Annotated in this window: 46 protein-coding genes and 2 pseudogenes (1 of these 48 only partly in view); 26 read left to right on the top strand and 22 right to left on the bottom strand. The window is 35.4% G+C overall.

Features of this window, described 5'->3' with window-relative positions; genetic code table 11:
• The first annotated feature begins 52 nt into the window (after nucleotides 1-52).
• A complete protein-coding gene (dapB, locus tag BOQ64_RS17325) occupies nucleotides 53-856 on the top strand; it encodes a 4-hydroxy-tetrahydrodipicolinate reductase (protein ID WP_164975833.1) in 804 nt (267 codons plus the stop codon).
• A gap of 646 nt (nucleotides 857-1,502) precedes the next feature.
• Here the strand turns inward: dapB and BOQ64_RS17330 are convergent.
• Entirely contained in the window at nucleotides 1,503-2,048 is a 546-nt protein-coding gene (locus tag BOQ64_RS17330; protein ID WP_129058475.1) for a hypothetical protein, read from the bottom strand.
• A gap of 90 nt (nucleotides 2,049-2,138) precedes the next feature.
• On the opposite strand from BOQ64_RS17330, the gene BOQ64_RS17335 reads away from it, so the two are divergent.
• The 3 genes from BOQ64_RS17335 to BOQ64_RS17340 all read left to right on the top strand — a co-directional run bounded on the left by BOQ64_RS17335 (nucleotide 2,139) and on the right by BOQ64_RS17340 (nucleotide 3,737).
• Entirely contained in the window at nucleotides 2,139-2,372 is a 234-nt protein-coding gene (locus BOQ64_RS17335) for a helix-turn-helix domain-containing protein (protein ID WP_002977873.1), read from the top strand.
• Nucleotides 2,373-2,548: 176 nt separating this feature from the next.
• Nucleotides 2,549-2,680: a hypothetical protein gene (locus BOQ64_RS24605; protein ID WP_262487197.1), complete on the top strand. Its 132-nt coding sequence runs from the start codon at nucleotides 2,549-2,551 to the stop codon at nucleotides 2,678-2,680.
• A 157-nt stretch (nucleotides 2,681-2,837) separates the two neighbouring features.
• Nucleotides 2,838-3,737 carry a hypothetical protein gene (locus BOQ64_RS17340; RefSeq protein WP_129058476.1) on the top strand — a complete coding sequence of 300 codons (900 nt, stop codon included), beginning with the start codon at nucleotides 2,838-2,840 and terminating at the stop codon, nucleotides 3,735-3,737.
• A 124-nt stretch (nucleotides 3,738-3,861) separates the two neighbouring features.
• Here BOQ64_RS17340 and BOQ64_RS17345 read toward each other — a convergent pair whose 3' ends face one another.
• Together BOQ64_RS17345 and BOQ64_RS17350 are read right to left on the bottom strand one after the other, a co-directional pair.
• Complete coding sequence (locus BOQ64_RS17345; protein WP_129059768.1) at nucleotides 3,862-5,490, bottom strand: DUF6119 family protein; 1,629 nt, start codon at nucleotides 5,488-5,490, stop codon at nucleotides 3,862-3,864.
• Between the two features lie 296 nt (nucleotides 5,491-5,786).
• Nucleotides 5,787-6,038, bottom strand: coding sequence for a hypothetical protein (locus tag BOQ64_RS17350; protein ID WP_129058478.1), 252 nt, complete (start codon nucleotides 6,036-6,038; stop codon nucleotides 5,787-5,789).
• 95 nt (nucleotides 6,039-6,133) lie between these two features.
• Between BOQ64_RS17350 and BOQ64_RS17355 the strand changes: the two genes are divergently transcribed.
• Complete coding sequence (locus BOQ64_RS17355; protein WP_129058479.1) at nucleotides 6,134-6,370, top strand: hypothetical protein; 237 nt, start codon at nucleotides 6,134-6,136, stop codon at nucleotides 6,368-6,370.
• A gap of 156 nt (nucleotides 6,371-6,526) precedes the next feature.
• Here the strand turns inward: BOQ64_RS17355 and BOQ64_RS17360 are convergent, their stop codons facing one another.
• The 7 genes from BOQ64_RS17360 to BOQ64_RS17390 all read right to left on the bottom strand — a co-directional run bounded on the left by BOQ64_RS17360 (nucleotide 6,527) and on the right by BOQ64_RS17390 (nucleotide 13,745).
• Nucleotides 6,527-7,267 (bottom strand): M17 family peptidase N-terminal domain-containing protein, encoded by a 741-nt coding sequence (locus tag BOQ64_RS17360; RefSeq protein ID WP_228448443.1) that lies wholly within the window; start codon nucleotides 7,265-7,267, stop codon nucleotides 6,527-6,529.
• Nucleotides 7,268-7,365: 98 nt separating this feature from the next.
• Complete coding sequence (locus BOQ64_RS17365; RefSeq protein WP_129058480.1) at nucleotides 7,366-8,736, bottom strand: alginate export family protein; 1,371 nt, start codon at nucleotides 8,734-8,736, stop codon at nucleotides 7,366-7,368.
• Nucleotides 8,733-9,164 carry a DoxX family protein gene (locus tag BOQ64_RS17370; RefSeq protein WP_129058481.1) on the bottom strand — a complete coding sequence of 144 codons (432 nt, stop codon included), beginning with the start codon at nucleotides 9,162-9,164 and terminating at the stop codon, nucleotides 8,733-8,735. The genes BOQ64_RS17365 and BOQ64_RS17370 overlap by 4 nt, the downstream gene beginning before the upstream one ends.
• Before the next feature lie 343 nt (nucleotides 9,165-9,507).
• Nucleotides 9,508-11,280, bottom strand: coding sequence for an amidohydrolase (locus BOQ64_RS17375; protein WP_129058482.1), 1,773 nt, complete (start codon nucleotides 11,278-11,280; stop codon nucleotides 9,508-9,510).
• Nucleotides 11,281-11,347: 67 nt separating this feature from the next.
• Complete coding sequence (locus tag BOQ64_RS17380; protein WP_129058483.1) at nucleotides 11,348-12,037, bottom strand: hydrolase; 690 nt, start codon at nucleotides 12,035-12,037, stop codon at nucleotides 11,348-11,350.
• A gap of 540 nt (nucleotides 12,038-12,577) precedes the next feature.
• Nucleotides 12,578-12,970, bottom strand: coding sequence for a Rid family hydrolase (locus BOQ64_RS17385; protein ID WP_129058484.1), 393 nt, complete (start codon nucleotides 12,968-12,970; stop codon nucleotides 12,578-12,580).
• 184 nt (nucleotides 12,971-13,154) lie between these two features.
• Nucleotides 13,155-13,745: a Crp/Fnr family transcriptional regulator gene (locus BOQ64_RS17390; RefSeq protein ID WP_129058485.1), complete on the bottom strand. Its 591-nt coding sequence runs from the start codon at nucleotides 13,743-13,745 to the stop codon at nucleotides 13,155-13,157.
• Nucleotides 13,746-14,022: 277 nt separating this feature from the next.
• Between BOQ64_RS17390 and BOQ64_RS17395 the strand changes: the two genes are divergently transcribed.
• Nucleotides 14,023-14,844: an alpha/beta fold hydrolase gene (locus BOQ64_RS17395; RefSeq protein WP_129058486.1), complete on the top strand. Its 822-nt coding sequence runs from the start codon at nucleotides 14,023-14,025 to the stop codon at nucleotides 14,842-14,844.
• 77 nt (nucleotides 14,845-14,921) lie between these two features.
• Here BOQ64_RS17395 and BOQ64_RS17400 read toward each other — a convergent pair whose 3' ends face one another.
• A complete protein-coding gene (locus BOQ64_RS17400) occupies nucleotides 14,922-15,836 on the bottom strand; it encodes a hypothetical protein (RefSeq protein ID WP_129058487.1) in 915 nt (304 codons plus the stop codon).
• A 571-nt stretch (nucleotides 15,837-16,407) separates the two neighbouring features.
• Here BOQ64_RS17400 and BOQ64_RS17405 point away from each other — a divergent pair.
• The 7 genes from BOQ64_RS17405 to BOQ64_RS24115 all read left to right on the top strand — a co-directional run bounded on the left by BOQ64_RS17405 (nucleotide 16,408) and on the right by BOQ64_RS24115 (nucleotide 22,579).
• A complete protein-coding gene (locus BOQ64_RS17405; RefSeq protein ID WP_129058488.1) occupies nucleotides 16,408-17,532 on the top strand; it encodes a helix-turn-helix domain-containing protein in 1,125 nt (374 codons plus the stop codon).
• A gap of 155 nt (nucleotides 17,533-17,687) precedes the next feature.
• Nucleotides 17,688-18,734 (top strand): serine hydrolase domain-containing protein, encoded by a 1,047-nt coding sequence (locus BOQ64_RS17410; protein WP_129058489.1) that lies wholly within the window; start codon nucleotides 17,688-17,690, stop codon nucleotides 18,732-18,734.
• A gap of 147 nt (nucleotides 18,735-18,881) precedes the next feature.
• On the top strand, nucleotides 18,882-20,018 hold the full coding sequence (locus BOQ64_RS17415; protein ID WP_129058490.1) for a helix-turn-helix domain-containing protein: 1,137 nt from the start codon (nucleotides 18,882-18,884) through the stop codon (nucleotides 20,016-20,018).
• Nucleotides 20,019-20,106: 88 nt separating this feature from the next.
• Complete coding sequence (locus BOQ64_RS17420; protein ID WP_228448444.1) at nucleotides 20,107-20,463, top strand: DUF3575 domain-containing protein; 357 nt, start codon at nucleotides 20,107-20,109, stop codon at nucleotides 20,461-20,463.
• Nucleotides 20,442-20,651, top strand: a complete 210-nt coding sequence (locus BOQ64_RS24105; protein WP_228448445.1) for a hypothetical protein — start codon at nucleotides 20,442-20,444, stop codon at nucleotides 20,649-20,651. Before BOQ64_RS17420 ends, BOQ64_RS24105 begins: the two co-directional genes overlap by 22 nt.
• Before the next feature lie 369 nt (nucleotides 20,652-21,020).
• On the top strand, nucleotides 21,021-22,091 hold the full coding sequence (locus BOQ64_RS24110; RefSeq protein WP_228448446.1) for a serine hydrolase domain-containing protein: 1,071 nt from the start codon (nucleotides 21,021-21,023) through the stop codon (nucleotides 22,089-22,091).
• A 32-nt stretch (nucleotides 22,092-22,123) separates the two neighbouring features.
• On the top strand, nucleotides 22,124-22,579 hold the full coding sequence (locus tag BOQ64_RS24115; protein ID WP_228448447.1) for a tetratricopeptide repeat protein: 456 nt from the start codon (nucleotides 22,124-22,126) through the stop codon (nucleotides 22,577-22,579).
• 26 nt (nucleotides 22,580-22,605) lie between these two features.
• On the opposite strand, the gene BOQ64_RS17430 is transcribed toward BOQ64_RS24115, so the two are convergent.
• The 8 genes from BOQ64_RS17430 to BOQ64_RS24120 form a co-directional block, all read right to left on the bottom strand.
• Entirely contained in the window at nucleotides 22,606-24,054 is a 1,449-nt protein-coding gene (locus BOQ64_RS17430) for a T9SS type A sorting domain-containing protein (RefSeq protein ID WP_129058492.1), read from the bottom strand.
• A gap of 11 nt (nucleotides 24,055-24,065) precedes the next feature.
• Nucleotides 24,066-25,508, bottom strand: a complete 1,443-nt coding sequence (locus BOQ64_RS17435; RefSeq protein WP_129058493.1) for a S41 family peptidase — start codon at nucleotides 25,506-25,508, stop codon at nucleotides 24,066-24,068.
• A 244-nt stretch (nucleotides 25,509-25,752) separates the two neighbouring features.
• Nucleotides 25,753-26,481 (bottom strand): 6-phosphogluconolactonase, encoded by a 729-nt coding sequence (gene pgl, locus BOQ64_RS17440; RefSeq protein ID WP_129058494.1) that lies wholly within the window; start codon nucleotides 26,479-26,481, stop codon nucleotides 25,753-25,755.
• Entirely contained in the window at nucleotides 26,474-27,994 is a 1,521-nt protein-coding gene (zwf, locus tag BOQ64_RS17445) for a glucose-6-phosphate dehydrogenase (RefSeq protein ID WP_129058495.1), read from the bottom strand. Before zwf ends, pgl begins: the two co-directional genes overlap by 8 nt.
• 12 nt (nucleotides 27,995-28,006) lie before the next feature.
• On the bottom strand, nucleotides 28,007-29,404 hold the full coding sequence (gene gndA, locus BOQ64_RS17450) for an NADP-dependent phosphogluconate dehydrogenase (protein WP_129058496.1): 1,398 nt from the start codon (nucleotides 29,402-29,404) through the stop codon (nucleotides 28,007-28,009).
• A 293-nt stretch (nucleotides 29,405-29,697) separates the two neighbouring features.
• Nucleotides 29,698-30,477 carry a helix-turn-helix domain-containing protein gene (locus BOQ64_RS17455; protein ID WP_164975834.1) on the bottom strand — a complete coding sequence of 260 codons (780 nt, stop codon included), beginning with the start codon at nucleotides 30,475-30,477 and terminating at the stop codon, nucleotides 29,698-29,700.
• 23 nt (nucleotides 30,478-30,500) lie between these two features.
• Complete coding sequence (locus BOQ64_RS17460; RefSeq protein ID WP_129058498.1) at nucleotides 30,501-31,265, bottom strand: hypothetical protein; 765 nt, start codon at nucleotides 31,263-31,265, stop codon at nucleotides 30,501-30,503.
• Nucleotides 31,266-32,034: 769 nt separating this feature from the next.
• Nucleotides 32,035-33,651, bottom strand: coding sequence for a helix-turn-helix domain-containing protein (locus BOQ64_RS24120; RefSeq protein ID WP_228448448.1), 1,617 nt, complete (start codon nucleotides 33,649-33,651; stop codon nucleotides 32,035-32,037).
• Between the two features lie 599 nt (nucleotides 33,652-34,250).
• Here BOQ64_RS24120 and BOQ64_RS17470 point away from each other — a divergent pair.
• The 8 genes and pseudogenes from BOQ64_RS17470 (at nucleotide 34,251) to BOQ64_RS17505 (ending at nucleotide 47,866) form a co-directional block, all read left to right on the top strand.
• Entirely contained in the window at nucleotides 34,251-34,673 is a 423-nt protein-coding gene (locus BOQ64_RS17470) for a transposase (RefSeq protein ID WP_129058499.1), read from the top strand.
• Nucleotides 34,674-34,731: 58 nt separating this feature from the next.
• Nucleotides 34,732-35,079, top strand: a complete 348-nt coding sequence (locus BOQ64_RS17475; RefSeq protein ID WP_129058500.1) for a helix-turn-helix domain-containing protein — start codon at nucleotides 34,732-34,734, stop codon at nucleotides 35,077-35,079.
• Nucleotides 35,080-35,228: 149 nt separating this feature from the next.
• Nucleotides 35,229-35,819 carry a hypothetical protein gene (locus BOQ64_RS17480; protein ID WP_129059770.1) on the top strand — a complete coding sequence of 197 codons (591 nt, stop codon included), beginning with the start codon at nucleotides 35,229-35,231 and terminating at the stop codon, nucleotides 35,817-35,819.
• A 253-nt stretch (nucleotides 35,820-36,072) separates the two neighbouring features.
• Nucleotides 36,073-43,197 carry a beta strand repeat-containing protein gene (locus tag BOQ64_RS17485; protein ID WP_129058502.1) on the top strand — a complete coding sequence of 2,375 codons (7,125 nt, stop codon included), beginning with the start codon at nucleotides 36,073-36,075 and terminating at the stop codon, nucleotides 43,195-43,197.
• A gap of 136 nt (nucleotides 43,198-43,333) precedes the next feature.
• Nucleotides 43,334-43,885: a hypothetical protein gene (locus BOQ64_RS17490; RefSeq protein WP_129059771.1), complete on the top strand. Its 552-nt coding sequence runs from the start codon at nucleotides 43,334-43,336 to the stop codon at nucleotides 43,883-43,885.
• An 84-nt stretch (nucleotides 43,886-43,969) separates the two neighbouring features.
• Nucleotides 43,970-45,403, top strand: a complete 1,434-nt coding sequence (locus tag BOQ64_RS17495; protein ID WP_129058503.1) for a hypothetical protein — start codon at nucleotides 43,970-43,972, stop codon at nucleotides 45,401-45,403.
• 186 nt (nucleotides 45,404-45,589) lie between these two features.
• Nucleotides 45,590-47,029 (top strand): T9SS type A sorting domain-containing protein, encoded by a 1,440-nt coding sequence (locus BOQ64_RS17500; protein ID WP_129058504.1) that lies wholly within the window; start codon nucleotides 45,590-45,592, stop codon nucleotides 47,027-47,029.
• An 82-nt stretch (nucleotides 47,030-47,111) separates the two neighbouring features.
• A pseudogene (locus BOQ64_RS17505) lies at nucleotides 47,112-47,866 on the top strand (SDR family oxidoreductase).
• A 204-nt stretch (nucleotides 47,867-48,070) separates the two neighbouring features.
• On the opposite strand, the gene BOQ64_RS17510 reads toward BOQ64_RS17505, so the two are convergent.
• From BOQ64_RS17510 to BOQ64_RS17520, 3 genes are read right to left on the bottom strand one after another with little or no spacing between them, the layout of a single operon-like run.
• Entirely contained in the window at nucleotides 48,071-48,976 is a 906-nt protein-coding gene (locus BOQ64_RS17510; RefSeq protein WP_228448449.1) for a hypothetical protein, read from the bottom strand.
• An 11-nt stretch (nucleotides 48,977-48,987) separates the two neighbouring features.
• Nucleotides 48,988-49,836 (bottom strand): hypothetical protein, encoded by an 849-nt coding sequence (locus BOQ64_RS17515; RefSeq protein ID WP_129058506.1) that lies wholly within the window; start codon nucleotides 49,834-49,836, stop codon nucleotides 48,988-48,990.
• A gap of 13 nt (nucleotides 49,837-49,849) precedes the next feature.
• Entirely contained in the window at nucleotides 49,850-50,755 is a 906-nt protein-coding gene (locus tag BOQ64_RS17520; RefSeq protein WP_129058507.1) for a hypothetical protein, read from the bottom strand.
• Nucleotides 50,756-51,245: 490 nt separating this feature from the next.
• On the opposite strand from BOQ64_RS17520, the gene BOQ64_RS17525 reads away from it, so the two are divergent.
• The 5 genes and pseudogenes from BOQ64_RS17525 to BOQ64_RS17545 all read left to right on the top strand — a co-directional run.
• A complete protein-coding gene (locus BOQ64_RS17525; protein WP_129058508.1) occupies nucleotides 51,246-51,725 on the top strand; it encodes a hypothetical protein in 480 nt (159 codons plus the stop codon).
• 96 nt (nucleotides 51,726-51,821) lie between these two features.
• Nucleotides 51,822-52,609: pseudogene (locus BOQ64_RS17530) on the top strand (PhzF family phenazine biosynthesis protein).
• A gap of 178 nt (nucleotides 52,610-52,787) precedes the next feature.
• A complete protein-coding gene (locus BOQ64_RS17535) occupies nucleotides 52,788-55,184 on the top strand; it encodes a hypothetical protein (protein WP_129058509.1) in 2,397 nt (798 codons plus the stop codon).
• Between the two features lie 182 nt (nucleotides 55,185-55,366).
• Nucleotides 55,367-56,131 carry a hypothetical protein gene (locus BOQ64_RS17540; RefSeq protein ID WP_129058510.1) on the top strand — a complete coding sequence of 255 codons (765 nt, stop codon included), beginning with the start codon at nucleotides 55,367-55,369 and terminating at the stop codon, nucleotides 56,129-56,131.
• Nucleotides 56,132-56,393: 262 nt separating this feature from the next.
• Nucleotides 56,394-57,671 carry the 5' portion of a type VI secretion system Vgr family protein gene (locus tag BOQ64_RS17545; RefSeq protein WP_129058511.1) on the top strand. Its footprint extends 606 nt past the window's final position, so 1,278 of the gene's 1,884 nt are visible here — the first part of the coding sequence; it begins with the start codon at nucleotides 56,394-56,396; its stop codon lies beyond the right edge, outside the window.

Raw genomic sequence — 57,671 nt, forward strand, 5'->3', positions numbered from 1 at the left:
ATCTTTGAAATAGATTAATAGTAAAAATAACATTCAATAAAAAAATAATATTATGAAAAAAGTTTTTGTTGCGGGAGCCACCGGATGGACGGGTTCTGAAATTAGCAAAGCAATATTTAATAATGACGAAATGATATTAACAGGCGGACTTTCTTTATCTCAAGATGGGAAAAATCTGTCAGAGATTCTGTCATTAAAATCGGACAACAATATACCATTGTTTAAGTCTATAGAAGATGCAATAGAAAATGTAGAATTTGATATTCTTGTAGATTTTACCAAACCGGCGATCGCGAAGCATAATATCCACACGGCTTTGCAAAAAGGCAAAAAAGTCATCATTGGAACTTCAGGACTTACGGATAAAGATTATGAAGAAATAGAACGTATTGCCAATGAAAATAATACTTCTGTTCTTGCTGCAGGGAACTTTGCACTCACTGTTGTTTTATTGCAAAAGTTTGCTGAAATGGCCGCAAAATATATCCCTCACTACGAGATCATTGACTATGCGGATGCTAAAAAAATTGATGCACCAAGCGGAACAGTGGCAGAACTGGCTTATCGTCTTTCTAAAGTTCAAAAGCCTGAACTAGCCGTAGCCATAGAGGATACCATAGGAAATAAAGAAACAAGAGGCGCAACAATAAATGGTATACAGGTTCATTCTGTCCGTCTGCCGGGTCACACGATCAGCGTTGAAACGATCTTTGGACTCAATGGAGAAAGATTAATACTAAGACATGATTCCGGAGAAAGTGCGGAGCCCTATGTAAAAGGAGTACTCCTTGCCATCAAAAATATTGATACTTTCAAAGGGTTACGAAGAGGATTAGACTCAATCATGGAATTTTAACAATACGTGTTTGAAGATACGCTTGTTTGGCCACCAATAACAAAAAATCGTTACTTTTTTAAGCAGCGATTTTTTTATTACCCAATCTGGATCTGGTTCAAAAGTTGAGGGGAACAATACAAAACATATACTCTTTTTGTTGAATGGAACAATGCATTTAAAAAAACGCAAAGAAAGATGATTCAAATGTTTTATTTTAGGGAGCTAAGAAGTACTACTTTGTCGCTGAAGAAGCTTCGTGGATATACATTCGCTTAGAAAGAATCAATGAAATTGGTTCCATTCTTTGCTCCCTTAAGAATATGAGATAATGTGCTAAAAACTTTGCGTCAATTAAATTACATAAACACAAACAATATGATCCCCAAACTTTTGCGCTTGGCCTCAAAATCTATACTTTTTATGGAACTAACAGGTCTTTTTTTTTAAACGCAAAGAAAGATGATTCAAATGTTTTATTTTAGGGAGCTAAGAAGTGCGACTTTGTCGCTGAAGAAGCTTCGTGGATATGCATTCGCTTACAAAGAATCAATGAAATTGATTCTATTCTTTGCTCCCTTGAAAATATGAGATAAGAAGCTAAAAACTTTGCGTCAGAAAAACACATCATCAGCACATTCATTATCTGTATCAATACTTTTCAATCTTATTCAGAATGGGCATCAGCTATTTTCTTTTCTCTCTTTCTTTGAAGAATAAGGTGAGCGGCATCCAGCATTTTAACGGTATGAATGTAGGGCATCACGATATTCCTTTCCGGGAGATTTTCATAGACGCCCATTGAGAAATAGACGATTCCGGACATAAAATAATCAAATTCTTTGAGGGTGTACTCCCTGAATGCTTTTTTGAAAACCAGCAGTGGATTCCGGTATTCCTTCTCCGAAAGCAAGCCAAGAACCCACGGGGAAATCTTTTCCGGTTGGGTATCAATCATCCATTTTCTTTCCTTCAACATGATGAGATAACCTGCCCGGATGAACGACCGCATCGACTGGTAAAACTCAAAGATCGCCGCCGGATCTTCATTAATCCAGCTATTTCTTTTTACGGCATAATTCATTATGTTACAAAGTCTTTCTTTTGAAACATCCAGCTCATTGAACTGAAAGAAAGTTTCCATCAGCTGTAAGCCGGAGCGCTTCTTCCCTGCCCGAAACCGGGGATTGAAATTTGTTTTTATCTTTTTCATGGGTTGTATTTTTTTATAAATGTAAGAAAAGAAATCTAATTACGGTCGATCGACCGTAATTTTTTATTATTTAATTATTTCATTTGTTCTATGACAGATATAAACGAAAAAATTTGTTCATACATTACAAAAAAATGGTTGATACCTTGGCTTCAAGAAGGCAAGTCACAAAATTCTTTTGCCAAAAATCATGGCGTGGAAGAAAGTACCATTAGAAAAATTAAAAGTGAAGAAACTTACAGAATACCTGTTGAAACACTTTTCAAAATATGCGAAGCAAGAAAAATTAGTTTATCTGATTTCTTTAAACTTATAAATGAATAATCCTGACGAAAGTTGGGATTTTTTTGTGACAAAATTTTCGAAATCTTTAAGAAATTCCGTGAAAATACTGATTGAAAATTTTTAGAGGGTTTTTATTTTTGGTTTACGGAAAGCCGTAAGACAATATAAATATTCATTTATAAATTTGACTTAGTTAACAATAAAACTTTAATATTATGGCACTTAAACCAGGACCAAAAAGGATAGCAGAATCAACTGGCAAACCAGATAAACGCCAGCGTGATAATAAGGAGACACCAGGAAATACACCTTCTTTAAAACCACCTAAGAAACAGCAAGGTAAATAAATTATATCTTGTACCAAATCCCAGCTTTTGTTGGGATTTTTTTTACAAGAATTTATTCTTCTAATTTTTAAACATATATTATTACGCAAAAAGAATGCGCAGGCTTTTATTTACTTTGCAACTAAACTTTTAATGCAAATAATAAAATAACTTAATAATGGATATAAAACAAGACATTTACTCAATCGATTTTGCCAAAACCAAAGTTATTTGGTTCGCAGATACCCCATTAATTGTTCCTGACACTTTCACTTTCGAGCAGGAAAAATATGTAAAAGCAGCATTAAGAACTCTATTTTATGGGAATACCTCCGTTGATAATATTTTAAAAAGCAGTTATTTTAAAGATCACGTTGAGGTTTTGTTAGAGCATGAAAGAAGCTATGAAAATAGTGAACTTAAAGAATATGATGATTTGAGAAATACATTTTTTCAATTTCAAGAAAAAATTTATCTTAAATATAAACAAGTTTTAAGGAATATAAATTTTGAAGGAAAAAGTAATGCTTATTCTCATTGTGGTATAATTTATAAAAAACTGGATAGTAATTTTAGCGCATTAAGAATGTTGATAAAGTATGATTATATTTACGAATGCTATGCGATAATTCGACAAATAATAGAACAAATTGCATTTGCATACGATACACAATTCAGAAATGAAATTGAAGACTTCCAGTCTCCTACAAAGTCAATTTCTAAGTTAAAAGAATTTTATCCAAAAATTGGTATTCTTTACGGAGAACTTAGTTCAAAAACACACATTGACTCTTCACAATTTCAAAATCATTTCTATGTAAATCTCAAAAATAAAGAAGACGCTGGAGTTATTCTAAGATCTAGAAAAAAAACATTTTCAATATGTCATCGGGCTTTAATTATGCTTGATTTATATGCATGTGTTTTTGAACATATATTCTATGACGAAATTAATGACTTTTCATGTATAAAAAAGAACAGAACTCTTTTAAAAAAGAGAGAAACAAGAAATTATATCAATGTCTTCGCAAAGGATTACAATAAACTTATGAAAAAAAAAATCGCAAAAGACGACTAACTTTAGGGTAAGTTTAAAGATAATACTCTTATTTATTAGTTCAAAGCCAGGAGGCTTTGCACAATAAAGAGGCATAATGTTAATAAAATTCAATTTATGCAGTAAAATTAGTGATTGTATTAACTTAATACATATCTCGAACCCAAGTCAGATTCACATTAAACTGCATAGCCTGTAAAGTTCTAATTTTGTCTTCCAAAGCCATTTTCGAAAAAAATGTTAATCTATCTTGTGACTTATCATTAAGAATAAGGTAATGAACCGTAACATTATTACCAAATTCATGAGAAAGATGATTTGCAACATCAGGTATGTATACATTGACTGCTTCTGCATATTTACTCGTAAATTCTGCATATGACTTAGCTGACACATAACCTTGATTAAACAAGTGGCTCAATGCCGAAGCTCCATAGTTATACTTTACATGAAAAAATCTATTTTGATGAAGGACATCACAAACTTCAAATTTATCTTCATAAAGATTAATTTGTTTAGCTGCTTCATCAAACAAATAACCATTAATATGATTTGATAAATGTGTATTAAAAATATTTTCTTTATTAATTTTTTGATTTGGATTTTGAGCAATAGCTTGCCTAATCTCTTCTCTTACATTTTCTTTAATATCATCAGGAATAACAAAATTAGTATCAATTATCTCATCAATTGCAAGACTAATACGATCATATTTATCTTTAGAAACTTGGAACCACTCACCACCAGATAAGATGTAGTTTGTATTATTTTCTTCAATTTCTCCATACAAGCATTCTAGAATAGACCATTCCTTAATTATTTCATCGTCTTCATTTAGAAAAAAAACCTTGTCTTCAATGAGGTTTTCAAAACTAGGTTGAGGATTTTTGATGATATAAGCAGATAGAGATAATTCATCATAATACTCATTTCCTATTTTAATCGCTGCAACAAGGCTAAGATCATAATCTATTTCAGGTTCAAACAAAAAGAATGCATCGGTTGACGTAATTAATTTGTTTGGTAATTGTACATTCAAATCCTTCGATTCCGTACTATTTAAAGGATATATTCCCTTAAATAGTTTTTTAATATCATCGCGGGAAACAGAATTATAGATATCTAAAAGTTTCTCTAATTTGGGTTGAAGATATTGAAAGCAAGGTATTTCAGTATTATTAAAAAGAAACTGAACATTTAACGAACTGTACTTCCCAATCATTCTTGAAAAATCTTCTGATGCAGAACTAATTACAGCTAGTTCTTTAAGAGCCTCATTATCCTCCATTGATAGGAAGAGTTGATTATTCGATATGTCTGCTCCGTATTGACGCTGTTTATTAACGGGATTTGTTTCATTTACCCGACTATGAGCGCTTTTTATTGTTGCCGTTAAATCATTATTTAACAATTTATTAGCAGTATAAATTCCAAATGTTTTCTCAATCACATTCTTATTTATATTGAAACGTCCCAAAGTCCCAAAATTAATTGCAAAAATTCTATTTTGTACTTCAATGAATAAAGTTACACCTGAGCTTTGATTAGATGGAAAATTACTAACAAAATTCCCAACAATTTTATTCTTTAAATTCTCAACCCACTTAGGTTCACTGTAGCTACCTAGCTTTTTATAAAGGATAGCATTGAGATCTCCTTTATTGAAATTGATTTCATTGTCTTGCCTATAATTTTCAATAAATGTTTCAGGAGCTGCAATGTTGAAATCATTTTTTAAAAGAACTACATTCAATTTTATTTTCTTTTTAGCCATCTGATTACCGATTTAATTGATTATAAATAACACTTACGTGATTAAAAGCGTTATTAGTTAAGGTTTATACTAGAAATTAAAAAATCACACTACAAATATCATTATATAAAATGTATTTATTTTACGGTTTTCCGTAAGTAGAGATTAAAATAAAGTTATCTACATATTCTGATTTTGTCCAACTACATAATTCACAACTGCCCTAGCTCTTCAAAGTCTCCCAACTTCAGAGCAAGTTTAAAGAACATGACCTTATTTACCAGCTCAAAGTCAGGAGACTTTGGAGAGCAGAAAATCTAATTATCTTCTTTGTCTATTATTTTCATAATTTCTTTTGCCTTTTCCTCATCTATAAACACACCAGGAGTTGGATCTGGGTAATAGCTATTGAGTTGAGGAAATTCATGCCATTGTTCATTGTAATAGGTTTCTCCTACTTCTCCTATTTGATCATAAACTACTCTTCTGTGCAGTTCTTTGCATCCTGCTTCATCATCATGAACATAAATAAAATCAATTATTCTGACTATTTCTTTTTCTTTATTCATTTTTAAATATTTCTAGACGACATCATTTGTACATCACGATATGCTTATCTTTAAGGCTTGTTCATCTACATCTTTCGTGAAAATTGATTAAAATTATGAATAAAAAGAAATTATTAGAAAAGAAAGATTGGAAATATTATGTTTTTGAAGAGGACGGCAATATTGCATTATCTGTTCCTATTCCCAATCCCAGCCCAGGATTTGACATCATTTATATTCTGAATGAATCTGAAAAAGAAATGTATCTGCATACAGGCATTCAAGCCCTTGAAGACAGAATAGAAGATATGAAAATCAACTTTTCAAACTATAAAATGAATTCATGGAGATAGTAATATTATGTTGGCTCTAACAAAAACATTATCTCCCAATATAAAACCACGTTACACACAACCCAATGGCGCCAACTGTTTCCAGTGGACGCCATTGTTATTGAATAATAATATGTAATTAATACTTTCCAGTGAAGTAAACCTATCAGAGTAAAGCTATTTCTTAACTTCCGCAATAGCCTCTTTAATTCCCCCTCCAGCAACTTCAAAGAATGAAGGTCCTGCCAGAAGATATACTTTTTCTAATTTCTTAGTTTTGGAAAGGTTATGTTCTTTCAAATACACTTCGGAGCGGTTTGCATTCACAATACCTTTTACTACGTTTCCTGCTACCAGAGCTGTTGGAGAATCAATACCGGCATCTTTTAAATCGCTTGCAAAGGCAAAATTACTTACTCCCAATCTCATGGCTTCACGTGCTGCAACCTCTCCCACAGATGTCATCAATTCAGGAGTAAATTTGTTTCGGTCTCCTAAACCAATTAGCAACAGTTTATTTGCAGACATGGAACCTTTTGGCGGAGAAATCAAAATGGTTTCCAAAGAATGTCCTTTGAAGTAACCGCCTTGTCTTATTTTTGTAAATTCTCCTTTCAAAGCTTCATCCAAATGCACTAACCCGTTCAGGTTGGCGGGCAATGCCTGAGCACTGTGGATGTCATTATCCGTATATTCAAAAACACAGGCAACCTGTAATTGAGCCTCTGCAGAAGATGGTCCCTGAACCAATCCAATCATTGAAATCCCATCCACAGAACCCCAGTTTTTTGAAGTACCAACTGCTGTAGGAACTGCAGAAGAATTTGTAGTTGTTGTTTGAGAAAAAGTTAAAGTTGAAAAAAACAACCCGGTAATTAACATGGATTTACTCAATGTATTCTTTACTATATTTTTCATAATAATTGTTTTAAATGTTTAAGTTTTAGTATGTATCAAAGTTAGTTTTAGAAATAATTTTCAGCATTGACGTGAGATAATTAAAAAGATCCGATTCATTAAAATTTGAATACTATTCTTGAATTAATAAAAAGTCCGTCTTTGTCATTTTCGATAATATCATCTACAAATGCTCCGGTTTTAAAATACTGGATTCCTGTATTGAAGGTGAAAAATTTATTGATTTTATAATTAAAACTGCCTAAAAAAGCTGTTCCGATATATCTCTTTTTAGAGTTCATGGAAGCGAGATTCAATGAGCCGCTTGGTCTGTAAACTCCATCCTGTAAAGAATATCTCCAATTGAAAACCACATCTGCCTGCACTGTTATTTTACTACTCAAATCTATGGTTGCATAAGGATGTATATCAATAAGATTCACAGGTCCTATTTGTGGATTGAATCCGAAATATCCTCCTTTCGGATAAAGCGGATTGAAAGTCCCCAATTTTCCGTCTCCTTTGTTTTTGTCGCCCGAAATATAATCGTTACGAAGGTTGATGGTGGGTTTTCCTTTCACATTTTCAAACATATACCCTATATCCGCAGAAGCAGTCCATGCACTTATTGTTCCTTTATTAAAGTTCCCGAACTGATAGGCCATTTCAAAGTTGTAAATAAAACCACCTCCATATTTCCAAAACCGGCCGCCTAAGGTGTGTCTTGTCTCATCTCCTATTCCATCTTCAAAACGGGATTCCTTTCTGTGAATTCCCAGATAATACCATTCTAAATTCCCGCTTTCCGGAAGAATCAAGGTATTATAACTTCCCCAAAGGCTTACAGATTTTGAAATCTTATTATCAAAGGCTCCGGTATTAATTTCGCTTGCCATCATCACAAAAGCATCTGATTTGAAATTTCCTCTTTGATACATTAGTTTCAATCCATCAAAATAAAGTCTTAAGTTCGGACCTTCCCGTACAGAAATCAACCTTCCACTTCCATAATCCAGTTCCTGTCTTCCTGCACGAACGGTTAATTTTTCTTTTTCATTTTTAACGACATCTACATCCAGGAAGAGGTTCTGAACATTAAGATGATCTTCATCAATTGGTCTTGGCCCGTTCTTCCTTCCGTTCTCCCAGGCACTTCTCAACTGTCCGAAAACCCTTACCCTTGACCCTAAATGCAAATCACCATGAATTGTATATCTCTGGATAAAAAAAGGATTGCTACCAATTCCCAATCTGCCCCAGTCTTCATTATTGAATTCTACAAATTCCGCTCTTGCTTCTCCGCCTAAGGATAAATATTTACTGTTATTATCTTCAGAAAGCGGAATATATTTCAGAGAATTATAAAATGTTTCTGTTGAATCCCGGTACGCTGCATAATTCTCATCAAACCTCATGAGTTTAAACTGTGCTGAAACCGCAATGGGAAGCATAATCTGAACAATCAATACTATCTTAATCAGCTTTTTCATTGTAATTTTTTTCTTATATAATGATCAATCGAATATTTCCCCGGGCCTACAAAAAGCAGAAACAAATAACATAAACTATACATAAACGGTGTATCTTTTATCAGTAAAGCATCATTCCAATGAAGGACAAAATATCCGGTTAAAGTCACCGCTAATATTGGTAAAATTGCTGCTCTTGTAAATAATCCTAAGATGACAAATACAGGAAAAAACAAGTTGGCCGCGTCAGCAAAAAGACTGTTAAATGCTTCCGGAAGATTTAATGGATTGGGAACTTTTTCTGCTTCCACAACTCCTATTCCGAGTTTTTTCAGTCCGTGAGCAAAGATTAATTCTAATGATAATGCTATTCTGAAAATCAATAATGCAATGTGAATTAATTTTCCTTCAAGGCTCGTATTGGTGATGGTTTGGATTAACTTTTTCATGATGGTTATATTTAATGGAAACTGTTTGGAGAAGTGTATTACTTTTGTTACATAATGTGTTTTCTGACACTTTAGTTCACTTAAGAAAGTTTATACTGCGACTGTATCACTAAGTTCACTTTAGATGAAAATCAGAGATTTTCATAATACTTAAGTGCTCTTTTCAACAGCATGCATGATAACTTATATTTTACTTAAGTGTTATGAGGTTTTTGTGGTTTGGGATAACCACCCCGTCAAAAATTCTTTGAATTTTCGCCACCCCTCCGAGGGAGGGGAATGTTTAGCCCTTCAATTGTAAAATCTGCCTAATGTTAGGTTAAGGTTTACTATGATTTTAATATTATTTGGTTTGATATCCGCCGTAGTATTTTACAGGAGACCATTCTGGAAGTACAGGAAGCGAAGCTGGAGCAACATGCTTGTATGTTTCGTCTCCATACACTACTTTTCCGTCAACAATGGTTAATTTTGAAGTAATATCTTTAATTTCTTCTTCATTAACACTGAAATAATCTCTGTCTAAAATGGTAAGGTCTGCGAAATATCCTTCTTTGATTTTTCCTTTTTCATAATCCTTTATAAGCTCATACCCTCCAAAAGTAGAAAGTGATAAAGCTGTTTTTCTGTCCAGAGCATTTTCTTTTGCCATAACCTGAGTTCCACCCAAAGTTTTTCCTGAAGTAACCCAATATAAAGCAACCCACGGATTATAACTTGCCACTCTCGTTCCGTCTGTTCCCAACCCCACAGGAATTCCCATTTCAAGCATTTTCTTTACCGGTGGAGAAGCCAAAGCAGCTTTTTTACCATAGCGATGGATGAAACTTTCACCCTGATAGGCCATTCTGTGTTGTACTGCAATACCTCCGCCCATGGCCTTAATTCTTTTCATGTTTTCTTCAGACACTGTTTCAGCATGATCAATAAACCAGACCAATCCGTTCAAAGGGGTTTCTCTATTAACTTCTTCAATGACATTTAAAAACCTTGTAATACTTTCATTATAGGTTGCGTGAATTCTGAAAGGCCATCTTTTTTTCACCAAAAGACTTACCACATCTTTCATATTCTTCTCCATTGTTGCAGGTAATTCCGGTCTTGGAAAAAGAAAATTTTCAAAATCGGCACCATCTGAAACCAGGTTTTCTCCACCTCCATTCACATGATAATCAATTTCATTATGGTCATTATGCCCGTGGTCATCAATATCAACCATTCCGGTCCATTTTGTATAATCAGACAACTCAGAACCTTTTTTTTGAGCAAACAAGTAATAAGGTAATCTAACCGTAATCTTTCCCTGCTTATTCAGAGCATCCGTTGTTCCATAGTCATCCGGAAAATTCTGAAAACCACCACCTGCATCCATCACAGCAGTTACTCCAAGACGATTGAGTTCAGTCATATACTGTAATGTAGAATTTTCTTTTTCTACCTCTGATAATTCAGGTAATTTTGCTAAAGTTGAATACAGAATAAATGCATTAGGCTCTGCCACCAACAAACCAGTCGGATCTCCGTTGCTGTCTTTTTCAATTAAACCCTGAGACGGATTGGGGGTGTCTCCGTTAATATTTAATTCCTTTAAACCAGCTTTATTCAACCAGGCTTTTCCGTAGAGATACATCACAAAAGTTGGGACCTCACCCGTTGCTTCGTTGATTTCTGCCAAAGTTGGCAGTCTTTTTTCTTCAAACTGATATTCATTCCAGCCACCAATCACTCTTACCCATTGTCCTTTCGGTGTTCTCTGAGCCTGCTCTTTCAGCATTTCCAAAGCTCTCTTCAAAGTTTTCACACCATCCCACCGAAGCTCTGTGTTATAAAATCTTCCTCCACGAATTACATGTAAATGACTATCAAATAATCCGGGAATCACTCTGTTTCCTTTAGCATCAATTAATTTTGTGGAACTTCCTTTTAGCTTTAAAATTTGAGCATTCGTTCCTGTACGGAAAATTTTATGGTCTTTAATGGCAACTGCCTGAACTTCCGGATTTTTATCATCCATCGTTGTTATTTTTCCGTTGGTTACAATTAAGTCAGCTTTCTGAGCATTCATCAATCCTGCTCCTAACACCATTGAGAATAGAATTTTATGTACTGATTTCATAATTTACTTTTAGGGGTTTGAAAAAGAAAAGGCAGGTAGGTTTTCAACCTGCCATTGTTAAAATTGATTAGTGCTTAAGCATATCCTGTGCATACTGGATTCCTAAACCGTAAGCACCACCATATTTTTTCATTAAATCATTCACTGGTTTATATGTTTCTTTTCTAGACCAATCTCTCTGTAATTCAAGAACATACTGAACAGATGTAATTGGACGTGCACCAGCTTGAACCATTCTTGTAACCGCCTGATCGTGAGCTTCTTTAGAAATATCACCCGAAGCATCTGTGATGATATACACCTCATACCCTTCATCAATAGCAGATAAAGCCGGTCCTACCACACAAACGCTTGTCCACAGACCTGCCAAAACCAGTTTCTTTTTATTTTTTCCTGTGATGGCTTTATGAGCATTTACATCTTCCCAAGTGTTCATCGTAGTTCTATCTACATATCCACTTGTTGCTTCAGGATAAACTTCTGAAATTTCAGGAAAAACAGGTCCAGCAAACGATTTTTCTGCCACTGTAGTTACCACTGTAGGAATATTGAAGATCTTTGAACCTCCGGAAATTAAGGCTACATTATTTCTCAGCTCTTCCATGCTGATACTTTTTGTTGCGAATGCCATCTGTCCTTCGTGGTCTATTAAAACCAAAGCGTGGTTTGTTGGATTCAGCATTGATTTCCCTGCGTTCTGAGCGAATGCTGTTACCGATACTACTACTGCTGCGAATGTTAAGATTAACTTTTTCATAATGTTTAATTTTTAAATGTTGTTTAGTAAGAATTTTATTTTAAACTTTAAAACCTTACTGAGTATTTGTTTGATTTTGATATGGCAAATTTAGAGCAGTCAGAAAGACTACACATTTAACTAGTTTAATAAATCATCTTTAATGATAAAAAGTTGAATTTATTTTCAAACTTTGCCACTCCATTTAATAAAAACCTAAATAACAACTAATAAAAACACTGATGACAAAACACTTAAACTCAAAACAATATTTTAATTACAGACAAAAAAATAGGCTTAGATCATAAACCCAAGCCTAAACACTTCACGCATTTCACTCTTAAAAAAGATTCTGTTTAATTTTTATTACTACTACATCATCAGAAACATCATCAATAAAACCTCCATATTTTCTAAAATCAACTAATGTTCAAATCGGAAATAATAAAGAATTTTAATGAATCCAAAATCTCCGTCTTTTTGATACTGTAAATTTAGAGTGATGAAATATAATGTACATTTAACTAGTTTAATAAATCATATTTTAGAATATAAAGAAACTTAAACAGTCGCCACAATTTTAATTTCTACAAGCTGTCCCGGCAATGCAAGTCCACTTACTCCAACCATTGTACTGGCTACAGATTTAGGATGATTGTAAAATTCTGTCTTGAAATTTTTCCTTGCCTCAAACGCCGTTGCCATATCCATTGCATAAATAACTTCTTCCACCACATTTTCCATCGTCATATCATATCTTGACAATAATTCTTTGATATTGGCATAGGTTTGTTTCATCTGATCTTCCATTCCTTCTGCCAATTCCCCATTCTTGTTGTGGCCCAACTGACCGGAAATCCAAACTGTATTTCCTTTTTTTACCGCCTGTGCGTATCCGTAGATATCTTCCCAAGGCATTCCCAAGCCTTCTGCTGTTTTGTTTTCCTGTATCATTTTTTATTGTTTAAATTAATACAGCAAATGTAGAACTGATAAAAATCTTAGAAGTTTAACTGGTTTAATAAATTACTTTTTCTTTTACTCTAAATAAAAAAGATGGTTTACACATTCTGTATAAACCACCCTTCATATTTTTTATTTTTCACAGCCTCTCCTGGAAAGGAAAATTTTCTATGTCTCATTTTTGTTTCTCTTTATTCGCTAAACGTTTCCTGATGGTGCTTACAAACTCCTTTGAAACACCAAGATATGACGCAATATAATACTGTGCTACACGCTGCGGAATGCTAGGATAAACCCTGATGAATTCCAGATAACGGTCTGTAGCAGGTTGAGAAATGGTGTTAACCAGTCGGTTTTGAAGCGTCACCACATACCTCTGCATCATCAGCCGGAACGCTCTTTCAAACTTCGGAACCTTCTGCATCAGTTCCTCTTTAGTTTCCGGATTCAACATATAAATTTCGGTGTCTTCCAGAGCTTCTATAAAAATCTTCGAGGGTGTTTTATTATTAAAAGAATCAATATCGGTAATCCACCAGTCTTCAACAGCAAACAGAAGGGTGACTTCAAAACCGTTTTCATCAAGATAATAGGTTCGCACACAGCCTTGTTTTATAAACCCTTCGAACTGACAAATCTCCCCTTCGCGCAGAAGATGGGTTTTCTTCGGGTACTTCTGAAGGGTCAGCATACCTTCATATATATTTTCCTCTTCCGGAGTTAGGGTAACAAATCGTGAGATGTTTTTGATAATATTTTGAAACATACATTTATTTTACAGTTGCAAATTAGCAAAAAGCCTGTAAAATTCATAGTTCAGAAGCTATTTGATAATACCAAAATACTAATATTTAATAATGATCTGAAGAAAAGATTGGATCAGAAAGCAAATTAAATGGTCAAAACAAAAAAATTATTATCAATAAGTACGAAATTAAACTAGATTAATTTCATTGAAAGAGAACTGTCCTACATTTGCTAAAGAATTAAGACAACGAAAAATTATAAAATAAAATATCAATTAACATTAAAAATTTAAAACTATGAGCACACTTACATTAAAAGACGGAACAGAGATTTTTTATAAAGATCAGGGAGCAGGACCTGTATTGATGTTTCACCACGGATGGCCATTATCATCTGACGATTGGGATGCACAGGTTATCTTTTTCTTACAGAGAGGGTACAGAGTAATTTCCCATGACAGAAGAGGCCACGGCCGCTCAAGCCAGAACATCTATAATCACACTATAGAGCAATATGCTTCTGACGCTGCAGAACTTGTAGAATTCCTTGATTTGAAAGATGTTGTACACATCGGACACTCTACAGGAGGTGGTGAAGTGATCCGATATGTCCACAAATATGCTAACGGAAGAGCAAAAAAAGCAGTTTTAATCAGTGCTGTTCCACCGGTAATGGTAAAAAGTGAAAACAATCCTGACGGGGTTCCAATGGAAGTTTTTGATGGCATCAGAGAACAGACTTTGAATAACAGAAACCAGTTTTATTTTGATTTAACTTTCCCTTTCTATGGATACAACAGAGAAGGTGCCAATGTAAAAGACGGTGTGCAAAGAAACTGGTGGAGACAAGGAATGATGGGTGGTATTGTAGCTCATTATGAAGGAATCAAAGCATTTTCTGAAACTGATTTCACTGAAGATCTGAAAGCTGTGGATATTCCGGTTTTGGTTCTTCACGGTGAAGATGACCAGATTGTACCTATCGAAAATTCTGCTATAAAATCTGCAAAACTATTGAAAAACGGAAAATTGATTACGTATCCTGGTTTCCCTCACGGAATGCCCACTACGGAACACGAAACAATTAATAAAGATCTTTTAGAATTTATTGAAGCTTAATAAAAGAGCACTACACTATAAAAAAGAGATGAATCGGTTTGATTCATCTCTTTTTTATTACATCTAATATAGTAGCTTTATGCCTTCATATGTTTTAATATCCAGTTTAAACATTCTTTAGAATCCATGATACTCCAGGAATGAGGATGTCTTGTACCGTCCGGACGAATTCCCCGATCATTGGTGATGACAAGATCTGCGTTTTTGTGGCCTTTTAGTCGCAAAAGATTAATCATAGCCGTAATATCTGCCACATTAAGATCGTAAATATCTCTTCCTCTGTTTTCCATCTGCCATATAATTCCCGGTTCTGTATACATCAAAATAGGGATAGTCATAAGATATTTTGCATTGCCACCATCTTTTTCACGATAAGAAAACATGGATTCTCTTAGATAATTGGCTCTGTTTTTATCCGGTGTGCCAATGGCAGCAACCATTTCAGCAGTTAAATATTTAGCTTCATTAGTTCCAATCTCAGAATAGTCTCTTTCTATCTCTCTCTGCAACCTGTAATACATATTCTCGTAATCCAGTGGAGCATCAAGAGCAAATACAGAATTGGGAGTAAAATAGGTATTTTTGTCCCTGACGGCTCTTTCAGCATAGGTAAAAGCCAGCATGCCTCCGCCGGAAAGTCCTCCAATTGATATTTTATCTTTAGAAACTTTATGCTTTTCTACTGTATCTTTTACCATTCTGTCTAAAAACTTCTGTTCTATATGAAATCCAAAATCCCCATCTTCCCAGGTTGGGAGTAATACGATAAGATTTTTTTCCAATGCCAGATTATCCAGATTAATCTGATTCATTACTTTTTCGCCATTTTCACCTCCACCGGGTAAAATAACAAGTATTCCTTCAGCTTTATCCTTTGGAACTAATTTCAAATAATGGTTCTGGGTATCTTTAAAAGTTATTTTCTCAGAGGTCTGAGCAAAAAAGCTGGTACAAACCATTCCCAATAGAAGTGTAAAATATCGGATCTTCATGATTATATGGCAACAGTATCCTGTGCAGTATCTGTTTTTTGTTCAGCTTTTTTGTTACAGGCAGCAAGTAAAGTGCCTATTGATAGAATAATCTGCGTTTTTTTCATGTTCATAATTTAGTTTTTTAGTCTATATTTTTTTTAAAATAAGGAGAAATAAAACGGGACGAACCTTCCTTCATCAACATTGTTTGGTATGTTTTTATACCGTATTATTTTTTGCGGCACTAACTTACAAATAAAATACGAATGGGAATTATCTAGATTTAAGGATTTGAGTGTTTTAAAGGATAGTGTACTGATGATCTATTTTTCTAACACAAAGTTTTTATTTTTGAAACTGCTGATTTTAAGGGAGCAAAGAAAAAATCAACTTTGTTGATTCGTCGAAGCGTATGGATAACTATACATCTTCCTGCTCTAGCTCACCGAAGTCTTCTGACTTGGAGTACTTTAAAAGGAATGATGTTATTTTACCAGCTCAAAGTCGGGAGACTTTGTGCAGCAGAAACATCCTTATCAACAAAATCTATTTTCTTTATCACTTATATCCTATTTTTGTAAAAAAACTAATGGACAAATTAAGTTTTCTGGAAGTTATTGCTGCGATTGCTGTTTTTGTATCGCTATTGCTTTCCGTATTTTTGTTGACGGTAAAAACAGAAAGAAAACTGGAAAGCAGATTATTTGCAGCTTTCCTTATCATGAATGCCATTGACATCAGCGGAATTTTCATGCATCTTTTTGTGGATAGCTATAATCTGAAAGCTTTCAAAATATCTGCTTACTTATTGGTAATGCCTCTTTTCTATCTGTACGTGAATGCCGTTTGTTATTCTGATTTCACCTTAAAAAGAAAGCATTTACTGCATCTTATTCCTTTCATTGCTGCCAATTTAATTTTAGTTCCAAAGCTTTATCTGGCTGAAGGTGCTGCTAAAGTAGATTTCTTTACAACGATGTGGCAATCCCCTGAAATGTTTGTTTATCAACTCATCGGGGAACTGCAGTTTTTCTTTTATATCGTTGCTGTATTCCTGATTCTTAAAAAATATAAGAAGATTTATCTTGAAAATTACACCAACCCCAACACCTTGTTATACAAATGGCTGTTTCAGTTGACCCTCATTTTCTTATTCATTCATGTATGTCTTATTTTTAAAAATATAATACGATATACCACACACAATGATCTGTTTATCTGGCTGCATATTCTGGCAGGAACTTCCTTCTTATTGGCTGCCTGTTGGTTTATATTAAAGGCATTAAATTATCCAGAACTTTTTCGCAGAGTGGATTCTACCCTACCATTGACAGAAGATTTTACGGATACGCTGGAAGCTGAAAATAAAACCGATGAAACAAAAAGCATTCAGATTGAACAGCTTAAAAAATTCATGGTAGAAAAAGAACCTTTCTTAGAACCTTCATTAACGATTCAGGAGCTGGCAGATCAGGTGAACATTCCTGTTCGTGAGCTGTCTGTCTTAATTAACCATCATATCAATCAGCACTTTTTTGATTTCGTGAATGAATACCGCGTTAAAAAAGCAATGACCATTCTGAAAGATCCTACGAAAAAAGAATATACGGTGTTAGAAATCTTATATGAAGTGGGTTTCAATTCAAAATCCTCTTTTCATACTTCTTTTAAAAAATATACGAACCAAACGCCAACAGCATTTAGAAATAGTTGATAGTTAACCAATTGTAAATAGTCGAACTTTGGATTGCAGATAATCGGACTCATTTTAATCAATAAAATGAGTCCGACTTTTTTATATGGACTCTTTTTAATGTTCTCTACAGCATATTTGCATCAGATTATCAATATCAAATGAAAATTCTAACCATGAAATATGTATCCTTTCTTTTACTTTTTGCTTTACTTGGCTGTAAAAATGTTCATCCAATTCATCAACAAAATATTGAAAACGCCATTACAAAAAATGCGCTTCAGTTATTAGAGGACAAAAGATTTCATTCTGTTTCCATTGCTGTGCTTAAAGACGGAAAATCCACCATAAAACATTTTGGAGAATTAACGATTGGAAAAGGAAACAAGCCCAACGATTCTACTCTTTATGAATTAGCTTCTGTAACAAAAACCTTTACAGGCTATATAGCCGCCAAAGCCGTACTTGATCAAAAAATACATTTGGAGGATGATATCAGAATCTATCTTAACGAGCCTTACCCCAATTTAGAATATAAAGGTGAACCTATAAGGATTAAACACCTCATCACCCACACCAGTGGATTTCCTAATTTCCCTATAAAAAGTGAAAATAAAGAAGCTTTTTTTGAAGGATTAAAACTCATCAACATTGAAACGAAACCCGGGGAAATGTATTTCTATTCTAACACAGCTCCAGAGCTTACCGCGTATATCCTTGAAAAAGTATATCAAAAACCTTATGAGGAATTGGTCACTGAGTTTGTTTTGAAACCCAATACAATGACCCAAACGAAGTTTACCCTCAATGAAAATGACAGAACAAGATTGGTAAAAGGCTATAACGATAAAAACGAGCTAATGCCTAACTTCCAGAGAACTTTATGGGGTGGAATTTCAGGACTGCACTCTACAACTACGGATTTAGTAAAATATATGAAATTACAGCTTGACCAATCAAATGTTATTGTCAATGAATCTCATCAAAAATTATATAAAGAAGGTTCTGATTTTTGGGAAGGCTATCATTGGTATATTATAGAAAGCGATCATAAATTAATATACAGACATCATGGAGGCATTTATGGAATGCAGAATTGGTTTGTGATTTACCCTAAACAGGATATGGGAATATCTATATTAACCAATACCAGCTTTAACGAAACTGGAGAAATTTTAGAAAAAGTAGTTGATAACCTGTACGATGACATCCATATAAAATAAACAGTACATAACATAAGGAGATTTAATGCTAACAAAGAGTTTCCCCCTCATTCCGGCACTATCAATTCGTTTTATCAATTCGTATGAAAGAACTATATTTAAACCATGATATCCCCGAACAAATTTTTTAAACACCTTTTATAAAAATTGATTTATATAACACTTTTAAATATTGCCGTTTTTCAGGGAATCATATTAGGCTTAGTGATCTTAAAGTCTTCCTTATTCAACAGTAATTCAAATAAATATTTAGCCTACTTACTATTTACCCTTTCAATTATTTTACTGAATTATGTTTTTGAGATTCAACAGGTATTTACCACCTATCCTCTCCTACATTTTACAGACAATATCAATTGGGTATTTCTAATGCCTGCTTTCCTCTATCTGTTTGTCGTAAACCGGATTGATCATACCAAAAAATACAACCAAAAAAAATATTTGTGCTTTATTCCATTTGCCTATTCCGCTGTCATTAATATTATCAACGATCTCGATCATGTTGCAGGAGTTTATACTTTTTCTGAGTCAGGTCTCGCTATCATCAAAATATTGGGTCTGATTCAACTTGTCTTAGCCATTACATTCATCCCATCCCTTCCCATTTACTCTTATTTTATGGTAAGACATTTAAAGGATTCACAGGAAAAAAAATGGATACTTACCTTTTTGACAATTGTTTCTTCAGTGCTGATTATTTGGCTTATTACCGCTCTGGCCGGCTTCCTTCTAGATTATGACATCTCTTCTACAATGAGTGTCATAGCTTTATTCGCTACATTCATCATTCATTGGACAGCTTATATAGGTATTTACAAATATAAATTGGCCAAAGACAGAGATGCTATCCACAATTTTCTCAATAATGATTCAACTATTTCGTACCCCAATCTGCAAATTGTAGAAACTAGTATTCCTCAGGAATATAAAGAATCTATCACAGCAGATAATCTTTACTTTCAGAAACTGGAACTTCTTTGCAAGGATGAGCAAATTTATACAGACAGTACATTAAACAGAGAAAAAGTAGCTGAAAAACTAGGCATAAGTGCGGGATATGTTTCACAAATTGTAAATACGATAACAGGAGACAACTTTGCTCATTATATCAATCAATATAGAGTGGAAGCCGTCAAAGAAATGATTTCAAATTCAGAATATGACAATTATACTTTGTTGACGATGGGATTAGAATCCGGGTTTACTTCAAAAACGACTTTTTATAAAGCCTTTAAAAAAGTGACGGGTCAGACACCCAATGAATACAAAAACGCCCTCAAATAAGTACCATTTTCTCCATTTTTAAGCTTTTGAAACCCGTTCTAATTTGAATTCATTGAGTTTTGCACTTCAATAATTCAAATTAATTTTTATGAAAAAGAACTTTTCACTACTCATCATTTTGTTTACTTTTTATGCTCTACATGCTCAAAAAAATGAAACCAATGGAGATTCATATCAGAAAAAAAATGAAATTAAAGTAAATCTAATCGCACCATTATACGGTGCTGTGGAAGTAGGTTTTGAACGACACCTCAACAAACATTCATCACTGGGGATCTCTACATTTATTGTTTATGATCAGACAAAAAACGAGGATATGAACTACTACATCTCTCCCTATTACAGATATTATTTCGGCAAAAAAAATGCTTCCGGTTTTTTTCTCGAAGGCTTTGGAATGCTCACTTCCATTGATGGAAAAAAATGTATGCATCAGACAATGTGACATTCACTGAGGGTAAAAACGTTTATGATCTTGCACTGGGCGTTGGCCTTGGCTGGAAGTTAGCCACAAAGAAAGGATTTGTTCTTGAAGCCAACACAAGTTATGGAAAGCTTCTCTTCAATGCAAACAAAACGGATCACGACCAGGTTCTAAAGCTTGGATTGAATATTGGCTATCGTTTCAAATAATCATCCAGGAAATAAATGATGTTAGGATCAGAGGAAGAGATTAGATTAATGACTGATCTTTACAGCAGACTTTGTTGTATAGCGATTCATTATCAAATAAAATCTTCTGATCCCATCGTTTTTACGTTTTTTTAAAATACTATTTTGGTTGTGAATATTTCTTCATAATCTTCTGAAAATAAGCACGAAAATCTCTCCCATTACCCACTTTCTTTTTCCTACCAGTGCTAACTATTTTATTTACAAACCTTCTTTCTGCCCAGGGAATCAAAAATCGATTGAGCTACATCCCGAAAATGAAAATGGAAAACAATTGCTGATGGAAATTTAAAAAATATTCTTCTTAATGTAATAAACACTTTTTCTGAATTGTCTTATGAATTAGAAACTAAATCTATTGAGTTAAATCCTGAAAACACAAATGCCAAGGAAATGCTTTCAAAAATCAATCAAATTCTAACTCCTCCCAAATTAATCGCAATGAAGAACCGATTTTTCTTACTAGCGCTACCTATTTTATTTACAACTGCTCTTTCTGCCCAAGGACCAAATCATTTCAAAGAGGCAAAGAATAGAAATCAAAAATCAACTGAACAAAAAGCAGTCTATATAAATAAAATTGATTCTTTAATGACAAAATCCTACGAAAGAGGATTATTCAACGGGAACGTTCTTGTCGTTAAAAACAATACCGTTATTTATAAAAAATCAATTGGTTTTACAGATGAAACGAAACAAGCCCAATTAAATGACAAGTCAATATTTAACATTGGCTCCATTGCAAAGGAATTCAATGCTGTTTCCATCATGATTTTAGCGGAACGTGGTCTTCTTACTCTTGATGACCCTATTTCCAAATATAATTTGGGATTGCCAAAGTGGTCGGAAAAAGTGACAGTTAGGCATCTTATTAATTATGCCAGCGGTATCCCTAAAATCGAAAACAAACTAATAGTTCCGAAAAACGATGAAGAGGCTTGGAAGATATTGAGAAACAATGATACTCTGTTGTTTGAACCCGGAACCGGCTATAAATATGACAACGGCAATGTGTTTCTGCAAAGAAAAATCATTGAAAAGGTAACCGGAATGTCATTTCAGGAATTTGTCACTAAAAACATAATTAAGCCTCTGAAAATGACCAATTCTGTATTTGACCCCGAATTTCGTTATAAAAACCGAACCTCTTGCTATGATATGGACAATGCCCGATGCCCTGAATTGAAATTTATAAGTGGTTGGCTTTGGGTAGATATCAATGATCTGTATAAATGGGTTCATGCGATGAATACCAATCAATTAATATCTAAAGAATCCTTTCAAGTTTTGTTGAATAATCCTTACGCAAAAGACCAAGGTGGTTCACTTGGTACCTACTTTGAAAAAGATGATCTGCAAAGACATAATGGAGTATCCTATAAATTTGAATCCATTTTTTAAATGATCGTAAAAATGATATTACGATCATTCTATTGTCTAATAATCTAAATAAAGTTTGGGATCTGGGACATATTATTCACAACTTAATGTTGGGAAAAGCGTATGAAATTCCTAAAAAATCTATTTATCAGGCAATAAGAAAGGAATCATTCAATGATGTAAATAGAAGTATTGAAACTTATTACTCGCTTAAAAAAAATTCTGAAAAAGAATACAGCTTTGGAAACCCAAGTGAACTGAATACATTAGGATATGAACTATTAAGAAGTGGAAATATAGATTCTGCTATTAAAATTTTCAGCCTTAATGTTTCTGTGTTTCCTGAATCGGCCAATGTTTATGACAGTCTCGGCGAAGCTTATTTCAATAAAAAAGAATATCAATTATCAATCAGTAATTATCAGAAATCATTAGAGCTGGAACCGGCCAATACCAATGCCAAGGATATGATTTTGAAAATCAACCAGCTATTGCCCACTAAAAAATAGATCATACCTTTAGTAGAAAATCATTCCTATTGTTTAACGAATTTAGTAGAAGATAACACTCCTTTATTGTCAAATAAATTGATAAAATAGACACCTGGAATGAGCCCACTTACATCAACTGCATTCTTAAGTGACATAGATTTATCAGAAATTACATGACGTCCATTCTGATCATAAATTTCAAATCTACTGACCGTTTCCCTGGATTGGAAGTTTAAATAATCTCTAACCGGATTGGGGTAAACTTTAACGGTTGTATGACGATCTACCTCTGATGTATTTAATCCACCTATATTAAAAAAATATTTGCGCAATGTCCCTACATATTTCAGCTGACCACCCGAAAAGATTGAATAAAGTCCTGCAAAAACGATAGAGTTACCATACAGTTCAAACCCTTGATTGTAAACAGGGTAACCATCAGGGGCCAATGCAGGAGTGATAATTTTACCATTCGTTCCGAAATTCGGGTCAAGATTTCCATTGGAATCTATTTTAATCGCATAGAAAGTACGCATTCCATTTCCCGAAATAATATATGATCCGTCCTGATGCCTTACCATTAGTGTGGGTGTAGAGCTTCCTTGAATAGATACAACAGATACTCCTCCATTTTTAAATGTAGTATCTAACACTCCATTGGGAAGAAGCCTGTACATAATGAGTCCAAAACAGTCTGGACCAATTATACCGCTGCAGAGATTTCCGGAAGTTAATCCCAGTATTTTCCCATCATCTAAAAGTGTCAAATCATTTGAATTCCCTACATATTCTCCTCCAGTATATAGAAAATGTCCACCATTACCGAAAGTTAAATCAACAGTACCTGAAGCAGTTATTTTGGTAACTACTATTTTGCCACTATTCACAGAAAGCACTTGTTTCCCGACAACAAATATTTCATTATTGGAGTTAACCCTTATTCTGTTATATTTATATGTTGACCCTAAATTTATTTCAGTAAATGCAGCATCCTTAATTCCGTTTGAAAGCAGCCTGATAATGGAATACACACCATTATTTTCCTTTAAAAGATAAATTTTACCTGTAGAATCAAGATAAAGATGCCCCGTCTGATTAAATGGAGTAAATCCACTAACAGGATTTCCATCTGCATCTATCTTTCTTATTTCCTTGTTCTCACCATCCATAAAAATGTAATTTCCATCGGGTGTAGGTTGTAGACCTCCGTAATTTCCTGATAAAGAAAGTTTATATCCTGTACCGTTAAAAGTAGTATCTAATACTCCATTCGCAGTGAAGCGGGCGATAAGTCCCACTCCAACTGCCAGGATCTTCCCGTCAGGCATTTTCGCGGTAGACTGAATATGTAATCCGCCGGTAACCTGGCCTCCGTTATAGAAGGTGAAATTAGTAAAGCCATTGCTTGTGCCATAAGACGTATCCAAAAGATTCTCCTGAGCATTAAAATTCAGAGAGAATACAGTGATCATCAATAATAAAAGTTTATTCATCAATAGTATATTTAAATGTTTTTACCAATTCTCTCTATCACAAAATCCATGGGTCTGTCAAATTTTGTCTGCAAATCATTGGGTTGAATTTCAATTTCGACGTCAGGTTTTATTCCTTTCGGATCAGTTTTAAAATTGGGAGTTCTCATTCTGTATTGAAAAGTAGGGATCCAGACCAATGTTTTAGAATACGGCAAAACAAATGCCTGCCCTCCTGCATTGCTGTAATTACTTCCTTGTGAATATTCCCCGTACAATTTCCCGATTTTATATTCTCTCATCAGTGCTAACAGATGCCCGGTGGTTGAAAAACATCCGCCATTGATTAAAACACTGATCTTTCCTTTGTAAAAATTGGGTTTGTTTTGTTGGAGTTTAAACCACCAATCTGCACTGTTGGTTTCTGTGTAACAGTTTAATCCATCCTTGAGTTTTGTTTCGTTCAGATTTATTTCATCAATATTGTCCGGATATTGAGCATAATGCTTCCATTCTTTTGCTCTTTTATATTTTGCTCCCATATAATCAAGATAGTAATAAGGAGTACTGCTTAGATATGAAAACAGGTAGTTGGCAATATCTGCAGAGCCACCGCTATTATCCCGTAAATCGATAATTAAGTTTTTAGTTTTTAAACTGTCAAGCTGTGTAAAAAAGCGGTCTAATTGTTTCTCTGCAATTTTCCTTTCTGCTTCATTATACCCATTTTCAAATGAACGGAATTTTAAAACAGCCAAATCGTTTGTTCTGAACTCTGTGGTTAAAGGTTCTGCTTTTTTTGAAATAGTACCTGTATATTCCTTAAACGGCATTCCCTTAAATATTCCTTTCAGTTTATGATTGTTACGATCTGCATATTCAATTTCAAATTTTTCTGTCTGATTGTAAATAAAATAATAAAACGGGAAATTACTGAATCGTGCATTTAATCCTGTTTCATTTCTACCTTCAAGATGGATGTACTGCTTCATTTCGTTCACCACAGCATGGATGTCTTTTCCATTTATTTTGAGAATTCTCAATCCTGCATATTCTTTATTTTCCGGAGATGATTTATCCAGATAATAATGATCCTTAATCTTATAGATACTAAAAGGAAAAACCAGCCTGTCATTGAGTAATCCAATAATTCTCCCCCTATCAACAGCTGTATGTCCGTCTTTAATTTTTGCCATCAACGTGGCTGTCAATTTATAGTATTCTACAAGGGAAAGATCGGTTTTTATGGAGCTTTTTAAAGAGGAATATGTTTTATCAAATTCATTTTGTGAACAGAACATAAATTGTCCGGGATGAATAGTATTTGTTAAATGATAGAGTTCTGAAAACTCAGCAATAATGCTGTCTTTTTTCAACGTTTTGTTAAGCAACTCCGGATTTTTTAATGCTGTATTTTGTCCAAGAGCAAAATTGACTGTAAACAATAAAAGTGGTAATACTATTTTAAAATTCATCTTAAACGTTTTTTAACTCTAAAGTCTTTAAATATAAATAATTGGGAAATATAGCACAAATACTACTCTCGGAAACATTATATCTGCGATATTTTACGTTTTTTGATGAATAAAAGACAGAAATGATTGTTCTCTGTATTCTTTGTTCAAATTAAAAATCTGAAAGGATAATTAAACCCTTTCAGAATTATGCAGTATATCTTTCACATGATGTGTAACCTTGTTCTCTAATTGCTGATCAGAATTAGATACCGTCATTCAAATATTTTGCAGCTTTTTCATCCACAAGAAACAGAAGTTCACCTTCGGTAGGGTTCAATAATTGGGATGGATATACTGAAGGATTGTATTCTCCTTTCAAAACCTCTTTCAATGCATCCGCTTTCGCATCACCAAATGTCAGAACAATAATCTGTCTGGCTTTATTTAAAAAAGGAGCTGTAAGGGTTATTCTATACATTTGCTGAGCGTCCAGATAGTAAGCATCAACCCATTTTTCTTTCTCATCCAGAACTGCTGTTCCCGGAAACAGAGAAGCAGTATGTCCATCACCACCCATTCCCAGAAGGATAAGATCCATTGCTCCATTTTCTCCCAGCTTTTCTTTCAAAATGGTATTATATGAGGCGGCAAAGTCTTCTGGTTTTACCCCTTCTTCAAACATTGGGAAAATATTAGCTGCCAGGACTGGTACATTTTTCAAAAGGGTTTCCTGTGACATTTTAAAGTTACTCAGTTCATTATCCAACGGCACCCATCTTTCGTCCCCCCAAAAGACAAGAACTTTTGTCCAGTCAATCTGTTTTTTATAGTGATCTTCAGATAAGAGTCTGTATAGCCCTTCCGGTGAAGAGCCACCTGTTAAGGCCACTGTAAAATATCCTTTCTTCTCTATTGCTTCATTGGCAGCCTTTACAAATAATTGGGCTGCTTCTTTAAAAATTTCTTCTGTTGATGGTAATATGTTAAGCATTTTCTTCACTTTTCAATGTTTCACGGGAGTTAGTAAGCCAATAATGACCTTGTCTTTTCAGCAATTCATCTGCTGCTTCCGGCCCTGAACTTCCGGCAGGATAAGTAAACATTTTTGAAACGTCTCCTTTCTCCCAGGCAGTCTGGATATTAGCAATAACATCCCAGGCTTCTTCTACCTGATCGGAACGCATAAAGAGCGTGGAATCTCCATCCAGAGCATCCAGCAATAAGGTTTCATAAGCTTCCGGTGTATCTGGTGAGCATTCAAAATAATCGAATACCATTTCAGCTGGTTTTAATTTCATATCAAGGCCTGGTTTTTTGGTCATAAATGACAGTTTGATGTCCATTTCAGGCTGAATATCGATGGTTAATTTATTGGGCTGCAGTGTATTTATCGAACTCTTAAAGGTAGTACAAGGAACTTCTTTAAAACTGATGATAACAGAAGATGCCTTTTCTGACATCCTTTTACCGGTACGCATATAAAACGGTACTCCACTCCATCGTTCATTATCAACATAGAATTTCATGGCAACATAAGTTTCTGTGTTTGAGTTTGGATTAACTCCCGGTTCCTTCAGATATCCCTGCTTTGGCTGTCCGTCAATTTCTCCATCTGTATATTGTGCTCTAACCGTATAGTGATTGATATCTTCCGGATTAATCCTCCTTACACTTTTCAATACCTCTACTTTTCGGTCTCTGATCTCTGTGGATTCAAATTCAGTAGGTGCTTCCATGGCTACCATACAAAGAATCTGCATGAGGTGATTCTGAATCATATCACGCAAAGCTCCTGATCCGTCATAATATCCTCCTCTATCTTCAACTCCTACTGTTTCTGCAACGGTAATCTGTACAGAATCAATATATTTATTATTCCAGAGCGGTTCAAAAATTGTATTTCCAAATCGGAAAGCCAGAATATTCTGTACGTTTTCTTTTCCCAGATAGTGATCAATTCTATAAATCTGTTCTTCTTTGAAGGTTTGTGCCAGCATTGTATTAAGAGCCACAGCAGATTCTTTATCATACCCAAAAGGTTTCTCAATAATCATACGGTCCTGATCTACATTTTCAGCCAGACCATTTTTCTTAAGGTTATCCGATACTTTTTCAATAAAACTGGGCGCTACAGACAGGTAAAAAAGACGATTGGCTCTGATTCCTAAACTGGTATCAATATAATCAAGCTGATTTTTCAGCTGGATAAAAGATTCTTCCTGTGTAATATCAAACTTGATGAATTTGATTTTCTCTTTGAACACATTCCACTTCTCATCAGAAAAGTTTGTGTTTCTTGAAAAGGCTTTGATATTTTCTAAGATATAACTTCTGAAATCTTCCTGGGTATGTTCTGTTCTTCCTAATGAAAGCAGCTCGAAATCTTCCGGCATCCAGCCTTCCAGAAACAGATTAAAGAATGCAGGAAATAATTTTCTTTTTGCCAAATCTCCCGTTGCTCCAAAGACCACAATAGAGGTTGGCTTTTTATCATTATTTTTCATTTGATTTATTTTTTATGCTTCCCAACGGGTATGGAAAACGCCTTCTTTATCTATTCTTTCATAGGTGTGTGCTCCGAAGAAATCGCGTTGGGCCTGAATAATATTAGTGGGTAAGTTTTCTGAACGGTAAGCATCAAAATAAGACAATGCATTCATCCAGGCGGAAACGGGTGTTCCATTTTGAATGGCGTCTTTCAGAACAGAACGGATACTTCCCTGTGCGGCATTTAGTTTATCAGCAATCTGTTGGTTAAGCAATACGTTTGGTAAATCTGATTGTGCGGCGAATGCCTGTCTAAAGTCTTCCAGTAAAGTGGCTCTAATAATACAGCCGCCTCTCCAGATTTTGCAAACCGTTTCCAAATGTAAGTCATAGCCATAGGCATCTGAAGCTACTTTAAGCTGAGCAAGTCCCTGAGCATAAGTGGTTATAATGGCAAAATAAAGCCCTTTTTTCAATTGATCTAAACCATCATTATTGATTTTCTGATCATTATTCCAAATCAATAATTTTGAAGCCTTAATTCTTTCCGGTTTGTATTTAGATATATCTCTCATGTTTACTGCTGCATCAATAACTGGTACCGGAACCTGCAGATCCATTGCGTTTTGTGAGGTCCATTTTCCTGTTCCTTTGGATTTGGCCCAATCTGAAATCAGGTCTACCAGATATTTATCGTCTTCTTTCTTTTTCAGAATATCAGCTGTAATTTCTATGAGGAAAGAGTTTAATTCTTCTTTATTCCATTGTTCAAATGATTGTTGTATGGTTTCATGATCCAAATGATAAACGTTCTTCATGATATCATAGGTTTCTGCAATAAGCTGCATAATTCCATATTCTATTCCATTGTGTACCATTTTCACATAGTTTCCGGCAGATCCGTTGCCTAAAAATTCTACACAGGGTTCACCATCTACTTTAGCTGCAATGGCTTCAAAGATTGGTCGTAAACGTTCATATGCAATTTTATCTCCACCAGGCATCATGCTTGGTCCTCTTCTCGCACCACTCTCTCCTCCTGATATACCCATTCCGAAAAAATGGATTCCTTTTGAAGAAAGTTCTTTATATCTTCTGTCTGTATCTGTAAAATAAGTATTTCCGCCATCTATGATAATATCTCCCTGATCTAAAAAAGGAAGCAGAGTTTGTATGGCACCGTCTACAGGGGCTCCTGCCGGTACTAACAACATAATGGCTCTGGGCTGTTCAAGAGATTTCACAAAGTCTTCTGCCTGAACAGTAGCATAAATCTGGTGACCTTCCTGAGCTTCTGCCTGTAATGAGTCTGCTTTTTCACGGTCCAAATCTAACCCTGCAACAGCATATCCGTTATCAGCCATATTAAGCAATAAATTTCGGCCCATAACGCCTAAACCAACTATACCAAAATTGTATGTAATCATTTTTATTTTTTTTTATGAATGTCTATTGATATTGGGTACTGCTAATAAATTGAGTGAATTGAAATAGCAGCAATTCTGTATTTAAAATACTTTATTAAAATTAGTCCTTATTTTCGACATGTCTGAGCTAAAAAAAGAGATATTTATATAATCAATAGAAGAGCTGCAGCTGGAAAAGGAAAGCTGAAGACTGGAAATCGCTCTTAATCAGTACTGTTACTTTATGATTCATAAATAATATGTATTGCGAATCTAAAACATCTGTTTTAAAGTAATCTTAGGCCTAAACAGATCTAAGATGCTACAGAAACCTTCAGTTGCTCTACAAAATAAGAAGGTGTGAAACCTTTTTGCTGTTTAAAGGCATTCACAAAAACCCTTGGCGTAACATACCCGCACTCTTCTGCAAGGTATGCTATTTTATATTCTCTGTAAATCGGATTTTCGTAAAGTTTTTTAACAATATAGTTAATACGGAGTTCATTGATATAGCTCGTAAAATTATGTTTTCTATAGACTTTAATAACCTCTGAAAGGTATTTTGGATTGGTAGCAAGACTATTGGCCATCCATGAAAGACTCAAATCTTTCCGCAGATATTTTTCTGAAGTTTCAAATTTTTCCAACTTCAGAAGTAATGCCTTTACCGTTTCATCTGTAATTGTAACAGAAGATTTTACTGTATTATTTTTGTCCGATACCGGTTCTGTTATTTTACCATCCTTGTTTTCACTTCGTATTTCTGTAATAAGATCTTCATACTTTTTATGAATAATCTTATTGCTTCTTCTTCGATAGATTAGCATTCCCGCGGTTATAAGAACTAAAATCACAAAAGAAATGACTGCAATTTTCCTGATCTTTTTCTCCCCGTTGACCTTAGTTTCTGAAATCATCTTTTTAACAGGTACTTCTACGGCTTGCTTTTCTACGGAATTAATACTGTCATTCAATTTTGAAAAAAGATCAAGATATTTTTGAGAAGTTGAGTTTTCCCCAATCGCAAGATAAGATTTGGCCAATACCATATATCCTACTCTTCTGTTGTAAGGCATACTGCTAGATTTTTCCATAGCAAGCATATTCTCACCGTATTCTATGGCTTTCCGGTAATTTTTTTCATTTGATAAAACTCCTGGAGTGCCTGATATAAATCTATTTTTGTTTCAAGATTTATTCCTTCCTTAATCAAATCAAATTGTTTTAAGGCTTCCATAAAATAAAACTCAGACAAATCTACATTCCGTCCTTTATTTCTGGAGTCTCTGTAATGAATTCCCAGGTTCATATTTACGGATACAAGCATATCAACTTTTTTATCTAAAGGAACAGCTTTGCTTTTATCACTTACTTTCAGAATTTCTTCCCTACTTTTTTCCAAAGAATACACTACTTTTTCATCTGATCTACCCTGATAATACGGAGCCATATTATAATAAACCAAGGAAGCCTGATAATGTTTCTCATCATTTTCAGAAATCATGTTTGCATATCTCAGAGCCGTTTCATATTCCTTTAGACTTACATCATATAAGCCTAGATTTTCATGTAATATTGCTCTTTTATTGTATAAAATAGATAATGTTTTATAATCTTTTTGGCTAATTGCCAAATCTCTGACCTTGTTTGATATTTCCAAAGCCTTTTTATAGTCATAATCCTGGGCATAAATCAACATTATATTTTTGGCTGCATCCAACTCTCCTTTTTCACATCCGATAGTCTTGGCAAGATCATTAGCTTTTTGAAACAATTCGAGAGCTTCTTTACTTTTTCCTTTATTATTAAGGGAATTTGCCTGATCTATTAACTGGTCTATATTTTTATTTCCGGGACATAAGATTGTGGCTGCATTTACCATCTTGGGGAATGAAAGGAAAAGCAACAGGAAAATAGCAACAGTGTATACGTTTTGAACACCATGATTACTGTTTCTCTTTTTTCCGAAGAAAAGTTGAATTCTCCAAAAAAATATTTTTTAACCATAAGATTACATTTTATACTGAATGAGAAGGAGACTGAAAATATTCAGGTTTTGAAAAGTGTTTATTAGTGAGTTTTCAGATTCAGACTTTAATCAGGACAAAGCTTCTCTTGTATGGATCTGACAGGAATTTCAGGATCAAATCCTACCTTCAAATTTGGAGTTGACATATTTTTCAGTTGAAATAGTTTGGAGCCTGTGTGATAAGACTAAGATGTATTAGAAATGAAGGCAGAAAATGTGTCATATAAACGAAATTAATCAATTACAACATTTGCAGACATAATGATATCTGATTTTCAAAAATACAAATATTATTTAGTTTTAAAAAAAAAATCACATGAACACTACTTAATACACATAATAAACTGAATTACAACACAAATAACACTCAAAAACAGATTAAATCACCCTGTAGCTCCTTTCAAATTTCACCTGTTTCAGGCTTGTCTAAATATTATAATAGTCATAACATTTCATCAAAATATTAATTGATTCTTAAAACAATATGATAAATCTACTTTTCCCTATCTATCTGTTTGGATGTAAAAAGTTTTTCTCTTTATAAATCTCTACTCATCATATATTGAGATATGGTTAAGTGCAGAACAACCGATTTAATTCATTACTACTACAGAATACCCTATTAATCGACACCGGTCTTAGAAAATGAACCATGAAGCGAAGAAGACATTCTTAATTGCTCAACGAAATATGAAGGTGTAAAACCTGTTTCTTTTTTGAAAGCATTAACGAATACACGTGGCGTGGCATATCCACATTCCTCCGCCAAATAGGTGATTTTATATTCTCTATATATTGGATTCTCGTAGAGTTTGTTCATAATGTAGTTAATACGCAGTTCGTTGATATAGCTGGTAAAGTTATGTTCTCTATACACTTTAATGATCTCCGAGAGATATTTTGGATTTGTATTGAGATGATTAGCCATCCAGGTAAGGCTCAAGTCCTTCCGAAGATATTTATCCGAATTTTCAAATTTTTCTAGTTTAAAGAGCAGCACTTTTATTGTCTCATCTGTTATAACAACTGATGATTTGGGTTCATTGCTTTTAATATCATGCGATAATTCTGTTTCAATTTGGTGCTCTTTTTCATTATTTATTTTAGCTATTAACGCTTCATATTTTTTATGAATAATTCTTTTTCTCCTTTTCCAAAGGATAATTGTGATTGCTCCTGCAATAAAAATAAGTACCCCGATGATAATCAACTGTTTTTTAGAGCTTTCCTTATGTCCTTTATCCACCTCTGCTACAATCTTCTTTATTGTGGTATCAGCATTTGTTCTGCCAGCAATCGTAATACTGTCCTTAAGATTAGTATATTGCCGCATATAATATTTAGATCTCTCCTTGTCACCAATTTCCATATAACTGGTGGCCAGAAACTCAAAGGACTCTACTCTTGAAGATGGACGCCTAGATTGCTTTTCCAATTGCAGTGAACGGTTTGCATAATCAATGGATTTTCGGTATTCTTTCTTTTCCAGATACAGCCAGCTCAACTGATTCAAAAGTGTAGTTTGTGAACGGATAGGCAGACCATCTGTTTCCTTCTGAAACTTTTCGGCTTTCAGAAGATTTTTTTCTGCCCTTTCAAGATTCCCTTTCTCATCAGAATATTCCAGATAAAAAATACCTAAGCGGATATAGATAAAAATGATTTCATTATATTTCATCTTCTTGGGTATCTCTTTGTTTTTATCTTTTATTTTCAGCCCTACTTCCAGAGATTTATTAAGATAATAAAGTGTTGAATCTTTGTAATTCTGCTTTTGGAACTGATGATTCATACTATTATAATAAGAATGTAGATCCATATAGCTTTGGGTCAGTCTCAAGTATTTCCTGTCAGGGTTTTTTATTGTTTTTGCAAATCTAATGGCAATTTCCACATCCTTCTTACTTGCATCATCAAGGCCGATATACATTAAAGCCATTGCATTCTTTCTATAGATACTGGATATAACCCCTGAAGTATCTTCTTTTTTATTTAGAATTATTTTTTTCAACTGATTTCCCAATTCTACAATCTCTTTATTCTTATCCTGCATACCATATGCACCCATTAAGTAATCACCACTCAATACAATACCTTTTTCAAATTTTAATCTTCTTGAGGCTTCTTGCAGTTGAAGCAGCATGATTTCTTGTTGTTTTGAATTTATAGAACTATCATTCTTTTTGATGTATTTCAGTTTCTCAATAATCATTTCTGCTGTCATAGATTTAGAGGTCAACTTCTCTACATTTTGGGCAAATGTTATATAAAACGATAAAAAAATAAAAAATAAACAGATCTTTTTCATCAGGAAATATGGTTTAGTTTTTAGAACAAAAGTTTATACATAGGAATACAAGCAGTGATTGCATCGTTTGTATACATTGAATATGATTAAAGGTTAATGAATCATCACACATAGGTTGATAATAATATTGGTTAATTCCTTGATTTCAATGCTTCATTAAGCATCCCAAAATTGAATATTCAGTATTACAACTGTTTTCCATCATTATCATTCATACAAATTTAAGGATATATAAGTCCTAAAAACACAATTCCCTATTTGGGATTACACAGTACTATCACAAAACCCCAATAACCAATAAAACACTGATTATCAGTAGTACAAATTTGTAAAACAAATTAAAAAACAGATGAAATTTTCTGAATTATTCCTCTATGAGAGTTGTACATATTTTGGTGTAATCCTAATATTGCATCAAACACTAAGCGATTCTGAAAACAACAAAATGAACCTAATATTCTCTTCATATTCAAATACCATCAAGGTATTGTCTCACCCTTTCCTTTTACTTTTAAAAACAACTAAAACCCATGAGTTCAAATTTTAAAAATATCCATATTGGACAATTTATACATCTACGTGTTCAGGAAAACGGCATCGATTTATACCGTATCTGCAACTTTATGAAATGTACAGAACCGGAAATTTTTGAAATGTATTCCCAAGAGCATCTGCCCACCAATATCCTGTTGAGATGGAGCAAAATTCTTGAATATGATTTCTTCCGACTATATTCTCAACATCTGATATTATATGCACCGCCCTCCGCATCAATAAAAGAATACACTCCCTCAAAGCTTCCACAATTCAGAAAGAACATCTATACCAAGGAGATGATAGATTTTATTTTGGAAGTGATAGAGAAAGAAGAAAAGACCAAGCGTCAAATTACCGATGAATACGGAATTCCCTATACTACAGTATGTAAATGGATTGCAAAACATAATAAATGATTGCTATCATCAAAAGTGACATACCAGGAAACCTTATATAGAATTTTTAATTAATGTAATGAAAAAACAGACCCAACCTAATTACAGACGGATATATTCAGATATCATTGACCAGAAATTTCCACATAAAAAATTGGAATGCAAAAAACTGTTGGAAAAGAAAATACTTTTTGCTGTTGATATTATGGAACTGAATAAAAGAATCTTCGGGACAAAAGACCAGGATGTCAAAAATATGAATCAAAAACTACGTTCCTACAATATTTCAGATATCCAGCACATTCTTGATTATCAGAAAAAACATAAAATGAATAACCTTCAGGTAGCCGAACATTTTGGATTGAGTAGAAATACAATGACTAAATGGAGAAGGATGTTCAAACAATACGAAACATCAGACAACTAACTAAAATACAATACATTAAATAAAATAAAACAGCTGTATAATTCCGAATTATACCTATCAATATCTTGCTCAATTATCCTGACAGTGATAATATTGCGCTGAAATAATTTAGTCTTTTCGGGATCCAATTTATTTTGAAAGAGTATATCATGCAAATTCTAAAAACTATAACGATGAAAGTAATCTTCCCTTCCAATACCAAGTGGGGAAGGTTTTTCTTCCTGGTTTTACTGTTTGTTAACTTTCATAGTATATATGCTGCCTGTAAGCCTGAAGAAACAGATACTGATATTAACAACAATCCGGCAGCAGCCACAATATTTATCTCAAAAGAAACCACTGTTTCAGGATTGGAGTATTTACATATTTCCCAACCGGATGTAAAAAAAGGGGGAAGTAAACTCATAACTGCCAAAAAGCCTAAAAAGGTAAAAAAACTATTAAAAAAAACACAACCTAAACATTCTAAAGTAAGCCCAAAACCCCAAAGCTATTATACTCTTAGCAGTGCAACAAAATCAGATCTGTTTGTTTATCATTCTTCCAGCAAAATCGTCTATGCTTTTGGATCTGGATCATTTAACTTCAAATCTATTGTTACAGATGAACTGAAGACGATTGATATACTGATTGTTCTATTGGGTATTTTTCTTATCATTTTTTATAAAAGCCGAATATTTTTCAATTATTATTTTTCAAAAAAGTTCCAAAGGCCCCCACCTGTAATAGGGTCCATATAATTACATTTAATTGAGGGTATCTAAAGAATTACTTATCATTTCTATTCCTTAATTTTTTAATGGGAAGTCATGTTCTGACGCATTTTGCCGGATAATTCCGATGCAAACAGGATACTTATTTCCTTTTAAAAAAGAATCTGATCAGGTAAAACAGATACACAAAGAACAATATTAGATGTATCCGGAAAAGTTTCTAATAAAACCATCATTGCATGGTATCGTTTCCACATGAACTAAAAATAAAATTCAAATAATGAGAAAACACAAACTCTTTTTATTCATATTGCTCTTTCTGGGTAATTTGATACTATACGCACAGTGTAGCGTGAATGCAGGAGGAAATGCCACCATATGTGGCACATCCTATACCCTGCAGGGAAGCTCCTCAGGCAGTTCAAACGGAGTAGCTGTCTGGACCCTCGTATCCAAACCTTCAGGCGCTCCTGATCCGGTGATCAGCAATACCAACTCTCTGACCCCCAATATTACGGGAATGACTTATCCTGGAAATTATGTATTCCAGTTGACCCAAAACTGCAGCCCATCAGGATCTGCAACATCGCAAGTAACCATTACTGCACCGGGAGATATTTCTGCCTTTACCGCAGGACCGGATATTACCAATGTGCCGGCTACTACAGGTACTGTTACCCTCAACGGTGTAGTACCAGCAGGTTATACAGCATCTTGGACGTATTATAACATTCTCGATAAAGAACGCTATAATAACACTACTACGACTAATGCTATAATGTCTAATAACAATACGGCAAATCCAACACTCGCTCTTATAAAAAAAGGAAATCATGATATTGATCCTGCTTATCGTGTGGTGTTAAGAATTACCTCTATTAATAATCCTAGTTGTTGGTATGAAGATTATGCTATTGTTAGATTTATTCCCAACCAGAATCTTATATTCAATCCAACATACAGCCATTGTTATTCTTCAACAAATAATGATCGTTATATTGGTTTAGCCAATAATTCTCCTGTATTTTCAACTAGTTATCCTAATGTTTCTGGTAACCCGGCTTTCGGTACAACAATTTCTGTTAATCCGATAAGCCAGCCTATTGGTGGAAATATTTCCTTTAAAGAAATAACAGGAACCAACCTATACTTAAATGGGATAAATGTAATAGGAACCTATGCATTTACTATAACTATTTCAAATTCTAACGGAAACTACACCACCCCTCAAATTACTTATACCTATAACGGTACATCACCTAATCAGGTAAGCTTTTTAGACTCTGCATATCCTAATCAAATGCAAGTATATTCCTCCGGTAGTAGTGGAGGTGCAATTTATTGTAACATGGTTGGTTCTAATACCCCAATCTCTTTTTATTTTAAGATTGATCCCTCCAACTTGCCAACTATTATTACAAAAGTAACGACAAGTGGGACACTCCCATCTGGCGGAGCTCCAGGAATAGTGGAAAACGGAGCAGGTACAATGGACAGAAGTGCTACATTAACCCCTCCTACAGGCGGTTGGAGAGCAGGTACTTATCGTTTTTCTATAAGCACTACTTCGGGAGCATGTAGTGTATCTCAAAGTTATTATATTCATATATCAGATGGAGCTCGCCCTAATGTTGACGTCAATAACATGACAATATGTTATTCTGGTTCTGGTAACACTTCTGCTACCATAGCACTTCCTTCTGTCTATCAGGAAAGTGCTTCAAATCCTAGTTATTTTCAGAATTTTAGCGGCAGATATGATTTTACGCTTGTCTCTAAACCTTCAGGTGCAGCTGATCCTGTTTACGAATCAACAAACCTTAGGAAATTTACCAATACTTCTACAACCATTAGTAACTTAAATAAAGAAGGAGAATATGTTTTCAAAATAAAAGCAGTTCCGGATGCAGGTGGTGTAGATCCAAAGTTTATTAGCTTAGAATATGCCTGTTCGGGAACATCTTTAGAAGATACATTTTCGATATTCGTTTCCCAACAAATAGGTGCTAATGCAGGATCTGCCCAAACATTGGTAGGATCTGCCCAGACAACTCTTAATGGAAACAATCCAGGAGTAACCTCTACAGGAGTTTGGACTTTGGTATCAAAGCCAGCAGGAGCAGCCAATCCTGTTATTGTAACACCAACAGCCTACAATACAAACGTTACAGGGCTTAATAATACAGGTACTTATACTTTTCGATGGACAGTTACTACGGGTACTTGTGTGAGCACCAGTGATGCTTCAGTGAATGTTACTGCACTTTCCCCGGGAGGAGTAAATGCTGCTGTATGGTATAAAGCAGATGCTGCTGTATATTCCGATGCGGGTACTACCCCATCAGCGGATAATACAGCTATTCAGCAATGGAATGACCAAATGGGTACAGGATATCATCTTGTACAGGCTACTGCTGCACAAAAGCCTACTTTCTCTAACCAAAGTACCCTTGCTAACTTTAATCCAACCGTAACCTTTAATTCTACAGGACACGGAGTAGGACAAGGTGGCTTTATGGCTGCGGACCCTGGTGCAGGAAATGCCATTATAAACCGTGCACAGGGAAGTATCTATATCGCCGGTAAAATGAATACTCTTGGTGCTGCAGGGCTGGCAGGCTTTGATCAGACCATGGATTATCCGGGGCTGCATATTTCTAATAATGCAACAACTGATAAACTTTTATTTTATACAGCAGGAAGTGGTTACACCACACTATCCACCAATTTATTTGCAGCTAAAAAACCTTTTGTAGCCGGCTCTTCATGGCTGAATGCAGCAGGGGCTACAGCAGCATACACACTTGCTAAAGCATGGTTAGACGGCAACGAGTCTGTTTATAATAATACTGATATTAACGTCAATACAATTGATAATGCAACAACCCGTCTTTTCAGAATAGGACGTGATACCAATTGGGGAAGCCATGACGGGCAGATAAATGAAGTAATTGTATTTGCAACACCTCTTACAGCACTGGAAAAAGCACGTGTAGATTCTTATCTTTCTGTGAAATGGGGAACAACCCTTACAGGAGATTATGTAAATTCTGCAAGTACTATTATCTGGAATAATACGGCTGCCTATCAAAATAATATTATAGGCATCGGAAGAGATAATCTTTCTACTTTGTATCAGAAACAGTCCCGAAGTGAGAACCCGGATCAAAAACTGATTATTGGTGCAGGAAATTCTTTAGCGAATACTAATGCCACCAACACCAATATCCTTACTGAAGGGCAATTCCTTTTAACTGGTGACAATGGTCAGAAACAAATTCTAACAACTCCACTTTCTTACACAGCCGGTTCTAACGGTGTCACCAACTACCGTTTTGAATCTATCTGGAAAGTACAGAATACAAATACAGTAGGAACTGTTACGGTTGCATGGCCTAAAAGTATCAGCAACCTGTATTTAGTACAATCCTCTGATGCAATCTTTGATGGTACAGATATCTTTACCCCAATGGCAACAGAGGTTACGGTAAACGGTGTAATATACAACATTGCTAATGTAACCTTGGCCAACGGACAATTCTTCACTTTTGCAGGTTTTGCACAAGCACCTGGAGGAGTTATGGGTGCTGATTTCTGGGTTAAATCAGACGATGCCGGTACAATTGCCACAGCATGGAAGGACAATTCTGTTTATGCAGACAATATCCCGAACGTAGGCGGAGTAGCTTTATCAGCAGCGGACAGAAATCATAATTTCTATCCATACACCACAGGCTATACTTCTGCCAAGTATTTTCATAATAGTAATTCAGTAATGAACCCATTGGGTAATGTAGAATTAGCTAATACTAATACGTCTATCTTCTCCGCGGTAAGGCCTACTGATTCCTCAGCCGGGCGTATTATAGGGATAGATAACGATGCTGCCAATGCTGCAGAACCGGGAGTTTCCATTACAGCAGCCGGAAATCCAAGACAGTATGAATTTTTCAATTCAACAACGTCCTCTGACTTTTCTACCCAGTTCAATATTGGGCAGTCTAATATATTTTCGGCATTAGCCAATAATACCATAGCAAACGGAGGAACTTCCACTATTGCCGGAGGAGAAAAAAGATTGGGCCTAAATGGCTCTTATCAAACCTTTTCAGGTTTTGCTGCAGCTAATAAATTTCAGATCTATGGTACAAATCTAAGATTAGGTTATGCTACATGGGATGTAAGCGGAGCTTTCCCTGGTGACCTTATGGAAATTGTATGGTACAACCGTACACTAACAGATAATGAGCAATCTAGGGTAAACACCTACCTTGCTATTAAGAATGGAGTTACGGCTACAGAAGATTATCTTACTGCAAACAGTAATACTGTATGGAGTATTAGTACCAACACAGGCTACAACAATAATATATTTGGTCTGGCAAGAGATAATTCTTCAGCATTACACCAGAAACAGGCAGCCAGCACGGCAACAGGTCAGAAGCTTGTTATTGGTAATGGAACAACTTTATTGGACTCCAATATTGACAATACCAACAACCTTACAGAAGGACAATTCCTTTTAACTGGTGATAATGGTCTGAAACAAAGCCTAACTACTCCACTAACATATACAGCAGGTTCTAACGGAGCAACCAATTACCGTTTTGAATCTATCTGGAAAGTACAGAATACAAATAGTGTAGGAATCGTAACGGTAGCATGGCCTAAGAGTATAAAAAACCTGTATTTGGTACAGTCTCCGGATGCCGTTTTTGACGGAACCGATACTTTCACACCAATGATTACAGAAGTTACCATAAATGGAACAGTATACAATACAACAAATGTAACCTTAGCCAATGGACAGTTTTTCACTTTTGCGGGCTTCGGAAATGCTCCGGGAGGAGTTGCTGCCAATCTTTCTTACTGGTACAGAGCTGATAAAAATGCAGTGAATACAGGGGCAACAACGGATGTTACAGGATGGACGGATATGTGGAACGGAACAACAGTGGCACAAAGAGCTACCAATGCACTTCCTAAATATGCTGTAGGAACATCAAGCTACTTCAACTTCAATCCTGGGATTAACTTTACAGCTATTAACCAGACGCTAGGTACTATAACAACACAAACTGTAACCAATACCAGCAATGACATATTTACAGTGACCAAAGAAGGCATGACTGCACCAGGTAGCCCAAATCCTCACTTCCTGAGTATAGGTATGGATAATGTAAATAACACTATTGCAAATTGGGATTATACAGGAATGTATCCTACTACCAATGTCATAGAAAGAAGAGTTGTAGGTGGTGGAACACAAATGGTTAATTCAGGGTTACTATACTCTGGCACAATTCCCAGCATTATGTACAACACCTTTACTAATACCACATTGGCAAGAGGTCTTAATGGTGCTGCTAACGCTGCTCCTGCAAACTACACAGCTGTAGGTCTTGCCTTGGGAGGTCATGTATTTGGAGATACCCGCTGGACAGGTAGTGGAAGTGATAACGGTGGATTTATTGGTAACCTTGGAGAGACCATTATTTATGGTGCCGGTAATTTAACTGCTATAGAACGAAGAAGGGTTGACTCTTACTTAGCGATAAAGTACGGAATTACATTAGGACGTGTAAATACAGACCATTACCTGGATACAGATGGAAACATCGTATGGAACGGTACATCCAACACAGTTTACAACAATAATATCTTTGGGGTAACACGAGATGATATTGAAGCCTTTGAGCAGAAAGTATCAAAAAGTGTAAATACCGGAACAGTACTTACAATTGCAACTATCAATGATTTTGTGAATCCGAATAATGATAACACGCGTACCGGATTTACCACCGACAAAACCTATTTCCTTTTGGGAGATAATACGAATACTGCTACAACACCTGTAAATGTTACAGTAGGCACAAAGACTTTTAATAGAATTCCGAGAGTATGGATGGCACAGGAGAAAAAAGCTGACGCAGGCTCTTTATTCTTTGAAGCTGATCTGACTGCTTATAACAGTACAACGTTCAACACCACATCTGGCATGATAGTAATGCTGGTAGCAGATGATGAAGCTTTCACAACCAATGTTACAGTAGTGAACCCTACCTCTAATAATGCTGCTAAATGGGTATTTAACCAAAACATAGCTGATGGCAAGTTCATTACATTTGCCGTAAACCCTTGCTTTGGTCCGGACTCAGACGGAGACGATGTTCCAGACATGTGTGACTTAGACAGTGATAACGATGGCATTTTGAATACAGCTGAGGGGTATACTTGTGGGCCGGTTTCAATCCCGACATCTGTATTAGCCACTGCACATGTGATGAATTATAATTTTACTGATTATAATGGTATTAAAGGTTTTAATGTAAAATTAACCTCAACTGGAAATGCAGATCGTTGGGCTTCTCCTTCAGGTCAATTTAATATGAGCGGTATAGAACCACTTAATACTGGGAATAATAAAGTCACTTATGAGTTTGATCTTCCGGTAGATAATTTAAAATTCTGGATAGGAGACCTGGATCGTCAGGAAAAAGTAAATATTAATTTCTATGACCAGAATGGGAACAGAATTACCAATCTTGTACCCTATTCTACAGTAAAGGCTGAAGTTGTAGCTGGCAGCACAACATTTACAACAGATGCTACCTATGGAGTTAAAATAGCCACAACCCGTGATACTGATTCAAACTCAAATCTCAATTATGTGGAGATTTATGTTCCGGGAACAATGATCAGTAAAATAGAAGCTACTTTCACTGGAGCCAGTTCTGCAGGAGGTACACCAGAATATTATCTTGCTAATATGTGTACCAAGAGAGATACAGATGGTGATAGAATCCCAGACTATTTAGATCTTGACAGCGATGGTGACGGTTGTCCTGATGCCAGAGAAGGAACGGGAGGTTTTACTGCTGCTAATCTTGTAAATTCTTCTTTACCGGGTGGTAATACAGGAGTTAATTATACAGGAACAGCAGGTCCAGTTATTCAAAACCTTGGTAATACTGTAGGAAATACTTCCACAACGATGGGTATACCCACTATTGCAGGAACAGGGCAAGCTGTAGGAAGCTCCCAAAATGCATCAGTTTCAGCCTGTATTCAATATTGTTACAAACCAGGAATTACAACAGGAGGTCCTGCGTTAGACACTAAAATGGGAATAACCACATTAAGTAGAGCTGGAGCACAGCATGCTGATCAATGGCCAATGGTAAGAAAAGGTGGCTGGCTCGCATTAGAAGCAAAAACTAAAGCTTTTGTCCCTAACAGAGTGGCATTCACTGCAGGTAATCCTGTAGGCATCAATCCTGCCAACTTTGTAGAAGGCATGATGGTATATGATACAACCAACAAATGTATGAAGATGTACACCCTGAAAGCTGGTGACGCTTCTATGGCTTGGCACTGTATCTCTACGCAGGCCTGCCCGGATTAATACAACTTAATTAAAGTTAGCAACTGGCAATAGGTCATCAGAGCTATTGTCAGTTTACTAACTATTAGAAAATGAATTCAAATATGGTCTTCATTCCAACCGATGAATATATTTCACGAACACAAAATGTAATAAAATGAGTAAGTACAACACAAAAACAGCATTGTCATCTCTATTGATATTGACTGCTATAACAACGCAAGCACAAGTTGCAATCGGAAAAAAAGACATTACCAACACTTCGGTTTCCTTAGAATTTGCTGATACTGAAAACAGAGGTTTTATTCTTCCCTACATAATTGATAAAAGCAGTATAACACAAGAAGGAAGCACTATTTTCGATACAACAGATCATAAAGTAAAATACCTGAAAGATCCAGGAGTATGGGCTAACCTCAGCGAAGATGACGGTACAGCAGCCACTATAGGAACTGCAGATCTTTCTATACAGGGAGCAGGCAAAACAGAGCAGACTACCGCAAAAACCGCTATCGGAACCAATGCTGCAGCCAACACCACAGACGGGATTCTTGTTTTAACAGATACAGACAAGGCCATGATCTTGCCCAAAGTCGCCAGTCCGCATACAGCTATCATTAACCCTGCACCAGGAATGATGGTATATGATACTGTAAAAAAACAACTTGCTGTGTACAACGGCAAGGTATGGTCTTTTTGGAAACCTTAAACCTATAAGAATTAATAAAAGAGTCTGTTTATCTCTTCAATAGACTCTTTTACATTCAATAAACGTATTAATTTATTTAAACTCATGAAAAGAATTACATTTTTAGTAGGAATACTTGTATTGATCAATGTAAGTGTATCAGCTCAAGTAGGAATCAATATAGGAGCTCCAAAAGCTACATTGGATGTTGTTGGAAAAGCAGCTGACACTTCCGTTCTGGATGGTATTATTCCACCAAGAATAACAGGTGCACAACTAAGAGCGAAAACATACACAACAGCACAGACAGGTGCCTTAGTGTATGTAACTCTTGCTGACCCATCACCTTCAGGCCAGACAATCAATGTTACTGCTTCCGGACATTATTATTTTAATGGAACCCTATGGCTAGCAACTGGTGGATCTGGGAATGTGAATATCTATAATGCAGACGGAACACTTACTGCCAATAGATTTGTCACGATGAATTCCAATGTATTAAGTTTTTCCGGAATTGATGGGACCATGAAAATAGATAATGATGGAGAATCGGAACTCCTTATAGATGCTATTAATTCTAACACAGCCAGAGCACGCTTGACCGCAGGGACTGCTGATTTGCAGATTGCCGCTAACCCTGACGGAAATGTAGATATTATGGCTACACCCGGAGGTACTAATTCGTTAGGTTTTGGCACTAATACCGGAGCAAGCCCTTCTTCAAAATTAGAGCTTTATACTCTGGGGAATACAAGAATGACCATAGATGGGAAAGGCAATGTTGGTATCGCAACCAATACCCCTACCGAAAAATTACATGTTAATAATAATATCAGATTTCAAAGCCTGCCACTTAACGGTACTGCCAATGCTATCAATACCACACCTGCAGGGGCAGCTTCACCAACTCAAAATCAGACATTTACCGCAACAAGAACAGTTGTTGCTGATGCCAATGGTGTTTTAGGGTATGTAACAGGATTGCCCAGTACCGGAGGGGGAACGGCTCCTTCCGGCTCCATCAATATAGGAGAAACAATTTCAGCCGTCTATTCCGTGCCAGTTGCAGCTGCAACTGTAGCCAGTGGTGGTTTCAGATTAGGAGCTTATGCAGCAGCCAATGGTCTTACGGCCTTACCATCATTGGATGGAATTCAGATGGATTTATTAGGCTATAATTCAGATTATTACACTCCAATAATAATCAATACATCTTCAGCAGCTCAATTGATTAGTTATCAAACTTTTGCTACTCAGGTAAATGAAAACAGAACGCTTCTGAATCAGTCTCTTTCACCTTGTCCTTTTAATGCCAATACATTTAGTGCTAACCTTTGGGATGGTAATAATACTGTAGGATGGCGGGGTGTTGATGCTAATAATATTGTGTTTTGGAATACTGCCAATGCAGAAGTAGAAACCACCAATCTACAGGTTCAGGTCAATGCAAATACCTATAGATGGTATGAGTTTAAATGGTGGTGTATGGAAGTAAGTGGGAACAAAAAGATCTTTTTATCTGTCACCCGTAAAGCATAATATAGTCTGCTGCTATCAGCAACGTATAGTTTGAATTCAATAGTACTGATTTTAGTATTCTGGGCAAAACAAATTCATCAGCTGTGAACGAACTAAATAATAGTAATTACATACAATTTCACTTTAAAATAAAACCGAATTATTAATCAATCAAAAATCAAATTTATTAACTAAAAATTTAAAATTATGAAACAAAGAACATCTTTTAGAAACAAACAAAAAGCAATAATGCTTGGTGTAACCACATTTTTATTGGGTTCCAGTATGATGAATGCTCAATGCTCTTTAACCGGATGGAAAAAGTTTTCACAGGGAGAGACTTTCAGCGTTGCTTTAAAGGAAGACGGAACGCTTTGGATGTGGGGACAGAATGTTAATGGTATTCTGGGAAATGGCTCCGGTACGGCAACCATAGTTCAATACCCTACCCAGATAGGAACAGACAATGACTGGACGGATATTTCAGTGGGACGTTGGTTTGTTTTGGCCAAAAAGACCAATAATAACCTTTACGGCTGGGGAGACAATCAATTCGGTAATTTAGGAAATGGGAATAATACAGTACAATATTCTCCCATTATGATTGCCCAAAATGTAAAGTCTTTTTCAGCAGGCTATCATCACTCAATGATTGTAAAAACAGATGGTACAATGTGGGGAGCAGGTTATAATGATTGGGGAGGTCTTGGTATGGGAACCAGCCTTGGCTGGTACAACACCTGGCAGCAAGAATCTTCGCTCGCTACCAACTGGGATAAAACATCTGCAGGATATTATAACTCATTTGGGATCAAAACCAACGGAACACTTTGGTCTTGTGGCACGAATATAGAGGGGCAGACCGGGACTGGTGCTACTGGTGGAGAATCTGATGTTTTTGTACAAATAGGAACAGATACAAACTGGAAAGATGTTTCATGTGGGGTTTATCACGTTTTAGGACTTAAAACTACAGGAAAGCTTTTTGGCTGGGGAGCCAGTCATGATGGAAGATTGGGTATTGTGGGAGCGGGTGCTCAATATTTCAGAACTCCACAAGCTATAGAACCTTCTTCAGATTATACTCAAATTGCCACTTCATGGGATGCTTCGGCTATTGTGAAGAATGATAATACATTATATGCATTTGGTATTAATCATAATGGTATTACCGGGGGAACTGCAGTAAGCACATACAATCTAGCCCCACAACAGGTAGGTACAGATGCAAACTGGAAAACATTAGCCCTTCGTGTAGGAGGGTATCACTTTGGAGCTGTGAAAAATGATACTTCATTATGGGCCTGGGGTGCAGACAATCTTTATCAACTAGGTAATGGTGATGGTATAACAGCCGATAAAAACATTCCTACTCAGGTTACCTGTTCCGCATCTCTGTCAACAAATGAAATAAGAGCTAACAAAAGTACATTAAGCTTATACCCTAACCCAGCTAAAGATATCTTGCATATAAAAGATAGTAAGAACTTACAGCAGATCAGAATATACGATTCCAACGGCTCGTTAGTAAAATCTATTCCAAATTTTGAAAATGCATCAACAATCAATATCTCGGATTTGCCAACTGGTGCTTATTTTATCAATGCAGACAACGAAACTCAAAGCTTCAAATTCATAAAGAAGTAAATAATTCTTGAACAATAATAACAGCTTCTATTTCTAGAAGCTGTTTATCAATCAAATAATACAATCAAAAAAATTACAAATTATGTCAAAAAATGATTTACAAGGAAAAGTAGTATTAATAGCCGGAGGTGCAAAAAACCTTGGCGGTTTATTAAGTCGTAATCTTGCTGCAAAAGGAGCTAAACTTGCTATTCATTATAATAGCGATGGTACAAAGCCGGATGCAGAAAAAACATTAGAAGAAGTAAAAGCGTTAGGTGCTGATGCCTTCATCTTTCAGGGGGATTTAACCAAAATAGAAAACATTACCCGCTTTTTGATGAAACGGTTTCAAAATTCGGAGGAATAGATATCGTCATCAATACGGTCGGAATGGTTCTAAAGAAACCTTTTGTAAACACTACCGAAGCAGAATATGACAGCATGAGCAATATCAATTCAAAAGTTGCCTATTTCTTTATCCAGGAAGCAGGTAAAAAATTAAACGATAATGGAAAGATCTGTACGATTGTGACCTCTTTACTTGCAGCCTATACAGGATTTTATTCCACTTATGAAGGGATGAAAGCACCTGTTGAGCATTTCACAAGAGCAGCATCTAAAGAGTTTGGAGAGCGTGGAATTTCTGTAACAGCTGTTGCACCAGGACCAATGGACACCCCGTTTTTCTATGGCCAGGAAAGCGATGATGCTGTGGCGTATCACAAATCAGCGTCTGCATTAGGGGGACTCACAGATATTAAAGATATTGCCCCTCTTATTGAATTTTTGGTTTCTGATGGCTGGTGGATTACCGGGCAGACTATTTTTGCCAACGGTGGTTATACAACAAGATAATGATTAATTGAATACATGATAACCTATACATTAATGACAAATCATTATTAATATGTAAATCTTTAATAAAAAGGTTATTTTGGTCATTTTAAGAGATAGCTGTTTAGTGGTTATCTCTTTTTCTTTTTATGACCACTTCAGTTTAATTACTACAAAACGGTTGAAAATATTTTCCAACCGTCTCATAATCTATTTATTTATCGTTTACTGTTCCACAATAGTCAAGGAATTATATACTCCACTACTAGAAACATCAAATTGACTTACAGTACCATCAAATGCAACAGTAATCCATGTGAATGGTCTCAGTTTATCCCCTTTATTCAGATAAACACTCACAGTACAGGCAGAACCTACGGGTACAGCATTAGGACTGGCTCCGGTATCAGAAGCATATCCGTTATTGGTTTTTACCCTTTGAGTAATAGTTCCGGCAGGATTTCTCACTTCCCATATAGCTTCTGTCTGATTATTTCCCCCAGTATTTACCTGACTTGATTGCAATGCAAAGGTAAAGGTTGCAAAATACACCCCGGTTCTGGGAGCTATAAACTCTCCTGTAGCAGGATTGAAGTTCGTAGTTGGAACACCTGAATCAGAATCCAGTTTTTCCGTCCAATTGGTTAGATAAGACGATCTTCTCTGTACAATCCCGGATTTAGTTCCTATTTCTGATGGGGTTCCGCTTTCAAACAGATAGGTATCCTGGGTCACTTTATTTGCCATTACAACAATACGGGGTTTACCTTTAGGAAAAAAACTCACCCAATTGGTCCCGTCAGAAAATTCCAGATATCCTTTTACCCCAATGGCAGGGCTTGCAACATAGCGTAAAGCTCCAGCACCGGCCTGTACCGCTGTTTTACCAGTATTCCCAATAGCAACAGTACCATTATTTCCACTGCGTAAATCTACTGCAACTTTAGGATTGGCAACGAGTACACCTATTTTGCCTGATTTATCGATTATAACTTTACCTGCATCAGTTTTTACTTCAACAGGATTTGTAGGGTTATCTACTCCCACTCCAATTTGAGCATTAACCTGAGTCCAGAAAAGCAGAGGAACAAAAGCAGTTGCCAGGCTCTTTATTATATTATATTGTGTCATGATTGTGTTTTTTATAATTCGCTAATGCTGAGATTATTTAATTTCCCGTCATTCAGAGTATTTCTTGCAGAGCCTATATTATGCTTAATTCCAAACTTAATGGTATTTCCTGCTTTAAGATTAAAGATGGCATTGCAGTTTCCACTTATATAATTACTTACTGCCCCCGCCTGGAATGCAGGATAAGAGTTCACTGTTTTATAAATCTGAATATTCTCAGTATTGCGGTCACTTTCTATTGCAGTCTCTATAAATGTATTTTTAGGAATAGTACCATTCGCTAAAGTGATGTTGAAAGATACCAGATAAAAGCCATCACGGGGAGCCGTAAATATTCCGGTAGAAGGATTAAAATCTCCGTTGGGTACTGTTCCCAGATCTACTGTTTCAATCCAGTCTGATATATATACTGTAGAACCGCTCCCAACACTCTGAGCAGTACTCTTACTGGCATTTACAAGGGCTTTGGTAGGCGCAGTAAGAGGCAAAGCAATCCATTGCTCACCATCGGAATATTCCAAAAAACCACTTGCATTATAACGTATTGCTCCCCCACCGGCTTCAACAGGCGTTTGTGTACCGGTACCTAAGCCAATAAGCCCTTTGTTATCTGATGAACGGAGATCTACTTTAGTTACAGGATTTAAAACCCCAACTCCCAGATTTCCAATTGAATCTACAACTACATCATTAGACAATTTTAAGGCATCAGGATTTGCTCCATTATCTTTTGCCGCATCAATCTGCAAACGCTGCAAAGGTTTGTCTGTAAAAAAGCCTACCTGAGCAGATATTTTAACCGAAGAAAAAAATAGAATACAAGTCAATAACTGATAAACCAAATTAATTTTCACTTTCATAATATTCTATTTTTTAATGTTCTATAATGGTTAAATTGTTAAATCCATCATCAGGATTCGTAGGATCTGCCGGATTAGTAGTCACTCTGAGTGCCACTGAACCACTCGATACCAGATTATGCCAAAGTCTTGTAGCTACTTTTGTACCTGCAATTAAAGTAAGGGTTACCGTACTTGATCCGCCTGCCTGGGTAGAACGTGTGGCGTTTGCATCATCAGCTGTACCAGTCATAGACTGTCCAAAAGTTTTGTAAACGGAAGCCAATACTGTATTGGTGGTCGTATTATAAAATTGTGATTCTACTCTAGACCCGTCATTAATTACAGCTCCATTAAAATTAAAAGTTAATAAAAAAGTATATGTACCATCACGAGGAGCTGTAAAAATACCTGATGAAGCATCAAAGCTATTACTCATGTCCCGAACGACATTCCAATTATTGACATTGGTGGCTGTACTTTGTGTGATGGATTGGCTGGTTATTTTACGGGCTACCACCACTGCTTTTTGAGGAGCAATATAAGCTTTATGCCAAACTACCCCATCTGAAACTTCAATTTTGGGACCTGCAGGGATGTTTACTACATCATACCTCACAGCTCCTGCCCCCGCATCTACAGCGTTCATCGTAGTTGTACTCAGACCTAAAGCATTTTCGGTTCCGGCAGATCTCATATCAAGCTTTACCTGAGGATTCAGTACTCCTACTCCAATAAAACCTGTTGTTTTGTGAACAATAATATCATTAGCCACTTGTGCTCCTGTTGGATTTCCTGTAGCCGCATTATCTTTAGCACCATCTACATGTAAAGCTCCCTGAGGATTCAATAATCCTATCCCAACCTGGGAAAAAAATAGATTAACAGAAGAATAAAATACCCCAAAAATGAGTATTAAAAAACGTATCCTTTCTTTCATATGTATGTTTTTGAATTTGAATTATAGCAAGGCCTGGAGAATACTAAAACCAGTTACCTCATCTAGTTTTAAAAGGGAATAATTTTCCTTTATAATTTGTATCTCCATTGATTACAATATTTTCGGAGAACTTAAAATGCATGGTTCTTTTAGACATTTTAAAGCTCAGTATAATAATTTTGTGTTTTTTCTATTTAAGCGAGTCCAAAATTATCATATACTTCTTATATACAACACCTTAACCCTATAGATATAATTCGAAAAAAAACTAGATTTCGCTCTATGTAATAATGGATTCCTCAACCGGAATACATTTACTGAAACAACACAATCACATATGAATAGGCTGATCTCTTCAGAAATAATATCTGAACAGGATTTCAACCGGTAAAGGCTTCTAAGAAATATCAGAGTAGATTCTCCTTTAAACTTTCGTATTTTTATAGCTTCCAACACAATACAAGGGAAAATCAAACACAGTTTATTATTCATGAAAAAATTAAATCCAAGTTATTTCAAATTCTTTTTTTCCAGATACGGATCCATTGTTATTGGTGTTCATGCAGTTACAATATTTCTTTATATTTATACCAAAGAAAAAGACCCTTTTTATCTGGCAATGCCAAGTTTTGTAAGCTTTCTATTTCTGGTATTGATATGTTCATCAGAATATCTAATGCTAAGAAAAAACCTTCCACCTGCAAATGTTTTCATGTCCAAGGACAGCCTTCTTATTAACAGCATCTCCTATCCTGCTGAGCAAATAAATGAAATTAATTATATGCCGGTAAGCAATGCGCTGAACAAGTTTACATCATATTTTTTTGAAATTAAAACCAATGATGGAGCTGTTTTTTACTTTCTGGGTGAGGAACTTAACTGGAAAGGAAAATCTCCCACTATGAAATTACTGAATACCCATCCTATATTTTCTTTAAAAACAAAAGAAAATATAGGATGGGTATTCTAACGGGTTTGCAGCCTTTAAAAAGCAAAAACAATCATAAAGTAAAGAATTACTTATAAAATAAATTACCTTTGTTACAGACCTAAAAATTTCTCAATAATGAAGTTAGAATTATATCAGATAGATGCGTTTACAGAAGAGATTTTCCATGGAAACCCTGCATGTGTTGTTCCATTGAAAAACTGGTTACCCGATGAAATCCTTTTAAAAATAGCCAGTGAAAATGCTGTGGCAGAAACAGCTTTCTTTATTGATAATGGCACTACCATTCATCTGAGATGGTTTACCCCTGAAATAGAGATGGACTTATGTGGACATGCTACCCTTGCTACCGCACACTGTTTAGCTTCCATCTTAAATTATCCGAACAACAGAATTGTTTTTGAAACCAAAAGCGGTGAATTAACAGTAGAGGTAAAAGATGGATTTTATTATATGGACTTTCCATCAAGAATGCCGGAACCATCCACTCTTCCTGACGCTATAGCAAAATCGCTCAATATACAGCCGAAGGAAGTCTTCCAATCAAGAGACTATGTTCTGGTGTATGAGTCTGAGGAAGACATCAAAAAATCACAGTTGAAAAGTCCATTTTAGACCTTATCAATCTGGATCCTGGCGGTGTTGTTGTGACAGCTGAAGGTACGGACAGTGATTTTGTTTCAAGATATTTTACGCCACAGTCTTCTATTCTTGAAGATCCTGTAACCGGTTCTGCACACTGTTCACTCATCCCGTTCTGGTCATCAAGATTAGGAAAAGATAAACTTTTCGCCCGTCAGCTCTCAGAAAGAGGAGGCCAGCTTTATTGCGAAAATAAAAACGAAAGAGTGATTGTGGCTGGTAAAGCCAAAACCTATTCTATGGGATATTTTTGGATAGAATAACGTATTTTAAAACCACATATTTAAAAAGACAACTGCTGAATGGTTGTCTTTTTTTATTCCTATACAGCCTTCCATCCGGAATATTAAGCTATTTCTTTTAAAATAACAGATGAAATATCAATTTCCTAAGTCTTTAAATGTTTAAATTAGCACTGAATTAAAATGCGCTAAGATTTCTATGAAAAATATATTCGGTGTATTGCTTCTTTCTATGGTACAGCCTATACTGGCACAAACTAAACTGGAAAAAGCCATTACAAACCTTGAGAATAATTACGAACAGGAAAAAGTATATGTACTTACCGACAAATCACAATATGCAGCTGGTGACAAAATTTGGTTTAAAAGCTTTGTATTTGATGGCTATAACCGTTCCGCAATATCCACTACCCTATTTGTAGAACTGTACAATTCTGATAAAAAACTGATAGACTGGAAAACAATACGTCTTACCAATGGTGAGGGCAGCGGAGACTTCCAGTTGAAAGAAGATCTTCCAGAACAGGTTTATTTTGTAAGAGCTTACACCCCTTACATGACCAATTTTAACGAAGATCTGCAGATTGTTAAGTCTATCCCCGTTTATAATCCCAACTCTCCAGAATCATTAGTCATTTCTAAAAATTCAGACTGGTCTGCAAAAGCAGTTCCAGAGGGTGGAAATTTCATCAACGGTATGCCTACTAAATTTGCGATACGACTATCAAGTAATACTTCTTTGCCGGAAAGCTGGACCGGAAAAGTAATAGATACCCAAAACCCTAACGTTCCCCTTACTACATTTAAATCTTTTGATAAGAATGTTTCCACTTTTAAAATAACTCCTACAGCAGGAAAAAAATATCAGGCTATCATTCAGGACAACACTGGGAAAAGTAAAACAATAGATCTTCCACAGGTTGCTGAAACTGGTCTCTACTTAGAAGTTAACAGCTCTAAAGAAGGCATTAAATACACCTTAAAAGGAGTCAACTTAAAACAACAGCTTCAAAACTATAAAATTGTAGGAACAATCAATAACCATCTTGCTTACAAGGCTAATATTAAACAGTTATCTAATGAAGTATCCAGTCTTATTCCTATTAAAATAAGCAATGGAGCTAACGGAGTATTGCAGTTAGCCATCTTTGATGACCAGGATAATCTGGCTGCACAAAGACTTTGTTTTATAAGACCCAATGATTTAAAGATCGAAAAAGCTGAAATTATAGGCCAGAGCATCAAGCAGACTCCAAGATCTTTCAACAGTATTGATCTTTCTCCGGAATCCTATTTTAAAAATTATACTGTTTTAGTAAGTGAAGATGATGGTACTCAGAAACCGGAAGAAGAAAATATGCTGAGTGGGCTTTGGCTAACAGGAGACTTTAGTACAAAAATAGACACTCCGGCTCAATATTTTGCTAAAAATGCCAACAGTGAAGCTTTAGATGCTCTTCTTATCTCTGAAAAATGGGAAAGATTCGACTGGAATTCTGTTCTTAGCGGATCTGTACCTACAATTAAGACCAAATCTCAAAAGTTTCTTTCCTACAGGATAAAACCTGTTAAAAACAGTGCTATGATAACTAACTCCAGCGTGATGTTATTGTTGAAATCAGGCAAAAGTGAACCCATTATCAGCCCGTTTCAAACGGATCAAAGCGGCTATATCTATTTAAATAATCTTAGCAATGATGAACCTGTAACAGTTTCATTATTTGCTAATTCAAAAAACAATGAAGAATCAAATGCAGATAATTTATTTGTAACGGCAGAACCATTGGTAAATCCTACTCCGTTTACCGGCAATTTTCCAAATACAAAATACCAGTTAGTAAAAACCAGTGGGAATAAAAACCTTCCGCCAGCTATTTCTAAGGCTATCAATGCTCAGAAAAACAATAAAAAGATAGGAGATACTGAGGTACAAGAGATTAAAGAAGTAGCACTAACAGGAAAAAAGAAAGATCCAAAAGAAGAACTGGACAAACAGCTTTCCACCGGAATGTTCAGTTCTATGAACTCTACTATATTTGATTTTGTAAATGAAGATCAGAATGCTAACACCTCAATCAATATATTAGACTGGTTGCAGGGAAGAGCTGCCGGTTTAACATTTCAAAAAAATAATTCCGGTGTTAATGTACCCTATATTCGTGGGCAGCAGGCTAAGCTTTATTTAGATGAAATCCTCACAGATGCTACTATGATTTCTACTCTACCTATCAATAATATCGCTATGGTAAAAATTCTTAAAGGAGCAGGATTAGTAGGAGATGCAGTAGCCATCTATACCATGAGAGGCAATATGAAATCTAAAAATAATGGAAAAGAAGCCCCAAAGAATAACTCTGCTGTTATAAAAGGGTACGATAAACCTTCGGAGTTCCTTGTTGAAATGATAGATGATGATGCAAAAATTGAAAATGATACCCGCGAAACCCTTTACTGGAACCCTAATTTGTTTGACAGTGACTATGTGCCACCAAGAATTAAATTCTTCAACAATGACAGTGCAAAACAATATAAAGTTTTGATTATTAGTTTTGATGAAGATGATAACATTCTTTATGATCAGCAAATTTTTAAATAATATTTCTTTATATAAAAAAGCCTTTCAGTTTTTCTGAAAGGCTTTTTTCAGCATTAATCCAAGCTACGGTTGCCTTTTGAATTAAAGAGGGCAACCTTTTTTATTAATTTTAGCCAAAAAATGAAAGAAAACAGCGCAATTCAAGATTATTTAAAGTTTAAAAAGGAATATAATATTCAAAAATGATACGTGATGCGGTCCTTTATAAAGACAATCAATATGGTAAATCAATTCTTTATTTTGTTTTAATTACAAGTTTTGTTTTCATTGGAGTATTTGGAGTCAGCGTATTTAAAACAAAAGATACTTCTATTGTAACGCTCTATAATACCTGGTATTTTATTGGACTCTTAATCAATCTGCTGGTGATATATTGTATAATTCTATATGATAAAATAATTCTTCTAAAATTAATTAAGAAATCAGTTAATAACTATAAACAGCATATTCTTTCACTTCTTTATTCTGATATAGATTGGGAATCACTATCTCTAAGAGGTTACTGGCAAGAGCTAGCCGCTGAGAAATATGCATTTGTAGGTGATGAAAATATTGATTTTAACTACAATGTTATACATGAGGAATTGCAATACAAAGAAAAGCCTATTTTTTATTTTAATTCAAATAAGATTTCCATCTGGCTTTCTATCATTTTTCCTCTTTCTGGGGTAGTATTATCTTTTATTGATATTAAAGAACTATTCGGAAAAGAATGGCAGGTAATTGGGTATTTGCTACTGATTATACTTTTAACGGTGAGCCCAATGATCTATCTCGGATATAGTATATTAAAAGGCAATTATACTGAAAAAAAGAATGAACATCAGTCTATGCAGGATTATGTAATTATTATGATATATATACAGGAAAAGAGAAAATTAATACCCGGTAAAAAGCATGAGAAAAACCTGATTATGAAAATGTTCAGGCAAATATCCAGACGTTAGTTCATCTTTTAGATATTATGACTCAATAAGTTTAAAAATACAAAACACTCTCATAGAGGTTCTATTTGAAGTAATTCAAAAAATATATTGGCCATTCTGAAACGACCTCTATCTCCAAATATCTAAGTCCAAGTTACTTAACTCACAATTTTCCTCAATCGTAGTTTTACTACAATTTTTCAGATTTAACGAAAATTTATCTTGAGTACTATTTTTTTATCTAAATTCGGTGATATAATACCAAAAAAACGCATAAAATATTATGAGAAACACCTCAAATTCTGATAAGGTTTCAGAAAACCACATTTCGGGCATCAACCGGGTGGTAAAACTGGACATTGTGGTTGAGGGCAAAGCTATCAATCACTTTAAGCATTTCCGTTTACAACAGAGTGCAAGAAAGCACCATGATTTTGAACTGGTATTGGCCCATGACTCTTTAGGTGAAGTACAGAACCACAACCTTGAACAGGCCCAGAAGTTTTTAGGAAAAAGAATCACTGTTGTTTTTAAATATAAAGATTATGAAAGTGAAACCCCGGAAAGAACATTTGTAGGTATTATTACTCAGGTAGCATTCAGCCAGGAAAAAATGAGTCTGGGAAATATTATCTTAAAAGGGAAAAGCCCCACTATTCTGATGGATGCAGCTCCCCATACCCAAAGCTTTGGTGGCAGCAAGGCTGTGAATACCAATATTATTGCTGACAGAATTATCAAGGAAACTTTAGGGACCAGCAAATTTGATTTCAGGGTAGATACTCAAAACAAAGGCTATATCAGCTACAGTTCACAATATAACGAAACGCATTATAACTACCTTACAAGAATTGCAGAGGCCTATGGAGAGCAGTTTTATTATGATGGTGAGATCCTTCATTTCGGTAAACTCCCGCCTTCTGAAAAACCTATTCTATTGGTATATGGAAGCAATGTAAGTGACGTGAATGTTGAACTGAAAGCAGTTCATACTAAACCTGAATATTTTGGTTATAACAGCAGCAGCCATACTAAAATGGTGGGCGTTGATGACCGTATAAGCCACTTAGGAGAATTATCATCCAAAGCTTATGAACTGAATGATACTATTTTTACTACCCGATCATTAACCCCTACTCCCATCAATGCCAATGTGTTTCTTGATGTGGATGATTCCCAAAAAAGTGCAAGAGGAAGCAAAGCCGTTGAAGTTTTTACCGTTTCAGGACAAACAACTGTTCCATTCCTTTATATTGGCTGTGTTGCAGACCTGGCCATGAGGAAGGCTGACAGCAATGAGACCTCACATTTTACAACCCTTATGATTACAGAGGTAAGCCATGAAGTAGATTCCAGAGGATATTATACAGGAAGCTTTGAAGCGATAGCTGAAGGAACCGGCTTCATGCCAAAACCTGATTTTGAAATGCCTAAAGCAGAACCGCAGGTAGCCACTGTTATCTCCAATGTAGACCCCTTAAACCAGGGAAGAATACAGGTACGGTTTGACTGGCAGTTAAATGATACTACCCATTTTATCAGAATGATGAGCCCTGATGCA

Origin of the sequence: Chryseobacterium sp. CH25 (genome assembly GCF_004119455.1) — a bacterium.
Classification (GTDB): domain Bacteria; phylum Bacteroidota; class Bacteroidia; order Flavobacteriales; family Weeksellaceae; genus Chryseobacterium.

Bases quoted from the DNA above. Each gene is read 5' to 3' on its own strand.
- BOQ64_RS17495 (WP_129058503.1), top strand. From the start codon at position 43,970: ATGAAAAGAATTACATTTTTAGTAGGAATACTTGTATTGATCAATGTA.
- BOQ64_RS17405 (WP_129058488.1), top strand. From the start codon at position 16,408: ATGGACAAATTAAGTTTTCTGGAAGTTATTGCTGCGATTGCTGTTTTT.
- BOQ64_RS17490 (WP_129059771.1), top strand. From the start codon at position 43,334: ATGAGTAAGTACAACACAAAAACAGCATTGTCATCTCTATTGATATTG.
- BOQ64_RS17455 (WP_164975834.1), bottom strand. From the start codon at position 30,477: ATGGAAAAATCTAGCAGTATGCCTTACAACAGAAGAGTAGGATATATG.
- BOQ64_RS17540 (WP_129058510.1), top strand. From the start codon at position 55,367: ATGATACGTGATGCGGTCCTTTATAAAGACAATCAATATGGTAAATCA.
- BOQ64_RS17510 (WP_228448449.1), bottom strand. From the start codon at position 48,976: ATGACACAATATAATATAATAAAGAGCCTGGCAACTGCTTTTGTTCCT.
- BOQ64_RS17485 (WP_129058502.1), top strand. From the start codon at position 36,073: ATGAGAAAACACAAACTCTTTTTATTCATATTGCTCTTTCTGGGTAAT.
- BOQ64_RS17420 (WP_228448444.1), top strand. From the start codon at position 20,107: ATGAAAAAGAACTTTTCACTACTCATCATTTTGTTTACTTTTTATGCT.
- BOQ64_RS17520 (WP_129058507.1), bottom strand. From the start codon at position 50,755: ATGAAAGAAAGGATACGTTTTTTAATACTCATTTTTGGGGTATTTTAT.
- BOQ64_RS17525 (WP_129058508.1), top strand. From the start codon at position 51,246: ATGAAAAAATTAAATCCAAGTTATTTCAAATTCTTTTTTTCCAGATAC.
- BOQ64_RS17460 (WP_129058498.1), bottom strand. From the start codon at position 31,265: ATGGTAAATGCAGCCACAATCTTATGTCCCGGAAATAAAAATATAGAC.
- BOQ64_RS17370 (WP_129058481.1), bottom strand. From the start codon at position 9,164: ATGAAAAAGTTAATCCAAACCATCACCAATACGAGCCTTGAAGGAAAA.
- BOQ64_RS17360 (WP_228448443.1), bottom strand. From the start codon at position 7,267: ATGAAAAATATAGTAAAGAATACATTGAGTAAATCCATGTTAATTACC.
- BOQ64_RS17470 (WP_129058499.1), top strand. From the start codon at position 34,251: ATGAGTTCAAATTTTAAAAATATCCATATTGGACAATTTATACATCTA.
- BOQ64_RS17365 (WP_129058480.1), bottom strand. From the start codon at position 8,736: ATGAAAAAGCTGATTAAGATAGTATTGATTGTTCAGATTATGCTTCCC.
- BOQ64_RS24105 (WP_228448445.1), top strand. From the start codon at position 20,442: ATGTATGCATCAGACAATGTGACATTCACTGAGGGTAAAAACGTTTAT.
- BOQ64_RS17375 (WP_129058482.1), bottom strand. From the start codon at position 11,280: ATGAAATCAGTACATAAAATTCTATTCTCAATGGTGTTAGGAGCAGGA.
- pgl (WP_129058494.1), bottom strand. From the start codon at position 26,481: ATGCTTAACATATTACCATCAACAGAAGAAATTTTTAAAGAAGCAGCC.
- BOQ64_RS17535 (WP_129058509.1), top strand. From the start codon at position 52,788: ATGAAAAATATATTCGGTGTATTGCTTCTTTCTATGGTACAGCCTATA.
- BOQ64_RS17400 (WP_129058487.1), bottom strand. From the start codon at position 15,836: ATGAAGATCCGATATTTTACACTTCTATTGGGAATGGTTTGTACCAGC.
- BOQ64_RS17350 (WP_129058478.1), bottom strand. From the start codon at position 6,038: ATGAATAAAGAAAAAGAAATAGTCAGAATAATTGATTTTATTTATGTT.
- BOQ64_RS17500 (WP_129058504.1), top strand. From the start codon at position 45,590: ATGAAACAAAGAACATCTTTTAGAAACAAACAAAAAGCAATAATGCTT.
- BOQ64_RS17335 (WP_002977873.1), top strand. From the start codon at position 2,139: ATGACAGATATAAACGAAAAAATTTGTTCATACATTACAAAAAAATGG.
- BOQ64_RS17345 (WP_129059768.1), bottom strand. From the start codon at position 5,490: ATGGCTAAAAAGAAAATAAAATTGAATGTAGTTCTTTTAAAAAATGAT.
- BOQ64_RS17355 (WP_129058479.1), top strand. From the start codon at position 6,134: ATGAATAAAAAGAAATTATTAGAAAAGAAAGATTGGAAATATTATGTT.
- BOQ64_RS17435 (WP_129058493.1), bottom strand. From the start codon at position 25,508: ATGAATTTTAAAATAGTATTACCACTTTTATTGTTTACAGTCAATTTT.
- BOQ64_RS24605 (WP_262487197.1), top strand. From the start codon at position 2,549: ATGGCACTTAAACCAGGACCAAAAAGGATAGCAGAATCAACTGGCAAA.
- BOQ64_RS17430 (WP_129058492.1), bottom strand. From the start codon at position 24,054: ATGAATAAACTTTTATTATTGATGATCACTGTATTCTCTCTGAATTTT.
- BOQ64_RS17515 (WP_129058506.1), bottom strand. From the start codon at position 49,836: ATGAAAGTGAAAATTAATTTGGTTTATCAGTTATTGACTTGTATTCTA.
- BOQ64_RS17340 (WP_129058476.1), top strand. From the start codon at position 2,838: ATGGATATAAAACAAGACATTTACTCAATCGATTTTGCCAAAACCAAA.
- BOQ64_RS17390 (WP_129058485.1), bottom strand. From the start codon at position 13,745: ATGTTTCAAAATATTATCAAAAACATCTCACGATTTGTTACCCTAACT.
- BOQ64_RS17410 (WP_129058489.1), top strand. From the start codon at position 17,688: ATGAAATATGTATCCTTTCTTTTACTTTTTGCTTTACTTGGCTGTAAA.
- BOQ64_RS17330 (WP_129058475.1), bottom strand. From the start codon at position 2,048: ATGAAAAAGATAAAAACAAATTTCAATCCCCGGTTTCGGGCAGGGAAG.
- BOQ64_RS17475 (WP_129058500.1), top strand. From the start codon at position 34,732: ATGAAAAAACAGACCCAACCTAATTACAGACGGATATATTCAGATATC.
- dapB (WP_164975833.1), top strand. From the start codon at position 53: ATGAAAAAAGTTTTTGTTGCGGGAGCCACCGGATGGACGGGTTCTGAA.
- BOQ64_RS17480 (WP_129059770.1), top strand. From the start codon at position 35,229: ATGCAAATTCTAAAAACTATAACGATGAAAGTAATCTTCCCTTCCAAT.
- BOQ64_RS17395 (WP_129058486.1), top strand. From the start codon at position 14,023: ATGAGCACACTTACATTAAAAGACGGAACAGAGATTTTTTATAAAGAT.
- BOQ64_RS17380 (WP_129058483.1), bottom strand. From the start codon at position 12,037: ATGAAAAAGTTAATCTTAACATTCGCAGCAGTAGTAGTATCGGTAACA.
- zwf (WP_129058495.1), bottom strand. From the start codon at position 27,994: ATGAAAAATAATGATAAAAAGCCAACCTCTATTGTGGTCTTTGGAGCA.
- BOQ64_RS17385 (WP_129058484.1), bottom strand. From the start codon at position 12,970: ATGATACAGGAAAACAAAACAGCAGAAGGCTTGGGAATGCCTTGGGAA.
- gndA (WP_129058496.1), bottom strand. From the start codon at position 29,404: ATGATTACATACAATTTTGGTATAGTTGGTTTAGGCGTTATGGGCCGA.